The organism is Bacillus sp. Bvel1 (assembly GCF_014872755.1).
Taxonomy (GTDB): domain Bacteria; phylum Bacillota; class Bacilli; order Bacillales; family Bacillaceae; genus Bacillus; species Bacillus velezensis.
This window is the reverse complement of the sequence record NZ_JAAOBZ010000004.1, coordinates 345,055-402,049: the sequence shown is the minus strand read 5'-3', so window position 1 is coordinate 402,049 and position 56,995 is coordinate 345,055. Positions and strand designations below refer to the sequence as shown.

At 40.8% G+C, this 56,995-nt stretch carries 60 protein-coding genes, 7 tRNA genes and 8 pseudogenes (1 of these 75 cut by a window edge); 22 read left to right on the top strand and 53 right to left on the bottom strand.

The window, feature by feature from the left end; genetic code table 11:
* The 3 genes from HAP68_RS02660 to HAP68_RS02650 form a co-directional block, all read right to left on the bottom strand.
* Positions 1–615, bottom strand: partial view of an MMPL family transporter gene (locus HAP68_RS02660; protein WP_024084942.1) — the 5' end (the start) only. It extends 1,539 nt beyond the left edge of the window; only the first 615 of its 2,154 coding nucleotides appear in the window; its start codon is at positions 613–615; its stop codon lies off the left edge, out of view.
* A 98-nt stretch (positions 616–713) separates the two neighbouring features.
* Positions 714–1,349: a two-component system response regulator YdfI gene (gene ydfI / locus HAP68_RS02655; protein ID WP_015388630.1), complete on the bottom strand. Its 636-nt coding sequence runs from the start codon at positions 1,347–1,349 to the stop codon at positions 714–716.
* Positions 1,342–2,502, bottom strand: a complete 1,161-nt coding sequence (locus tag HAP68_RS02650; protein ID WP_046341467.1) for a sensor histidine kinase — start codon at positions 2,500–2,502, stop codon at positions 1,342–1,344. The genes ydfI and HAP68_RS02650 overlap by 8 nt, the downstream gene beginning before the upstream one ends.
* A 466-nt stretch (positions 2,503–2,968) precedes the next feature.
* Here HAP68_RS02650 and HAP68_RS02645 point away from each other — a divergent pair, with 466 nt between their 5' ends.
* From HAP68_RS02645 to HAP68_RS19740, 6 genes and pseudogenes are all read left to right on the top strand, one after another.
* Positions 2,969–3,214: a hypothetical protein gene (locus HAP68_RS02645; protein WP_003156068.1), complete on the top strand. Its 246-nt coding sequence runs from the start codon at positions 2,969–2,971 to the stop codon at positions 3,212–3,214.
* A 17-nt stretch (positions 3,215–3,231) separates the two neighbouring features.
* Positions 3,232–3,600: a spore coat protein gene (locus HAP68_RS02640; protein ID WP_003156070.1), complete on the top strand. Its 369-nt coding sequence runs from the start codon at positions 3,232–3,234 to the stop codon at positions 3,598–3,600.
* 18 nt (positions 3,601–3,618) lie between these two features.
* Positions 3,619–4,755 (top strand): zinc-dependent alcohol dehydrogenase, encoded by a 1,137-nt coding sequence (locus HAP68_RS02635; RefSeq protein ID WP_003156072.1) that lies wholly within the window; start codon positions 3,619–3,621, stop codon positions 4,753–4,755.
* An 18-nt stretch (positions 4,756–4,773) separates the two neighbouring features.
* Positions 4,774–4,971, top strand: coding sequence for a hypothetical protein (locus tag HAP68_RS02630; RefSeq protein WP_003156073.1), 198 nt, complete (start codon positions 4,774–4,776; stop codon positions 4,969–4,971).
* 14 nt (positions 4,972–4,985) lie between these two features.
* Positions 4,986–5,285: a spore coat protein gene (locus HAP68_RS02625; RefSeq protein ID WP_003156074.1), complete on the top strand. Its 300-nt coding sequence runs from the start codon at positions 4,986–4,988 to the stop codon at positions 5,283–5,285.
* Positions 5,286–5,375: 90 nt separating this feature from the next.
* Positions 5,376–5,462: pseudogene (locus HAP68_RS19740) on the top strand (EamA/RhaT family transporter); the annotation flags it as partial.
* Positions 5,463–5,556: 94 nt separating this feature from the next.
* Here the strand turns inward: HAP68_RS19740 and HAP68_RS02620 are convergent.
* A complete protein-coding gene (locus HAP68_RS02620; protein ID WP_015388635.1) occupies positions 5,557–6,135 on the bottom strand; it encodes a TetR/AcrR family transcriptional regulator in 579 nt (192 codons plus the stop codon).
* A gap of 256 nt (positions 6,136–6,391) precedes the next feature.
* On the opposite strand from HAP68_RS02620, the gene HAP68_RS02615 reads away from it, so the two are divergent.
* On the top strand, positions 6,392–7,582 hold the full coding sequence (locus tag HAP68_RS02615; protein WP_024084940.1) for an MFS transporter: 1,191 nt from the start codon (positions 6,392–6,394) through the stop codon (positions 7,580–7,582).
* 226 nt (positions 7,583–7,808) lie between these two features.
* Positions 7,809–8,171: a hypothetical protein gene (locus HAP68_RS19695; RefSeq protein ID WP_015388637.1), complete on the top strand. Its 363-nt coding sequence runs from the start codon at positions 7,809–7,811 to the stop codon at positions 8,169–8,171.
* A 48-nt stretch (positions 8,172–8,219) separates the two neighbouring features.
* Here HAP68_RS19695 and HAP68_RS02610 read toward each other — a convergent pair whose 3' ends face one another.
* Positions 8,220–8,840, bottom strand: coding sequence for an FMN-binding negative transcriptional regulator (locus HAP68_RS02610; protein WP_024084939.1), 621 nt, complete (start codon positions 8,838–8,840; stop codon positions 8,220–8,222).
* 118 nt (positions 8,841–8,958) lie between these two features.
* Between HAP68_RS02610 and pdxR the strand changes: the two genes are divergently transcribed.
* A complete protein-coding gene (gene pdxR, locus HAP68_RS02605; protein ID WP_024084938.1) occupies positions 8,959–10,341 on the top strand; it encodes a MocR-like pyridoxine biosynthesis transcription factor PdxR in 1,383 nt (460 codons plus the stop codon).
* A 37-nt stretch (positions 10,342–10,378) separates the two neighbouring features.
* Here pdxR and HAP68_RS02600 read toward each other — a convergent pair whose 3' ends face one another.
* Together HAP68_RS02600 and HAP68_RS02595 are read right to left on the bottom strand one after the other, a co-directional pair.
* On the bottom strand, positions 10,379–11,668 hold the full coding sequence (locus HAP68_RS02600) for a Na+/H+ antiporter NhaC family protein (protein WP_003156086.1): 1,290 nt from the start codon (positions 11,666–11,668) through the stop codon (positions 10,379–10,381).
* A 222-nt stretch (positions 11,669–11,890) separates the two neighbouring features.
* Entirely contained in the window at positions 11,891–12,295 is a 405-nt protein-coding gene (locus HAP68_RS02595) for a MerR family transcriptional regulator (RefSeq protein WP_015388639.1), read from the bottom strand.
* A gap of 159 nt (positions 12,296–12,454) precedes the next feature.
* Between HAP68_RS02595 and HAP68_RS02590 the strand changes: the two genes are divergently transcribed.
* Entirely contained in the window at positions 12,455–13,504 is a 1,050-nt protein-coding gene (locus HAP68_RS02590; protein WP_015388640.1) for an NAD(P)-dependent alcohol dehydrogenase, read from the top strand.
* Between the two features lie 58 nt (positions 13,505–13,562).
* Here the strand turns inward: HAP68_RS02590 and HAP68_RS02585 are convergent, their stop codons facing one another.
* From HAP68_RS02585 to HAP68_RS02565, 5 genes are all read right to left on the bottom strand, one after another.
* Positions 13,563–14,525, bottom strand: coding sequence for an arsenic resistance protein (locus HAP68_RS02585; RefSeq protein WP_014304430.1), 963 nt, complete (start codon positions 14,523–14,525; stop codon positions 13,563–13,565).
* Positions 14,526–14,637: 112 nt separating this feature from the next.
* Complete coding sequence (locus tag HAP68_RS02580) at positions 14,638–15,021, bottom strand: hypothetical protein (protein WP_024084937.1); 384 nt, start codon at positions 15,019–15,021, stop codon at positions 14,638–14,640.
* A 108-nt stretch (positions 15,022–15,129) separates the two neighbouring features.
* Positions 15,130–16,179, bottom strand: coding sequence for a Cfr family 23S rRNA (adenine(2503)-C(8))-methyltransferase (locus tag HAP68_RS02575; RefSeq protein WP_003156095.1), 1,050 nt, complete (start codon positions 16,177–16,179; stop codon positions 15,130–15,132).
* 150 nt (positions 16,180–16,329) lie between these two features.
* On the bottom strand, positions 16,330–16,533 hold the full coding sequence (locus HAP68_RS02570; protein WP_003156096.1) for a hypothetical protein: 204 nt from the start codon (positions 16,531–16,533) through the stop codon (positions 16,330–16,332).
* Between the two features lie 143 nt (positions 16,534–16,676).
* Positions 16,677–17,471, bottom strand: a complete 795-nt coding sequence (locus HAP68_RS02565) for a dihydrodipicolinate synthase family protein (RefSeq protein ID WP_003156098.1) — start codon at positions 17,469–17,471, stop codon at positions 16,677–16,679.
* A gap of 243 nt (positions 17,472–17,714) precedes the next feature.
* Between HAP68_RS02565 and HAP68_RS02560 the strand changes: the two are divergent.
* Positions 17,715–17,968, top strand: a pseudogene (locus tag HAP68_RS02560) (hypothetical protein).
* 92 nt (positions 17,969–18,060) lie between these two features.
* On the opposite strand, the pseudogene HAP68_RS19475 reads toward HAP68_RS02560, so the two are convergent.
* Positions 18,061–18,307: pseudogene (locus tag HAP68_RS19475) on the bottom strand (GNAT family N-acetyltransferase); the annotation flags it as partial.
* A gap of 173 nt (positions 18,308–18,480) precedes the next feature.
* On the opposite strand from HAP68_RS19475, the gene HAP68_RS02555 reads away from it, so the two are divergent.
* Entirely contained in the window at positions 18,481–18,822 is a 342-nt protein-coding gene (locus HAP68_RS02555) for a YxeA family protein (protein ID WP_003156104.1), read from the top strand.
* A 446-nt stretch (positions 18,823–19,268) separates the two neighbouring features.
* Here HAP68_RS02555 and HAP68_RS02550 read toward each other — a convergent pair whose 3' ends face one another.
* Both HAP68_RS02550 and HAP68_RS02545 read right to left on the bottom strand, forming a co-directional pair.
* The gene (locus tag HAP68_RS02550) at positions 19,269–20,306 is read right to left on the bottom strand and encodes a flavin-containing monooxygenase (RefSeq protein WP_024084936.1); all 1,038 of its coding nucleotides are present in this window, start codon (positions 20,304–20,306) and stop codon (positions 19,269–19,271) included.
* Positions 20,307–20,368: 62 nt separating this feature from the next.
* Positions 20,369–21,310 (bottom strand): cation diffusion facilitator family transporter, encoded by a 942-nt coding sequence (locus HAP68_RS02545; RefSeq protein WP_014304426.1) that lies wholly within the window; start codon positions 21,308–21,310, stop codon positions 20,369–20,371.
* Between the two features lie 194 nt (positions 21,311–21,504).
* Between HAP68_RS02545 and HAP68_RS02540 the strand changes: the two are divergent.
* Positions 21,505–21,808, top strand: a pseudogene (locus tag HAP68_RS02540) (VOC family protein).
* 81 nt (positions 21,809–21,889) lie between these two features.
* Here the strand turns inward: HAP68_RS02540 and HAP68_RS02535 are convergent.
* The 7 genes from HAP68_RS02535 to HAP68_RS02505 all read right to left on the bottom strand — a co-directional run bounded on the left by HAP68_RS02535 (position 21,890) and on the right by HAP68_RS02505 (position 29,642).
* Positions 21,890–23,236, bottom strand: a complete 1,347-nt coding sequence (locus tag HAP68_RS02535; RefSeq protein WP_003156110.1) for an FAD-binding oxidoreductase — start codon at positions 23,234–23,236, stop codon at positions 21,890–21,892.
* A gap of 378 nt (positions 23,237–23,614) precedes the next feature.
* Positions 23,615–23,941 carry a hypothetical protein gene (locus tag HAP68_RS02530; RefSeq protein WP_024084935.1) on the bottom strand — a complete coding sequence of 109 codons (327 nt, stop codon included), beginning with the start codon at positions 23,939–23,941 and terminating at the stop codon, positions 23,615–23,617.
* A 313-nt stretch (positions 23,942–24,254) separates the two neighbouring features.
* The gene (locus HAP68_RS02525; protein WP_015388652.1) at positions 24,255–24,440 is read right to left on the bottom strand and encodes a hypothetical protein; all 186 of its coding nucleotides are present in this window, start codon (positions 24,438–24,440) and stop codon (positions 24,255–24,257) included.
* A 363-nt stretch (positions 24,441–24,803) separates the two neighbouring features.
* The gene (locus HAP68_RS02520; protein WP_095324161.1) at positions 24,804–25,052 is read right to left on the bottom strand and encodes an NUDIX hydrolase; all 249 of its coding nucleotides are present in this window, start codon (positions 25,050–25,052) and stop codon (positions 24,804–24,806) included.
* A gap of 329 nt (positions 25,053–25,381) precedes the next feature.
* Positions 25,382–26,680: an MFS transporter gene (locus tag HAP68_RS02515; RefSeq protein ID WP_088037521.1), complete on the bottom strand. Its 1,299-nt coding sequence runs from the start codon at positions 26,678–26,680 to the stop codon at positions 25,382–25,384.
* Positions 26,681–26,772: 92 nt separating this feature from the next.
* On the bottom strand, positions 26,773–28,161 hold the full coding sequence (locus HAP68_RS02510) for an aminotransferase-like domain-containing protein (RefSeq protein WP_024084933.1): 1,389 nt from the start codon (positions 28,159–28,161) through the stop codon (positions 26,773–26,775).
* Positions 28,162–28,394: 233 nt separating this feature from the next.
* On the bottom strand, positions 28,395–29,642 hold the full coding sequence (locus tag HAP68_RS02505) for a Zn-dependent hydrolase (RefSeq protein ID WP_024084932.1): 1,248 nt from the start codon (positions 29,640–29,642) through the stop codon (positions 28,395–28,397).
* A 126-nt stretch (positions 29,643–29,768) separates the two neighbouring features.
* Between HAP68_RS02505 and HAP68_RS02500 the strand changes: the two genes are divergently transcribed.
* A complete protein-coding gene (locus tag HAP68_RS02500; RefSeq protein ID WP_003156118.1) occupies positions 29,769–30,665 on the top strand; it encodes an AraC family transcriptional regulator in 897 nt (298 codons plus the stop codon).
* 39 nt (positions 30,666–30,704) lie between these two features.
* On the opposite strand, the gene HAP68_RS02495 is transcribed toward HAP68_RS02500, so the two are convergent.
* The 4 genes from HAP68_RS02495 to HAP68_RS02480 form a co-directional block, all read right to left on the bottom strand.
* Positions 30,705–31,865 (bottom strand): M20 aminoacylase family protein, encoded by a 1,161-nt coding sequence (locus tag HAP68_RS02495; protein ID WP_024084931.1) that lies wholly within the window; start codon positions 31,863–31,865, stop codon positions 30,705–30,707.
* Between the two features lie 50 nt (positions 31,866–31,915).
* The gene (locus HAP68_RS02490; RefSeq protein WP_024084930.1) at positions 31,916–33,226 is read right to left on the bottom strand and encodes an SLC5/6 family protein; all 1,311 of its coding nucleotides are present in this window, start codon (positions 33,224–33,226) and stop codon (positions 31,916–31,918) included.
* A gap of 77 nt (positions 33,227–33,303) precedes the next feature.
* Positions 33,304–33,681 carry a RidA family protein gene (locus HAP68_RS02485; RefSeq protein ID WP_003156121.1) on the bottom strand — a complete coding sequence of 126 codons (378 nt, stop codon included), beginning with the start codon at positions 33,679–33,681 and terminating at the stop codon, positions 33,304–33,306.
* Between the two features lie 136 nt (positions 33,682–33,817).
* Positions 33,818–34,483: a GntR family transcriptional regulator gene (locus HAP68_RS02480; RefSeq protein ID WP_041482351.1), complete on the bottom strand. Its 666-nt coding sequence runs from the start codon at positions 34,481–34,483 to the stop codon at positions 33,818–33,820.
* Between the two features lie 141 nt (positions 34,484–34,624).
* Here HAP68_RS02480 and HAP68_RS02475 point away from each other — a divergent pair, with 141 nt between their 5' ends.
* Positions 34,625–35,821: a diaminopropionate ammonia-lyase gene (locus HAP68_RS02475; protein ID WP_024084928.1), complete on the top strand. Its 1,197-nt coding sequence runs from the start codon at positions 34,625–34,627 to the stop codon at positions 35,819–35,821.
* A gap of 105 nt (positions 35,822–35,926) precedes the next feature.
* On the opposite strand, the gene HAP68_RS02470 is transcribed toward HAP68_RS02475, so the two are convergent.
* Entirely contained in the window at positions 35,927–36,403 is a 477-nt protein-coding gene (locus HAP68_RS02470; RefSeq protein ID WP_024084927.1) for a DinB family protein, read from the bottom strand.
* Between the two features lie 203 nt (positions 36,404–36,606).
* Between HAP68_RS02470 and cotR the strand changes: the two genes are divergently transcribed.
* The 3 genes from cotR to HAP68_RS02455 all read left to right on the top strand — a co-directional run bounded on the left by cotR (position 36,607) and on the right by HAP68_RS02455 (position 38,700).
* Complete coding sequence (cotR, locus tag HAP68_RS02465; protein WP_024084926.1) at positions 36,607–37,575, top strand: sporulation hydrolase CotR; 969 nt, start codon at positions 36,607–36,609, stop codon at positions 37,573–37,575.
* A 251-nt stretch (positions 37,576–37,826) separates the two neighbouring features.
* On the top strand, positions 37,827–38,144 hold the full coding sequence (locus tag HAP68_RS02460; protein WP_014304415.1) for a PadR family transcriptional regulator: 318 nt from the start codon (positions 37,827–37,829) through the stop codon (positions 38,142–38,144).
* The gene (locus tag HAP68_RS02455; RefSeq protein WP_024084925.1) at positions 38,131–38,700 is read left to right on the top strand and encodes a DUF2812 domain-containing protein; all 570 of its coding nucleotides are present in this window, start codon (positions 38,131–38,133) and stop codon (positions 38,698–38,700) included. Before HAP68_RS02460 ends, HAP68_RS02455 begins: the two co-directional genes overlap by 14 nt.
* A 106-nt stretch (positions 38,701–38,806) precedes the next feature.
* Here HAP68_RS02455 and HAP68_RS02450 read toward each other — a convergent pair whose 3' ends face one another.
* The 9 genes and pseudogenes from HAP68_RS02450 to HAP68_RS02415 form a co-directional block, all read right to left on the bottom strand.
* Positions 38,807–39,487 (bottom strand): aspartate/glutamate racemase family protein, encoded by a 681-nt coding sequence (locus HAP68_RS02450; RefSeq protein ID WP_024084924.1) that lies wholly within the window; start codon positions 39,485–39,487, stop codon positions 38,807–38,809.
* 135 nt (positions 39,488–39,622) lie between these two features.
* Positions 39,623–39,748 (bottom strand): hypothetical protein, encoded by a 126-nt coding sequence (locus HAP68_RS19620; RefSeq protein ID WP_254900088.1) that lies wholly within the window; start codon positions 39,746–39,748, stop codon positions 39,623–39,625.
* Positions 39,749–40,138: 390 nt separating this feature from the next.
* Positions 40,139–40,915, bottom strand: coding sequence for a sulfite exporter TauE/SafE family protein (locus tag HAP68_RS02445; RefSeq protein WP_024084923.1), 777 nt, complete (start codon positions 40,913–40,915; stop codon positions 40,139–40,141).
* Between the two features lie 59 nt (positions 40,916–40,974).
* On the bottom strand, positions 40,975–41,202 hold the full coding sequence (locus tag HAP68_RS02440) for a sulfurtransferase TusA family protein (protein WP_003156135.1): 228 nt from the start codon (positions 41,200–41,202) through the stop codon (positions 40,975–40,977).
* A gap of 33 nt (positions 41,203–41,235) precedes the next feature.
* Positions 41,236–42,343: pseudogene (locus HAP68_RS02435) on the bottom strand (MBL fold metallo-hydrolase); the annotation flags it as partial.
* Positions 42,344–42,365: 22 nt separating this feature from the next.
* A complete protein-coding gene (locus tag HAP68_RS02430) occupies positions 42,366–42,932 on the bottom strand; it encodes a sulfurtransferase TusA family protein (protein ID WP_024084921.1) in 567 nt (188 codons plus the stop codon).
* A 69-nt stretch (positions 42,933–43,001) separates the two neighbouring features.
* Positions 43,002–43,370: pseudogene (locus HAP68_RS02425) on the bottom strand (rhodanese-like domain-containing protein).
* A 45-nt stretch (positions 43,371–43,415) separates the two neighbouring features.
* Entirely contained in the window at positions 43,416–43,898 is a 483-nt protein-coding gene (locus HAP68_RS02420) for a DsrE/DsrF/DrsH-like family protein (RefSeq protein ID WP_003156140.1), read from the bottom strand.
* Between the two features lie 167 nt (positions 43,899–44,065).
* On the bottom strand, positions 44,066–44,326 hold the full coding sequence (locus tag HAP68_RS02415) for a metal-sensitive transcriptional regulator (protein ID WP_003156141.1): 261 nt from the start codon (positions 44,324–44,326) through the stop codon (positions 44,066–44,068).
* 602 nt (positions 44,327–44,928) lie between these two features.
* On the opposite strand from HAP68_RS02415, the gene HAP68_RS02410 reads away from it, so the two are divergent.
* Positions 44,929–45,390, top strand: coding sequence for a CarD family transcriptional regulator (locus HAP68_RS02410; RefSeq protein WP_024084920.1), 462 nt, complete (start codon positions 44,929–44,931; stop codon positions 45,388–45,390).
* Between the two features lie 600 nt (positions 45,391–45,990).
* Here HAP68_RS02410 and cspC read toward each other — a convergent pair.
* Together cspC and HAP68_RS02400 are read right to left on the bottom strand one after the other, a co-directional pair.
* Positions 45,991–46,194 (bottom strand): cold shock protein CspC, encoded by a 204-nt coding sequence (cspC, locus tag HAP68_RS02405; protein ID WP_003156143.1) that lies wholly within the window; start codon positions 46,192–46,194, stop codon positions 45,991–45,993.
* 556 nt (positions 46,195–46,750) lie between these two features.
* Entirely contained in the window at positions 46,751–47,389 is a 639-nt protein-coding gene (locus tag HAP68_RS02400) for an NAD(P)-dependent oxidoreductase (RefSeq protein WP_024084919.1), read from the bottom strand.
* Between the two features lie 198 nt (positions 47,390–47,587).
* Here HAP68_RS02400 and HAP68_RS02395 point away from each other — a divergent pair, with 198 nt between their 5' ends.
* Entirely contained in the window at positions 47,588–48,031 is a 444-nt protein-coding gene (locus HAP68_RS02395; protein WP_024084918.1) for an Rrf2 family transcriptional regulator, read from the top strand.
* A 123-nt stretch (positions 48,032–48,154) separates the two neighbouring features.
* Here the strand turns inward: HAP68_RS02395 and HAP68_RS19470 are convergent, their stop codons facing one another.
* Together HAP68_RS19470 and HAP68_RS02385 are read right to left on the bottom strand one after the other, a co-directional pair.
* Positions 48,155–48,319 (bottom strand): cystatin-like fold lipoprotein, encoded by a 165-nt coding sequence (locus HAP68_RS19470; RefSeq protein WP_300949938.1) that lies wholly within the window; start codon positions 48,317–48,319, stop codon positions 48,155–48,157.
* Between the two features lie 200 nt (positions 48,320–48,519).
* Positions 48,520–48,957, bottom strand: coding sequence for a MarR family winged helix-turn-helix transcriptional regulator (locus tag HAP68_RS02385; RefSeq protein WP_003156155.1), 438 nt, complete (start codon positions 48,955–48,957; stop codon positions 48,520–48,522).
* 411 nt (positions 48,958–49,368) lie between these two features.
* On the opposite strand from HAP68_RS02385, the gene HAP68_RS02380 reads away from it, so the two are divergent.
* Entirely contained in the window at positions 49,369–49,788 is a 420-nt protein-coding gene (locus HAP68_RS02380; RefSeq protein ID WP_024084916.1) for an organic hydroperoxide resistance protein, read from the top strand.
* A gap of 81 nt (positions 49,789–49,869) precedes the next feature.
* Positions 49,870–50,817, top strand: a complete 948-nt coding sequence (locus tag HAP68_RS02375) for an alpha/beta hydrolase (RefSeq protein WP_024084915.1) — start codon at positions 49,870–49,872, stop codon at positions 50,815–50,817.
* Between the two features lie 565 nt (positions 50,818–51,382).
* Here the strand turns inward: HAP68_RS02375 and HAP68_RS02370 are convergent.
* The 13 genes and pseudogenes from HAP68_RS02370 to HAP68_RS02310 all read right to left on the bottom strand — a co-directional run bounded on the left by HAP68_RS02370 (position 51,383) and on the right by HAP68_RS02310 (position 56,951).
* Complete coding sequence (locus HAP68_RS02370) at positions 51,383–52,786, bottom strand: MFS transporter (protein ID WP_015388666.1); 1,404 nt, start codon at positions 52,784–52,786, stop codon at positions 51,383–51,385.
* A 38-nt stretch (positions 52,787–52,824) separates the two neighbouring features.
* Positions 52,825–53,191 (bottom strand): annotated as a pseudogene (locus HAP68_RS19690) (BCCT family transporter); the annotation flags it as partial.
* A gap of 624 nt (positions 53,192–53,815) precedes the next feature.
* Positions 53,816–54,619 carry an alpha/beta fold hydrolase gene (locus tag HAP68_RS02360; protein ID WP_024084914.1) on the bottom strand — a complete coding sequence of 268 codons (804 nt, stop codon included), beginning with the start codon at positions 54,617–54,619 and terminating at the stop codon, positions 53,816–53,818.
* Positions 54,620–54,734: 115 nt separating this feature from the next.
* A pseudogene (locus HAP68_RS02355) lies at positions 54,735–54,874 on the bottom strand (IS1595 family transposase); the annotation flags it as partial.
* A gap of 376 nt (positions 54,875–55,250) precedes the next feature.
* On the bottom strand, positions 55,251–55,775 hold the full coding sequence (locus HAP68_RS02350; RefSeq protein ID WP_003156161.1) for an NAD(P)H-dependent oxidoreductase: 525 nt from the start codon (positions 55,773–55,775) through the stop codon (positions 55,251–55,253).
* A gap of 210 nt (positions 55,776–55,985) precedes the next feature.
* Positions 55,986–56,084, bottom strand: a complete 99-nt coding sequence (locus HAP68_RS02345) for a response regulator aspartate phosphatase (protein ID WP_163104079.1) — start codon at positions 56,082–56,084, stop codon at positions 55,986–55,988.
* Between the two features lie 166 nt (positions 56,085–56,250).
* A tRNA-Leu gene (locus tag HAP68_RS02340) sits at positions 56,251–56,334 on the bottom strand.
* A 68-nt stretch (positions 56,335–56,402) separates the two neighbouring features.
* A tRNA-Leu gene (locus HAP68_RS02335) sits at positions 56,403–56,484 on the bottom strand.
* An 8-nt stretch (positions 56,485–56,492) separates the two neighbouring features.
* Positions 56,493–56,568, bottom strand: a tRNA-Lys gene (locus HAP68_RS02330).
* A 33-nt stretch (positions 56,569–56,601) separates the two neighbouring features.
* Positions 56,602–56,676, bottom strand: a tRNA-Gln gene (locus HAP68_RS02325).
* Positions 56,677–56,687: 11 nt separating this feature from the next.
* Positions 56,688–56,762: transfer RNA gene (locus HAP68_RS02320), tRNA-Glu, on the bottom strand.
* Positions 56,763–56,781: 19 nt separating this feature from the next.
* Positions 56,782–56,872, bottom strand: a tRNA-Ser gene (locus HAP68_RS02315).
* A 4-nt stretch (positions 56,873–56,876) separates the two neighbouring features.
* A tRNA-Asn gene (locus HAP68_RS02310) sits at positions 56,877–56,951 on the bottom strand.
* Between the last annotated feature and the right edge of the window lie 44 nt (positions 56,952–56,995).

Genomic DNA, 56,995 nt, shown 5'->3' with positions numbered 1-56,995 from the left:
CGTGACAATCGGCAGCCCCGCTATGACTAATGAACCAAATGTAATGGCCAGAACGACGAAAGCCAGCACAACGCCGACAATTTCAGATACACCGCCGGCTTCAACACCGGCCCCCGGCACATCGCCGCTGAGCTCCGTCTGCAGGCCCTTGTCTCCGGCGGCGGACAGACTGTGTTTAATATGTGAAACAGACGCATCCGTAATATCATCCGCCGCTTTTTTGTACGTAATATCGGCATATGCCACTGATCCGTCTTTAGAAATGGTTCCTGTTTCAAAAGGACTTGCAATCGAAGCGACCGAATGATCTGTTTTGATCTTCTTTAATGTCTCTTCAATCGCTTGTTTTTCCGGTTTTGACGTCAATTTCTTCCCGTCTTCAGCTCCGAAAATAACCCGTATGCTTCCTTTATCGGGCCCCTTTGAAAATTCTTTTTGAATCACATCCATCGCCTTTTCAGAAGGTGTGTCGGGAATTGACATATCCTCAGAAAAAGCAGGTTTTAACGAGATGGCGATCACAATCGAAGCGATCAGTATCACGAGCCACGCACTGATTATTTTGAATCGGTTGCGGGCAGACCATCCCCCTAATTTATATAAAAAACCAGACATCGAATACTCCTCTCCAATCATTACTTTCTGCCTAATTGTAGTTCACATTCACATAAAAAAAACGTACATAGGGGCATGTACGTTTGGGCAGTTTTTCATTATATATTCAGTTTCAGAATGCCTTTTTGCATGGCAATGGTGACGGCTTCCGTCCGCGAATCAGCGCCTAATTTGTTATAAATCGATGTTAATCTCGCTTTTACCGTCCGCTCTGAGATTCCTAAATCGAAGGCGATCGCTTTGCTTTTATGTCCTTTCGCAACGGCTTGCAGAACTATGATTTCCTTGTCCGTCAGCTGTGTTTCATTGGCATTTGCCCGTTCCATTTTCTTTTCCCGGAAACGCCGCAAGATGTCCGGCTGCAGAAGCACTTCTCCCCTGACCGCCGCATCCATCGTATGAAATAAGGTTTCTGAGCTTGTGTCCTTCAGCAGATAACCGTTCGCGCCTGATTCAATGCCTTCTATCATCAGATGATCTTCATTATAGGTCGTCAAAATAATAATCGGCACATCAGAATGCTCTTTTATCTGTTTAATGGCTTCCAGCCCGCTCATTTCCGGCATGTACAGATCCATGAGAATGACATCGGGCTTTAGTTCCGCTGCGAGGCGGACGGCGGTTTTCCCGTTTTCCGCCTCTCCCGTTATGGTGTAATGGTCATTTGTTTCTATCAAAAGCTTCAGACCTTCTCTGACGACAAGATGGTCATCTGCTATTAACACTTTATACATGTTCCGCTTCTCCTTGAATTGGTATGATGATCTCAATTTGAGTTCCCGCTGATCTGGCGCTTGTTATACGGAAAGTGCCGTTCATCATATTGACGCGTTCTTGTATCCCCAGCAGCCCGTAATGTCCGCTTTTTCTCATTTCTGTTCCGGCATCAAAGCCTTTCCCGTCATCTTTGACGGTTATGCAGATCTGTCCCTCTTCTTCCTGAACGGACACCCAGACATTCTTTGCTTCTGCATGCTTGGCGGCGTTTGTCAGGCCTTCTCCGATCATGTAATGGCAATTCTCCGCCGTATGAACGTCAAGCACATGATGCACGCTATAATCTAAAAAACAAGACAGCCCGGAGGCTTCTGTAAAATGGTTGATTTGTTCAGTGATGCTTTCTTTTAAGAACCCGATCTCTTCTGATTTTCTGCGAAGGTTATCAATGGCCGAGCGCGCATCAGCCAATGTGCCCTTCACTCTGTCCATTGACTGGCTGATGATGTCTTTCGCTCTGTCAGTGTTACCCTTTGAAAGATGAACATGCACCGCTTCAAGCTGCATATGCAAGCTGACCAGCCCTTGTGCAAGTGTATCGTGCAAGTCTCTCGCCATCCGCTGCCTTTCGTTTTGAAGCGTCAGCTGTTTCACTTGCCGGTGAGCGAGCTCTAATTTTTCAAGCGTCATCTGTGTTTTGATTTTTTCATCAACTTGCGCGAAAAATGTTGCCGCATATGTGATAATCACGATCATGATGGGAGCGGCGATAACGATGAAACGAAGCAGATGATGCGGATGCTCCTGGTGCAGGGCTGCTATGGACATTAAAATGAAAAGATAGAGTATGAGCGGCGTTTTGCCCTTATCCGCCATTCCGATAATCTGCCCGATTAAAAAGGCATAGAGACCGATGACCGCCGCGATATAGCCGCCGGTCATCAAGTTAGCCGATGTATATATGATAAATCCCTGTATGATGAAATAAAGAAACGTTTTTTTCTTGACCCAGCGATAGGAATGCCAGTGCAGCACGGCAAAAATGACGATCAATATCGTGAATAACAGCAGCAATAAAACCGTCCAGCTTTCATAAATGTACTGCAAAGAGACTGATGCGGCATATACCATAAAAATAAACGCCAGACCGGGCACCCGAAGCGCAAGCATATGCAATGAGCGTCTGTCACGGGAGACATAGTCTTCTTGATGTTTTGTACCAAACAATCTCTGTCCACTTCCTTTTAGCCGACCGGCCTCACGATGTTTTATTCTATTTGTCATCATACCATAATCGCCTGCTTCTCACCTTCCCCTTCTGTCCTGCATGACGGGTGAAAGAAAAAACAGCCTGCGGGATTGTTCGCGGGCTGCTTTTGTTCATATCTTTTTTATGACCTTTCCCGGGTTTCAGCGGTCTCGTCTCCCGCGCGGCAAAACCGCCCGCGCATCAGAAAAACGTTCAGGACACCGACAGCCATTCCATGTGAACAAGAGGAAGCGATTGTGCTTCCTCTTTTTTAATGTACCGTCAGATTTCTTCTCTCTTTTTTATAAACAAAATTTGTAAGACTAGAGCTCTTTTCTCAGGGGAAATTAATTATGTAATTGAGAAGAGGAGGTTTAAAAAACGATTATGGAAAAGCGTGAATTAGCGGCTCACGAGTCGCTGGACTTACATGAAATCATTAACTTCAAGACGCTTTGTGTAGCGAAATCCAAGCTCATGCAAGGGCTTGTGTTTGATCAGGATCTGAAAACGTTAATGGAAAAAGACGTTCAGCAAGCCTCGCAAAACCTTGCTGATCTGCAGGCGGTTTATGAACGGGCAACGTTTCAGGCTCCTGTTCCTCAAAACCGGCCGACTTCGATCATCAATTGAAAGGAAGGTAAGCATCATTGAACCATGACCATTTAGATCCAATCAATTCATTACACGTCCCTGAACTCGCAGATATGACATTCGCAATGGATTTTCTCATACGCGCAAAAGAAGGCGTCAGAAATACCGCCGTTGCTTTAACAGAAACCGCCTCGCCAGATGTAAGAGCTTTGCTGCGCAAACAGCTCATGCAAGGAATCGCGATGCATCAGGAAATTACAGACTTGATGGTCAGCAAAAAGTGGTTTCACCCGCATGATCTGAGCGAACAGTATAAACTGGACCAGCTCTCTGCGAAAAATACCCTCATGGTCGGAAACATGAATCTGTTTCCCGTTGAAACGAACAGAAAAGGGATGTTTGACCGCACACCTGATGAACACTAACACTGGAGGTATTACAGCATGAAGGCCGTAACGTATCAAGGAGTGAAAAACGTCGTCGTCAAAGACGTGCCTGATCCGAAGATTGAAAAACACGATGACATGATTATAAAAGTCACAAGTACGGCAATTTGCGGATCAGATTTACATTTAATCCACGGACTCATTCCGAACTTGCAGGAAGACTATATTATCGGGCATGAACCGATGGGCATTGTGGAAGAAACCGGTCCCGGCGTGACGAAAGTCAAAAAAGGCGACCGTGTCATTATTCCTTTTAATATCGCCTGCGGAGAATGCACTTATTGTAAAAATCACCTGGAAAGCCAATGTGATCAATCAAATGAAAACGGCGATATGGGCGCTTATTTCGGCTATTCAGGGAGTACCGGCGGCTATCCGGGCGGCCAGGCCGAATATTTGCGCGTCCCTTTTGCGAACTTTACCCATTTTAAAGTCCCCGAAACATGCGAAGAACCGGATGAGAAATTGAGTGTTATTGCCGATGCGATGACAACCGGTTTTTGGAGCGTTGACAATGCCGGCGTAAAAGCAGGCGATACGGTCATCGTTCTCGGCTGCGGGCCCGTGGGCCTTTTCGCTCAAAAATTCTGCTGGTTAAAGGGAGCGAAACGCGTAATAGCCGTAGACTATGTCAACTACCGTCTCCAGCATGCGAAACGGACGAATAAAGTGGAAATCGTGAACTTCGAAGACCACGAAAATACGGGCAGCTACCTGAAGGAAATCACCAAAGGCGGCGCCGACGTTGTCATTGACGCCGTCGGCATGGACGGAAAAATGACGGACCTGGAGTTCCTCGCCAGCGGATTAAAACTTCAAGGCGGGGCCATGAGCGCATTGGTCATCGCGTCCCAAGCGGTGCGAAAAGGCGGAACGATCCAGATTACGGGTGTGTACGGCGGCAGATACAACGGGTTTCCCCTTGGCGATATCATGCAGCGGAACGTCAATATCCGATCAGGACAAGCTCCGGTTATCCATTATATGCCGTATATGTTTGAACTGGTGTCAACCGGCAAAATTGACCCGGGTGATGTTGTAAGCCATGTCATTCCGCTCAGTGAAGCGAAGCACGGCTATGAGATGTTTGACACGAAAACAGATGATTGTATTAAAGTTGTACTCAAACCTTAGAGAACGGAGGCTACAGAAATGGCCAGCGCCTTACATGAATTACTCGAAATTCAGGAGATGGCTTCTTTTAAGTCACTTTGCCTGACGAAATCCAAAACCATGAAAGCGCTCGTATCCGATCCGCAGCTGAAAGAAATCATGCAGCAGGATGCGGATACATCAACAAGGCAATTGCAGGAATTTGCCTCGATTTTATCTGATGCAAAGCACGAATAGGAGATGAATGACGAATGAATCCGATTATTGAATACCTGACGGGGATGGATGCACTGACAGACCAAATTGTCGCTATGGATTTATTGAATTCGGCAAAAAGCGGAGTCAGAAACTATGCGATGGCGGCGACGGAAGCCGGAACGCCTGAAGTGAAAGCGATCCTCACCCGTCACTTAGAAGAAGCCATCGACATGCATGAGCAAATCTCACGCTATATGATGGAAAAAGGCTGGTATCATCCGTGGAACACAGATGAACAAGTCCGGTTTAATTTGCAAAATATTGATACGGCGCTCCGCCTGCCCGTCCTATAAATGTTTTCCTGCTGAGACAGCACCTCTGGCTCAATCTTCAGTATGTCAAACTGAGAACTGCCTTTACAGCGCCCAGGCAACGAAACAGCTCTGCAGCTTCTCCAGCCTTTCTTCGGGCTGTTATTGGGGCTTGCGGCGGCGGTGATTACGTGCGTGGCGGCCGCCGGGCGGTTCGCTAATAGAGCGAAGAAGGCAGAACAATTTGTTCTGCCTTTTCATTATTTTCTGCCCCATAGGCACAATATACTTTTCACCCGATTCGAGCGGTTATTCACGTAGCTTGAACTCCCTTAAACGCACTCATCACAAGATCATGCACATAGGAATCATTCACCTCATCACCTGTGATCAACAGGCGATAGAAAATCGGTCCGTAAATGAGATCGATGCTTACGTCAATATCAAGATTCTCTCTTAATTCACCTTTCTGAACTCCCTTTTCCAGAAGGCCTTTCGCTTGGAGGCGGCGGGGCTGGAAAAATCGCGTGCGATATTCTTCCGCCAATTTTGCATCCAGCTGCCCCGCGCCGATTAATTCCTTAATAACGGTTCCTTCCCGGCTCGTCAAAAACCTTGCTAAATTCGCGGCGTGGGTCAATATATCTTGCACTGTTGATCCTGTATCGGGCACAGGCAGTCTGTCCGTAGCGGTCGAAAGAAAGCTGTCCATGATAACGGCAGCCTTGTTTGACCACCATTTATAAATCGTTGCCTTACTCACTTTGGCACGCTCTGCAATTTTATCGACTGTCACCGCGTCAAAGCCATTTTCCAACAATAGGTCATAGGCAGCAGAAAGAATCGCCTTATGTGTTCCTTCATCACGCGGCCGTCCTCGTTTACTCTGCACATGAATCATTCCTTCCCGAATTATAAACGATACGTTCAGTATACTTAACCTGTATAAAAAAAGAAAACAGAAACCCATTTACAAAACTGAACGTTTAGTATATCATTTGCTTATAATAAAACTAAACGTTTAGTTTATAAAATAACTTGAGGGAAGTCTTGATGAAATGCAGACTCCAAAAGCCTCTGCGTAAAGGAGATGAATCAGCAAAATATGTATCAAACCTCATAAAATCATTAAAAAGGAGTTCATTCATATGGCTAAAGAAAATAAACAAACAGCGGATCAGGGGATTTCAACTGGTTTAACCCTTCTTCTCGCAACGGCATGCGGTATCATTGTCGCTAATCTTTATTATGCACAGCCCTTGGCAGGATTCATCAGTGCGGCAATCGGGCTTTCTCCAAGCAGTGCCGGACTGATTGTCACGCTGACCCAAATCGGATACGTTGCCGGCTTACTGTTTCTTGTCCCTTTGGGAGACATTGTCGAAAACAAAAAACTTGTCGTGGTATCGCTCCTTCTAAGCGCAGCCGCTTTGACACTGACAGCATGTGTGAAGCATGGAACACTGTTTTTAGCCGCTGCGTTTTTCATCGGACTGGGATCAATCGCGGCCCAAGTGCTAGTTCCGTTCGCATCATACCTTGCGCCAGACGCCGCACGCGGCCGGGTTGTCGGCAATGTGATGAGCGGCCTGCTGCTCGGTATTATGCTTTCACGTCCGATATCCAGCCTGGTCGCTGATATATGGGGGTGGAATGCCATATTTGCTTTATCCGCCGCGTTAAGTGTCGTCCTGGCAATCGTCTTATCAAAAGTGCTTCCTGCCAGAAAACCAACAGCAAACACAAGCTACACCGTCTTACTCGGTTCAATGTGGAAGCTGCTGCGCACGACTCCGGTCTTACGCCGCCGTGCCATTTATCATGCGTTTGTATTTGGAGCTTTCAGCTTATTCTGGACGACTGTACCTTTACTATTGTCCGGTCCTGCTTTTCATTTTTCTCAAAAGGCAATCGCGCTGTATGCATTAGCTGGCATTGCGGGTGCAGCGGCTGCACCGATAGGCGGCCGTCTGGCTGATCGCGGCTTGACCCGGCTTGCCACCGGAATCGCTCTCGGTGTTGTCATCGTTTCTTTATTACTCCCGCTCATGATTCAGACCAGCTCCCCCGTCGGAATAGCAGTTCTGGTGGCCGCAGCTATCCTGTTGGATATGGGGGTATCTGCCAATCTCGTACTCAGTCAGCGTGCCATTTTTTCGTTGGCACCTGAATTCCGCAGCCGATTAAACGGATTATTCATGGCAATCTTCTTTCTGGGCGGCGCTATAGGATCATCAATCGGAGGATGGGCATACGCCTCAGGCGGGTGGAGTATCACATTATGGATTGGAATTGCTTTTCCGGTCATAGCATTGCTTTATTTCACCACGGAGAAATAAGCCTTTCACCAAAAATAAGCCGTCAGGACCAAGCTGACAGCTTTTTTTGGGGTGTATTCTTCTTTACATCCATCCGAACAAAACATCCGGATTCATGAAAAGATGATATTGATTCTTTACGCCCCGCTCATATAGACGGGCGCATGCCCGCTGCCGATTCTTTCAGCAGCGGTAAAACCATGTCATAATATGTTTAGAAATAATTGTCCATAGGCAGGTGAAACACATGAAGAAGTATTTATATAAACACCTTTTTTTAGCTCTCGTTTCGTCCGTTTGCTTTTTATTGGTCTTTTATGTGGGTTTAAAAATGACACAGGAAGACACACCCCCGTTGTCTTCTTACCCGTTTTACCTTTTTATTTATCTTTACATAGCAGCCGGATATTTGACGGTCGGCCTTGTTTCAGCCTGTATGACTGATATCTTGAAAAATCGCTGGACATTGAATAAAACGTCTTCCATTCTATTAAAACTTATCGTTTACTTACTCATACCGTATGCTATTTTTCATTCTTTCTTCATTTTAATGGCGCCTTTGATTTATGTGCTGTTCGAGTCGTTATTCATCCTGAGAAAAGCTTCATAATCAGAAAAAAACATACCGCATGCTGCCGGTATGTTTTTAACATGCTTGTCAGTTTTTTGCGGTGATTCGTTTGATGTTTTCTTCCATCAAGCCGGAAATGAGCTGTTCGTTTGTATGAGGAATCTGTTTGAGCTGTTGTACGACCAGCCCTTGTCTTGCGGCTGAATGATTTTGACTAAGCTTCGCCTGTCCCTCTATTTTGCTGATTTTGATTTTAAAACCTTTTACCCCTTTGTTCATGCCTTCCAGCAATTTCGCATCGACATCCTCTAATTTGTACGGGCTGTCGGGGCTTTCGTATTTCAATACGAGATCACTCATCGACTGCACGGTTTCTTCCTCATCCAAAAGCTCCGCCTCTCCGTAAACATGAACCGCCACATAATTCCATGTGGGAACAGCCTGATTCGTCTCATACCATTTAGGCGAGATATAACAATGAGGCCCCTGAAAAACGGCTAACACGTTTTGGCCATCAATCTCTTTCCATTGGGGATTCGGCAATGCAAAATGACCGTATAAGCATTCGTTATTCTTACTCATCATCAATGGCAGGTGGGTTGCATACGGCATGCCTTCCGCCGTTGAAAACAATGCTGCGAAACCATACTCTTTGATTACATCGCACGCTTCAGCTTCACTCAGCTGAAATGGAGCCGGAATATACATACAAAACTCTCCTCTCTGAACATGGATTGATAAAGCGCTTTCCGCTATAATAAAATATCAACTGACATTTAAAAAGATACAGTTTCAAATAAATACACATGTCAGAGGAGAACATCTGATGAAGAATTTGATTTTCGCTTTCAGAAGCGGCACCCCGAAATACAAACAAATTTACGAGCAATTTAAAACATTGATTGAGCAGGGAAATATTCAGGCAGATGAGCGGCTGCCTTCCATTCGCGAGCTGGCGGATTCCCTGCGGGTAAGCCGCAATACAACGCTGATGGCTTATGATCTTCTTTTAGCGGAGGGATACATTCGCGGAGAAACACGCAAAGGATATTTTGCAAATGAAATAGAACCCTCTTTATTTCAACAAGAACATGATGTTGTTTACGCTGAGAAAACCGAATCAGCTCAGCCGGCCCTGATTGATTTTCGCGCCGGAGCCGTCGATCAAAAGCATTTTCCTCTGAAAACATGGAGAAAATTATACAATCAAGTTTTGGCATCAGAGAAAAGCTTTCTGTACGGTGAACCGTTCGGCGAGAGAAACCTGCGTGAACAAATTGCCGCTTATCTCTTGGAATCACGCGGAGTGAAAACAGATGCGGATTCGGTTATCATCGGCAGCAGCACCCAGCAGATGCTGATATATCTCAGCCGGATTCTGAAAGAGGATTTTTCCGGAATTATCGTTGAAGACCCTGGGTTTGACGGGGCCAGAGCGGCATTTCAATTTCACGGGCTATCTCTGGAAACGATGCCTGTCTATGAAAACGGAGCTGATTTTTCTCAATTGCATGCAATGAAAGAAAAATTAATCTATGTGACCCCATCCCATCACAGCCCTTACGGCGTAAGCATGTCCATTCAGCAGCGCCAAACACTGATCAATTGGGTGAATCATAGAGAGGGTTATATTCTTGAAGATGATTATGACAGTGAATTCCGTTATACACAGCAGCCGTTTCCCGCTCTTGCTTCCATTCAATCAGACCGGGTGATTTATTTAGGGAATTTCTCAAAATCCTTTCTACCGGGCATCCGCATAAGCTATATGGTTTTGCCGCAGCGCTTTTTGCACCGGTATAAAAAACGGTTTATTCATTTCGAAAGCACCGCTTCTTCGCTTAACCAGCTGACCATGGCTGAATTGATGAAGGCCGGTGAATGGACCCGCCATATTAAGCGCATGCGCACTGTCTACAAGCGTAAGATGCAGCACTTGACTTCACATATTAAGCAGCAGTTCGGCGAGCAAGTGACGATCATCGGCGAGCAGTCGGGATTGTATATATTGGTGAGAGTTCACCTGAACTATACAGAAGAAACATTAATCGAACGCGCTTTTCAGTACGGAGTGAAGGTATATCCTACCGCTGTTTATTTCGTTGCCGGAAAACCCGAACCGCCGATCATAAAGTTAGGTTTCGCCCATCTCGATACGGATCAGATCACACAGGGCGTACAGCTTTTGAGAAAAGCTTGGCTGTCATGAAAGAAAAAAGGCGCCGAACGGCGCCTTTTTTTATCTTTTATTTCGTATTTCTTGTGAATTTCGGCAGTCCAAATATAATGGCGGCGATGCCGCAGATTCCGATTAAAACGGGATAGAAAGAGTATGGCAGGATGCTGACGGGTGAAATATTCCCGAATTTCCCCGCAGATAACAGCTGCGCGCCGTAAGGAATTAATCCTTGTATCATACACGAAAAGATATCCAGAATACTTGCCGATTTTCTGTTGTCGATGTTGAATTTATCAGCAATATTCTTTGCAATCGGCCCGGCTGCGATAATCGAGATCGTATTATTGGCCGCAGCCAGATTCGTCACGCTGACCAATCCGGCAATGCCGGCTTCGGCGCCTTTTTTGGAACGGATTCGTTTCGTGATGAACTCCAGTAAAAAGTCGATCCCGCCGTTTTGTTTCATCACACCGACCATTCCGCCGATCAGCATGGACAGGATGATAAGGTCGCTCATTCCGGCAACTCCATCCGTAATCGCTTTAAAATAAGAATCAAACGTCAGGCTCCCGCCCGCCAATCCGATGATTCCCGTCAAAACCAATCCGCCGAATATGACAGCCATCACATTAATACCGATTAACGCAAAAACTAACACGGCGACATAAGGAAGCACCTTAATCCAGCTGTAAGATGCAGCATCCGTATGGAGGGCGTGGCCTGCCGGAATAAAAAATAAGATAATAACAGTCACAATGGCAGCGGGCAAAACAATCAGAAAGTTCGTTTTGAATTTATCCCTCATTTGTGTTTTTTGCGTCCGGACTGCCGCAATGGTCGTATCTGAAATAAAAGAAAGATTATCTCCGAACATAGCTCCGCCGACCACAGCCGCAATCGGTATCGCGCTGGAGATGCCAAGCTCTCCGCTCAAACCGGCGCTGATCGGCGCAACCGCCGCAATCGTGCCCATTGATGTTCCCATCGATATAGAAATGAAACAAGCAATGATAAACAGCCCCGGCAGCAAAAACTGCTGCGGAATAATGCTCAAAGCAAGATTGACAGTTGAATGCACCGCTCCCATCGCCTCAGCCGCTGAAGCAAAGGCACCTGCCAATATAAAAATCATAACCATAATGATAATATCAGGATGTCCCGCACCGGAAGCGAACCATTCTATTTTTTGATTGAGCGATTTCTTCCGGTTAAATAACAGCGCAAAAGCTGACGCAATGATCGCGGCAATCAAGATCGGCAATTTATAAAAATCTCCGGTCACCAGACCAGAGCCGACAAAAAGCCCTACGAATAAGACTAAAGGCAATAACGCCCAAGGGTTCTTTTTATTGTTCATCTGGGTAAACCACCTCTTTTCAGCATTAAAGTCGCTATCACAGTCTAAGCAACATTTCACACTTTAAAAGTCTGCAGTAAAAAAGTCAAGCTGAAAAAAGGATAAGTAATGATTGATAAGATAGAAAAAGCTGTTTTGTTTCCTCTCTTTAGAAAATAAAAAAACCAAGGCTCGTTTCCCTTGGTACATTTCATGCGGCCCGGCGCCCGGGACACCTTCTCTTCATTCAGAAATACATTCAGCTTTCAATCTGTTTTTAAGTTTCGCTTCATTTTCCAGGATATCTTCGTAATCCTCAATCTTCCTGTTTAATCGTTTTATGGTTTCATCAATTTCCCTCTGTTTCTCCGTCAGCCTTTTCCTTTCATTTATAAGGATGTTTTTTCGGGGTTCGATCGTATGATCGGCTCCTTCAATAAATAAAGCGGTATATTCAATCAGAGCCTCAATCGACAGCCCGGCACTTCTCATGCATTTTATAAATTGAATCCAATTCACATCACCTTCGTCATAATCGCGGATGCCGCTTTCATCGCGTTTTACCGGAGGAATCAGTCCTATACTTTCATAATACCTAAGCGTCGCGGCTGATAACTCAACCTGCTTTGCAGCCTGCGCAATCTTCATATTCTTACCACCCGTCCTTCATACCTTTCATAAGCGTGCCATTATAGAATATCATTTCATAAAAAAATAAACCAAACCCCTTGACTTAAAGTCCGCTTTAACATTTAAAGTAAAACCGAACAGAGGATTCATCACTTTATCTTGGAAAGGAAGATAACCATGTGCAATAATCATCCGACTCGTGTATTAAGCGCTCCGCATGCCAAAGCTAAATTTGAGCGGACGACGATTGAGAGAAGAGCATTACGGCCGCACGATATCCTGATTGATATTAAGTACAGCGGGATTTGTCACTCAGACATCCACAGCGCATTCGATGAATGGGGCGGCGGAATCTTTCCGATGGTTCCCGGGCACGAAATTGCCGGAGTTGTGGAAGCCGTGGGTGAAGAAGTCACCACATTTGCCGCCGGCGACCGTGTGGGTGTCGGCTGTTTTGTAGACTCCTGCGGGGAATGTGAATACTGCCTGAACGGAGACGAACAATATTGCACAAAAGGCGTTGTTCAGACCTATAATAACCTGGACTACGACGGAAACCCTACGTACGGAGGCTACAGCCAGAAAATAGTTGTCACTGACAGATTCGTTGTCCGTATTCCCGATCAGCTGGATTTGGATGCTGCCAGTCCGCTATTGTGCGCGGGCATTACCACCTATTCTCCGCTGAAACACTGGAATGCCGGTCACGGCAAAAAAGTGGCGATTGTCGGAATGGGCGGGCTCGGACATTTAGCCGTTCAATTCGCGCACGCTTTAGGCGCAGAGGTCACCGTCCTCAGCCGCTCAATGAACAAAAAAGACGAAGCGCTTGAATTTGGAGCCGATCATTACTTTGCGACAAGCGATCCGGATACATTTACTGAGCTGGCCGGACGATTTGATCTTATTTTAAATACAGTATCCGCGAACCTTGACGTAGATGCCTACTTATCCCTGCTTCGCATTGACGGTACATTGGTAAATGTGGGAGCGCCCGCTAAGCCGGACTCATACAGTGTGTTCTCCTTAATCACGGGCCGCCGCAGCATTGCGGGTTCACTCGTCGGCGGTATTCCGCAGACTCAGGAGATGCTTGATTTCGCCGCCGAGCACGGCATTGCTCCTAAAATTGAAGTGATACCGGCCGATCAAGTCGACGAAGCGTACGAACGGGTTCTCCAAAGCGATGTCCGCTACCGTTTCGTTATTGATATTGCAACTTTATAATTCTCATAAAAAACATACCAATATCTATTGGTATGTTTTTTTCAGCGCAGATTATTTTTTATTTCAGCAGCCATCCGGGCACCGCTTTGATATAAACCAATTCACCGATCAGCTCAACAATCGTCTGTGTGACGATAACAGCAGCGGCTAATGAGGCCCAAGCATCCGGCAGAGCCAGCGCTAGCGGAAGGACTGCGAGTGAATTCCTTGAGCCCGTGCTGAAGATCAATGCTCTTCCTTCACCTGTATCCAGACGGAACGCATATGCGATAAAACGGGAGACAAACGGCATAATGAGCAGGAATAGCAGATAGATCGGAATCACACGTATAATGATGTCAGCATCATTGATGACTTTGCCGATTTGTGTGGCGACGACCGCCAATAAAACCAGAGCCATAAAAGGAACAGGCAGCCACGCCGTCCATTCCAACACCTTTTCTCCCGCCGGTTTCTTATCAGCCCATAATTGAGTCATCACCGCCGCCAGCAGCGGCACCGCTATTAACAATGAGAATGCTTCCAGAAACGGTCCCGCATGAACAGCCCCTATCACTTCTTTCCCGATAAACAGCCACAGGTATAACGGAAGCAATACCATCTGAACGGCGAACAAAACCGGCGTGGAAGCCAATATTAATCTCTCATTTCCTTTGCCGAGCTGAGTAAAGACGATGACGTAATCAATACAAGGTGTAAGCAATACCAAACAAACCCCTGATAATATAGGAGGAGATTGAGGAAAAATGGCGGTTAACACCCATACAACGACAGGTACAGCTAAGAAATTACCGATCAGTAAAGCCGCCATAAACTTGAGGTTTGACATGGCTTCCCTCAGCTTTAAGAATGGGATTTGGGCAAACATGGCATACATGAGAACAGCGATAAGCGGTGATATCGTCCATCCCCAGCGAAGTCCTGAATCTTTCCCGGCGATCCCCGCTAATCCGCCGATCACAAGAGTCGCACCATATATCCAAATTTGCTGTTTTTCTAATGTCTCTCTGGTTATTTTCATTGGCTGACACCTCTCCCCCGCCCATTATACCTTCTTTTCTGCCGGAATTAAAAAACACCAAGGGTCTGTGACACTTGGTGTTTTCAGGACGTGTTATTGTTGTCAAAACCGCTTACGAAAGCTTATTTGTGTTCTCTGTCCTGCCAACGAATAAGGTGACCGCAACACTAGCTGAACTGACCAAAGTTCCCAGGACGGCAGCAAGAATTGTCAAAAAGCCATTGGGGATCAGAAATCCAATCGGAATGAGGCCCGCAAACGTGAGAACGATAAAACATTGATAGACTCCGGATATGATTCTCACAACCAAGCTGCTAAAAAAGGACATGACGAATGGCGGAATGAACAAACATAAAATGATTCCGAGCGAGATCAATAAAATCATAGGCTCGTCAAAAGAAATGACACGATCGCCGGGAGACTCTTCAGCAGCCGCGAATACAGCAAATATAGACATTATCAGCGTAAGAAAAACAAGAAAAAACCTTTTCAGCAACGTTATGACTCCTTTTTTATAAAAACGGGTATCTTTTTTTCAATCACAATAACCATTTTATGTTATCAAATGAAATAATATGAAGTCAAACCGAGTTCTGCACCTGATTTATCGGTTCTTATTTTTTTGATAATTTCCATATAATTGTCCGCAAGCAGCATCTATATCAATGCCAAATTGACTTCTGACGGTCACGTTAATTCCTGCTGACTTTAATTTTTTATAGAAGTTTACAACTTGTTTCTCATTTACTTCTTCAAATCTCATAGGTGAACTAACAGTCGGGTTATATCTAATGATGTTTACATGGAACAAGTTCCCTCTCTTATATCTGCTTCTTAAAAGACGTACTACTTCATTCGCATGATCAATAGAATCATTAACTCCCGGCAGCATAATATAAGCAATATAAACTTTTCTTGAGGTCACACGTATATGCTCATCTAATGTGTCCATTACCTCCAATAACGGGAAGCGTTCATTTATCGGCATTAACTTGCTTCGCTGTTCGTTAAAAGGAGAATGTAATGAAAACGTCAGGTTGACCTGCGGATAATCCTGAGTGATTTTTTTAATGCCCGGAATAATACCTATGGTCGAAATAGATAACCGACGAGGGCTTAAAGCAAACAACTCCGGATTTGTAAGCACATGTAAAGCATCAAAAACTTGTACATTCGCTAATGCTTCTCCCATTCCCATAAAAGAAATACTATCAATTGAATGTCCTTTTAAGTGAAAGTACAAAATTTGGTCAGTCATTTCATCTGATGTTAAGCTGCGTTTTAAACCAATATCTCCTGTTGCACAAAATGCACAGCCAAAATGACAGCCGCACTGCGAGGATATACAAAATGACTCCCAGCCAGCTTTATATTTCATATTGACCGTTTCTATTTTTTCGTCTCCTGAAATTTCAAATAAGACTTTTGTTACTTGCTCAGAATGCTGCACTTTTAAAGCAGCAATATTTAAAATTGACTCTCCAAACTCATTCATTAACAATTTTCTCAAGGATTTAGGAAGAACCGTTATTTCATTAAAATGATTTATTCTCCCTTTGAACACAGCATTTTTGATTTGATTCATTCTAAAATCAGGAAACTTATTTTGTTTCAGGAACTCTTGAATTCTTATATACTTGTTTTTTTGTTGCATGTTTTCTCATCCTTCCATAAAACTCTGGTTTGTTTGAGTAAATAGAAGGGAGTGATCATCTAACCTTTTTTTAAAATCAGGCACAAAAAAACACCGACACAATTATCGGTGTTACGCTTAAATAACATCATGCACAAATAAACAAGGACATTATGTCATTGGATTATCGTTTATTTGACATAGAGAAAAAGCACCGATAACTGTTTTTGTATGATGATTTGGCTTAAAAAAGGACAGACTGCTCCCTTTATCCGCCAAGATGTTTCCAATTTTTGCATTTTCACCATACAAAATTCCATAAATCGTTATCATCGCTTTCACCTCTTTCTTGTCAATATTAACAATAATCACCATATCATAAGGGTTCCCTTATGTAAAGTTAAACAAATGCTTACGCCCCCGCTAATGACAGTATTATAAAACTTGCTTATTAAGCCTAATCCAAGTACAGAAAGCGCGCTGATCACATGTTTCACTTATCCGCGACGGAACATTTCTTATATAATGGGTGACCGGCAGCTGCCTGCTTGAATCCCAATCTTCTTATAGTGATTTTTTATATTCATGACAGTATGATGATTTGTCACTTCAGCAATCAGATCGTTTATTCGATCCAGATTAATCGGTTTATTTTCTGATAAGCTGCTGAAGCTTTCTCTGATTTCTTCAGGATAGACATTTCCGGCCATGCTTGACAGGCCGTTACACCCGTTACTCAGCATCTTCGGAAATTCAACGTCTCCTGCCGCAAACAAAATAAAGTGATCAGGGAACTCTGTTTGTTTATGACGCAGAACGTCTCCTCCTTCTTTCAGCCCCCTTATCCCGGGATGCCGGCTTATTAAGTCTTTAAGCGCTTTCTCACTCAGATTAAAACCGGTCCGGCCGGGGTTATTATAAAGCACAGCCTCTTTAGAGGTATGACTGAGAAGTTCGTCAACGTAATAAACGGCTTGCTGCTGTGTCGGTCTTATATAAGGAGGAAAACCAATCAGTACAGAATCAATATTGGTTTTCTCGATGTGTTTCATCAGTTTGACGGCATCACTGGTTCTTACGGCTGAAACACCGAACATCAGTTCAACATCTTCAAATTTTCGCTGATTAACATACTCAATGATCTGAAGACGCTCATCTATGCTGAGTGAATGCTGTTCACCAGTCGTGCCGCATATGAGTAACGAATGGATACCGCTGTTTTTCAAATGTTCGACAATAGCATCAAATCCTTCTAAATATAAACTTTCATCTTCATGAAAAGGCGTAGGGATAGCAACATTAAAATTTCGCATGAGAATGTCCTCCAAGTACATATTCTTGAATATCTGCAGAGTATCATATAACACTGTCTGACATTTAAAAAGGTACAGTTTCAGATAACGCAACATGTCAGATGTAAAGCCGACACAAAAAAAAGCAGGCAAAGAGAGCCTGCTTCATAGCTTCGTCTTACAGCGGCCCATTCTCCGGATGGCTTGACAAATATGAGTAATAAGGCAAACTGATATGAAAATTGTGCTAATGAGGTGGGGTTAATGATTTTAGATTTAAAAGGTGAAACGCACATGGATCATCTTGTGGGAACGCTGTATTCTGCCGTTAATGAAAATGACAGCCGCTTAATATCCATTGTGTCAGACATGTCACAGCAGGAGATTGATTATAAAGGACCAAATCATCAACCATTCAATGGGGAATATGGCATATGGCAGACCATAATAGATATCATCAAGCTCATATTCATCAGCTTCGCAAATGGTATGAAGAGAAACAGAAACTTGGCAGTTAAAGCCGCTTATTAGGAGGAGCAACGATAAATTCATTACAAATGTCTATTTTCACTGACTGCCAATCAATTAAAATGGTCAGACAAAAATCGCTATTACATTTGCAACGTATCTTAATCCGGCCGGCGCAGTTGTAATAAAAAAAGACCGCTTTCCCCTCTTCTTCAACGTAACTGACATCATCATCTTCATTTTTCTTAACATAAGGTTCAGCAAATCGTTCCTCGGTATATTCCACACATTGCTTTCAAATGCAGGTGCAATTCTCCTTGAGACAGCAAATGGTTGTTTGGTTTATTGAATTCTTTCATATTAAAAAATGGAGTCATTTTAATGATCATATCAGTCTCCTTCCAAACGAGATTGCATTTACCCATTATTTGTTATTCTGCAACTGAATCATTATCTTTTATATCAGGAATTCTTACAAAAAAGTAAGGTAAGTGTAAGGTATCCGCATTTATTCGATATGCAGTGTTCATTAGAATAAGAAATATAAAAGGAGTGATGAAGAATGAAAAACATGAGCATTTTCATTATTATATTAGGCTGCCTATCGGTTTTCATATTAGGAGGATGCGCTGATCAAGGCGCCGTGCTGGAAAGCGATTATTACGTACAAATTCACGGAAAAGCGGAAAAAAACAAAAATAATAGCAACTACGTTTACAATTTAGAAGGGTATAACGAGAAAGGTAAGAAAAAGATGGTTTCTTTCTTTGTTGAAAAGCCTTATCAAGAAGGTGACATTGTACGCGTTCCGAGGAGCTATGAGGGTTATACCGGAGAATCTGAAGCTATTAAGGCCGAGAAACTGCCTGAAAAGATCAAAGACCGATTCAACATTGAGAAATAACAGCGAGTTGAGCAGATATTTAAGTCTGCTCTCAATTTTTTACGACAGGTTCATTCGAATGCAAAATGCAGGATGGCTCCTTGGGCCACTTCTACATAAAAGATTGTGCAAATTAAGCACACCCTCCCCATTTTCTTTTTTTGGCTGGTTACAACTATCGGAAGTGACATTGACAATTCTTCTATGGTCCCAAGTAATTAATGAACTCTATAGTGGGCGGATACGTATACGGCGGGGTTTGCAGTTTTTTAACTTCTTGTTATTTGAGCTATTTCGACTTTTACTTGAAAGAATTAAATTAGAGAGTCTGAACGAGGAGTGAAGCACGCGCTCCATGTGAATCCATTTAGTTCAAACTGAATATGCGCGGACTAAAATAGTTGCACTGATGGACGTATTCAACACAAAAAAGAGCAGTAAACCCGTAAGTTACTGCTCTCCTCAGTCTATCCGCCGTTCATTTGTTTTACAATGTATTCAGCATCATTTCCTACACCTTGAAGCAGCGCTGAACCTCGCCTATGCTGCCAAGGCAAACCAATAAAGTACAATCCCTCCGCAGCTGAAACACCCCGGTGATGTATAATTCGGCCTTCCTTATCCAAAACACCTTCTATTTTCATCCACCAAAGCGGATTCTTAAAACCAGTTGCCCAAATAACATTGTTTACTTCTAATGAAGATGAATCTTTAAAAATGACTTCATTTTGCTTTCCGGCTATGACTCTTTGTTTTAAGATGATCTTCTTCTGTCTTATTGCATGTTTTAATTCATACCCAAATATGGGGTCGCCTTTCTTTTGAATGAACTTGCCTAATATTGATGTATGACTTGCATGTAAAACTCCTAATTTATCAAACCACCAAAAGATGCTTCTTTTTCCAATCCATAAAGGGAAATAAACCGGTTTTTTACTGCAAGCCAAATATGTAACTCTTTCTTTGGATAACTCAACAGCTATCTGAGCCCCGCTATTCCCGCCGCCGACTACCAGTACATTCCCAGGCGCCAGTTGTTTTGAATGTTTATATTGTGAAGAATGTAATTGACGAATATGACCGGCTACATCTTTTGATATTGATGGAATGTTAGGGGTATGAAAAGGACCTGCGGCCACCACCAGATTCTTCGTTTGATATTCTTCCCGGTTTGTTTTAATTAAGAAATAGTTGTTTAATTTTTGGACACTTATTACTTCTGTCCGTAATCGGATCGGGATTTCAAATCTTTCAACATATTTTTTCAGATAAGCAGCAATTTCATTTTTTGAAGGGAGTCCATGCTGGTCTCCTTCAAGCTGCATTCCCGGCAAAGAGCTGTACATTCGAGAAGTAAATAAGACCAATGAGTCATACCGGTTTTTCCAGCTTTCCCCCACTTCATGACTTTTATCTAAAATGATAAACTTTTGTTTCGACTTCCTTAGATAATATCCTACTGAGATTCCTGCCTGACCGGCTCCGATTACTATCGTGTCGTACATATGAATCCCCCCTCCGGTTTTATCTTAATTGTCAGCAGACAAAGTGAGTCCCTATCTCCTCCTTAATGATGATGATGGTCACGCGGATTCTCAGTTTGGGCCTGACAAAGAATCGTATTGTCGTGATTATGCGCTGCCGTTTCCATTTGAATGGTTACATGTGTAATGCCTTGATCTCCAAGTTCATGTTCAATTTTGCGTAAAATACTTTCACTTTCAGAAATGGTCAGCTGATCGTTAACAACAGCGTGGCAGGAAAGAGCATTCAATCCGCTTGTGATAGACCATATGTGCAAATCATGAATGCTTTGAATTCCTTCTGTCTCTTCAATTGTATGAATGATGTCAGTGACATCGATATTTTCCGGAGTTCCTTCCATTAATACGTGAATGGAGTCTTTCGTCACATGGTAACCGCTTCTCAGCACAAGAATAGCCACAATGACACTGGCCACTGGATCTGCCCAGCTCCACCCGAAGAAGATGATAAGGATCGCAGCCAGTATGGCACCTACAGATCCGAGCATGTCACTTATCACATGTAAGTAAGCTCCTCTAATGTTCAGGTTATTCTTTGTATCTCCGCCGTTCAGCATAATCCAAGCGACCAATATATTCACAGCTAACCCGATGATACTTATCGTCAGCATGCCGGTTGTTGCTATCTCCGGCGGATGAGAGAAACGTTTGATTGCTTCATAAATGATATAAAGGGAAATCAGTATTAATGCAACACCGTTGATCACAGCTGCAAGAATTTCAAATCGTTTGTAGCCGAATGTCTTATGATGACTTGCCTTTTTTTCGGCCAATTTAAAAGCAATCAGAGCAACCATTAATGAGATTGAATCACTCAGCATATGGCCTGCATCTGACAAAAGCGCTAAACTATTGGTTAAAAATCCGCCTATCGCTTCTATTATCATATAACCTGTAATCATGATAAAAGAGATCAATAAAACCTTCTTATTGGATCCGCCAGCATGATTGTGATTGTGACCCATAAAAATCTCCTCCTTATCTAATACGCTGTATTTATTATTTCTTTTCTGCTATGAAGCATTCTAACATGGACACAAAAATAACCATATATGATTATGTGCTCATATATGAATATATAGGTTCTTTACTGAAATGTCAAAATATTTTCAATGAAAATGTTTCTTATCATTAGCTTAGCTTGGGAGGTTGCATTGCTATGAAGCCGCGGATTACAGTAATTACTTTAGGCGCAGATAATTTAGAAAAATCGCTGCACTTCTATCGGGATGGCTTGGGTCTGCCTACAGAATACAGAAGGAACAGCCGGTACAGATTTGGACGACTTGCAAACGGGACTGAAACTTGCCCTCTGGGACCGCAAAGACATCGCACATGAATCAAACGTTACGATAACTGCTCCCGCTCATGATACTTTTTGGGGCGGATACGCCGGTCACTTCCAAGATTCCGACGGGTACTTGTGGGAAATTGTTTGGCATCCTAACTGGGAATATAAGTAAATAACCAACTTTTATAGCAACAATAAAAACACACCTGAATGTTCTGGTGTGTTTTTTATTTTGTTTCCCACAACGATCAAACTATTTATACGATGGCGGGATGCTTTGCGGAAAACGGAATACATTTTCGGGATCGTATTTCGCCTTTATTCTTTGAAGCCTTGCAAAGTTTGAGCCGTAATATGCTTTTCCGAAGTTCTCGATATTTTGATCCGGAACATTCACATAAGAACCTGTTACATATGGTTTCATCAGCTGACGCACTCTTTCAACTGATGCAAGATTCGAAGCTTCTTGTGATTTATTTTTCCAACTGGCCGTCCATTCCGTATAAAATAACGGACGGCGCCAATAGAAGGCTGTTTCACTGCTTGGAACTCTGCTTATCGCACCGCCCCAATTGATAAAAAAGAAATTGGTTTCTGTCCCAGTCGCTTTTTCTAAAAATTGTCTCATTACTGCAATAGGTTCTTCCGGCCAAAGATTGAGCGCCCACGCCGAGGAGAATTTAACACTCTGATCAGACCTGCCGGGAATCGGTTCATCAGGATCTAAGAAATCTATACAATCCGGATAGTATAGTGTTTTGATTACTGTTTGTGCCGGCGTTCCGGCATTTAATAAAGGTTTTAATAATTGAATCAGCTCCGGTTTTGACCCGAGGAACAATCCTTCCGCATGGCACAAACCATTTACTTTGCTGTAAATCTCAAGGTAGCATCCTAATCGTTCGTCTGTAAACGGCGCCCATTTTTGCCATGCTTTGAATACCGTTTCTAACTGTTCCCACGGCCAAATAATATTAAAGACGGTTGCGGTTTTAGGGGCACGGTGAACTTTGAACGTATATTGGGTGTTATATCCGAAATTGCCTCCTCCGCCGCCTCTGGAAGCCCACAGTAAATCTTCATTGCGGGAATGATTTGCTTGAATGATCCTGCCTTTGGCATCTACCATTTTCAGTGCGAGAAGGTTATCACTTATCAGGCCGATCGATCGTGAAAGCACTCCAAATCCGCCTCCCATCGTGATTCCTCCGATTCCGACGGTTGGACTGTCTCCGAACGGGGCCATAAAACCTTCCCGAGCTAAACCTTTTACAAGCGGGCCGACGTGAATGCCGGTTTGAACGGTTGCCACCGCGTTTTTTTCATCTAAGAAAACGTTATTCATGTCACTCACATCAATAACAATCCCATCACTTACCGTGGAAAGATTTTTATCCAGAGCATGGCGGCCGCTTCTGACACGCAAAGGCACATTCTTCTCACGAGCCCATTTAATAGCATTACTTACATCGTATGAATTTTGCGCAAAAACAAAGACAAGCGGACAGACATCAACATAAGGGTTCCAATTCTTAACCGCCTCTGTATAGCCGGGGTCCCCTTTGAAGATGACACGTCCCGTTAACTGTGCTGATCCCATCTATTTCACTCCCAATAAGCATTTGATTCCCATACCAGTATATGTAGGAATTGGACAAATTCTTAGACAGATGTTCTGCAAACTTAAAAATAGATACATATACGCGAAGATGAGAAAAAACAAAAAAAAGACAAGTGCGGCAACCTGCCGAAACTCTTGTCTCTCCTGCCATGATAGGCACTTACATTTATTGGCGTGATATCCCGACCAAACTATGGAAGTCCATAGAACATTATGTTTGCCCTGCCATGCGTGGTTCTGCTGAGCAATCTTTCTGTTTGATCCCCCGACAAGAATCTTTTTCTTTATCGTTTTTGCACCCCTGTACGGATAAAATCAATACACATTGAATCTTATCTTTTACATGATGAAAAGCTCTTATTTTTTCTTCTTGTGCTTACGTTTGCAATCATGTTTTTTCTCTTTCTTATGACGTTTTTTACATTTCGCTTTTGCTTTGGCTGCTAATTTTGCCGCTTCTACCTTTGCTTCAGCTGCTGCTTTTGCTGCTTCTGCCGCTCTGGCTCTTGCTTCTTCCGCTCTTGCTATGGCTTCTTCCGCTCTGGCTCTCGCTTCTGCTTCTCTTGCCGCTTCCGCTCTTGCATCGTCGTCCGCCATATCAAAATCATGGCCAAGGTCACAGGCCTCGTTGTATGGCTTTTTCTTCTGGAAGTACTGTTGATCGTCACCATCGTTATAATACATTACGCCACTCCTTCTCTCATTTTTTAATCTCTACATACTATGTAAAGAAAGATCTGCAGCTTGGACTGGTATTTTGATGAACCGGCACATTTTTAGGGCAATTTTCATTTATCATTGCAACAGAATCTGGATGCCTGCATGAAACTTGAATGATTTTGACGATTATCTTAAGCAGCGTAAAAAGGGAGACTACGAAAAAACCAAGGGGTTAAACCCTTGGTTTTTTTGTAAAAATGATAAAAAGGATGCTGCACGCTGCAGCATCCTTCTGTACCAACTTTTTATTGAACGATTGGAAAGTATTTTTTAGCTTTTAGTTTGCTTGCTGTGTTTGTTTTACTGGTTCTTTGCTAAAAAGTCCGACAATGTTCCACAAGATAATAGCAGCAGCTATGATTACACGAGCCGTACTGACTTCTTGATTAGTAAACAATTTATAGCCATATATTGATCCCAATGCTGCTATGCAAAAAATATTGAACCATTTACTCCAACGCAATTAGAAAACTCCTTATAAAAGATTACATTTCCAAACAATATATTATAATATTAACAAATTTTTTCAATATTTAACCTTAAATTATTCTTAAGTGTCGTTCAAGTAAAAATCATTATTACTATTTTGTTTTTTCCTTGAAGAACGAGTACCTTACCCCTTCACCCTCCACAACCATTAATCAAAGTACGGGATTATCAGTATATTGTTCCCTGATTGTTATACAGCGCATTTCCTTTCATAAGCTTTTTAATCCCTTCGGTGTAATAAGGCAATCGTTGACTTGCCTGTTCAATATCAACCCATTCTATTTTCAATATTTCTTGAGCATTTTTAATCCCTTCTTTCCCTCCTGTAACTTTTGCTTCAAATGAAAAAATATATGGCGTGATGATTTCTCTTTATAAATTTCGCTTCATTAACAGCTAGTATATTCCCAATTTCAACTTCCAGCCCTGTTTCTTCATATACCTCACGTACAGCTGCTTCTATTAGATTTTCATTAAGCTCAACTTTTCCGCCCGGAAGTGACCAATGCCCCTCATGATTATCTGCCATTACTATCTGATTGAACTCATTTCTGATCAATGCGTATACAACTTTAACTTCTTCCACATGACTCTCCTTTACTAAAAATATTTTTAACCGCTTATTTATTTTCCGTATATTTACTATAAAGAATATAAAGGGATATAACAGCTATTTTTTGTAATACATCAAACTTACAACCGTTCAAACGCATCATTTGTATCGTTTTAGAACCTTTTTTAAAAACGACAGTCTATTGAGCAGAGCAAATAAGAGTAAACTTTAAAAATAAAAGAGAACATAAAAAATACCAAAGGCCGTTACACCCTTGGTATCATTGAGATGCAGCCGGGAGGACTTACGCTTCATGGGTTTTTCAACCACGGGAGCCTCGCACTGCTTTTAAACATAAGATACTATTCCTTACTTCCAAGCGACCATATCACCACCGGGATTAATAATAACGATAATATCCCTCCGCCAAGTGATAATGTCAGGTAACCGGCACCTGCTACGACCATTCCGGACAATGCTCCGCCGGCGGCTCCGGACAACGCAATCAAAACATCCACAGTACCTTGGGTTTTAGCCCGTGTTGACGTTTCAGTTGAATCAACAATCAGTGCCGTTCCGCTTATCAAACCAAAATTCCATCCTAACCCGAGCAAAGACAGAGCAATGACCATAAGAATCATAGAATCTCCCGGTGCAAATGCTGATATGAGCCCTGCCAAAAGCAGCGTCATTCCGGAAGATACAGCCATTACAGTACGGCCTAATTTATCCGCAAGCACACCTGTCACCAAAGAAGGGAGATACATGGCGCCTATATGAAAACCGATAACAAGACCTACCGCTCCTAAGCCATGGCCGTGATGTCTCATATGGACCGGTGTCATTGTCATAATAGCAGTCATTACAATTTGAGTAAGAATCATAACCGCCGCACCCGCAATAATACCTTTTTTGTTCTCTGTGTGTTCGTCGGCGGTCACTTGTCCTCTATCATCAGGTGTTTGGCCGGCAATTTCTATTGTTCTTGCTATGACTAAAGGGTCAGGACGTAGCATGATGAAAAGAGTAACACCTGCCAACATATATGCTGCCGCCGCTAAAATGAATGGACCCGCCAGTGACGGAACACCAATGGAGCGAGCGAAGTTCCCCATTACATTCACTAAATTCGGGCCTGCAACGGCACCGAATGTGGTAAAAACCATAGTCATACTGACAGCAGTCGCCCGCTGTTTATGATTTGCCAAGTCCGTACCCGCATAACGGGCCTGCAGATTTGTCGCTGTTCCCGCACCATAAATAATCAAAGAAGCAAACAGCAGAAACACACTATTTAAAATAGCCGCAATGATGACTCCTATCGCTCCCAGTCCGCCAATCATAAATCCGGCTGAAAGACCTGTCCGGCGGCCGTAACGCTGAGAAAGCCTCCCCACAAATAACGCGGCGCCTGCTGATCCTAAGGTAAATAAAGCAGAGGGCACACCGGCAAACGCATCTGTACCAAGCATTTGCTGTGCAATAAGCGCACCGACAGTCACTCCGGCCGCCAACCCTGCGCCGCCGAAAATTTGTGAAAGACTGACGACAAACAAAGTACGCTTATATAATCTTTTTTGTTTATCAGAAGAACCTATGAATTGCTCCAATAATGCCGATTGAGTATCTGACCCTTTTGCACTGTCTTTGTGAAGCATAATCCGACCTGCCTTTCTATAACCTCCAACAGATTTGGATTATCATAACACGCACAAAAAAACCATACAATATAGTAATTGTATGGCGGACAATATTAGATAAGCTCATCCAGCAGGCGTTTAAGAATCAGCAGTCCCTGCTCAAGCTCCCCAAGCGTTTTCGGTGCACAGACAGACACCCTTACAGCCCTTTCCGGACAACTGTTCCCGACGACAAAACGTTCAGCCGCGTATACTTGCACTCCATGCTGTGCGGCTGATTTTTCAAATGCAGCACCTGTCATATTTCCGGGTAACAGCAACCATCGAAAGATTCCCGTCTCAGCACCTGCACACGTATAGCCGTTTAAATATTGATCGATCATTTTGTTTCTGCGAATAGTCTGTTCACGATGACTGTCAATTAAGATTTCAAATTGATTCGATACGATTGTGCGTGCAGTGAGTTCTGCTAACAGCGGGGAAACGGTTATATTTAAATTGTAAAGCGCCTTTGAAATCGGCTCCTTATATTGACTCGGGACGGCGACATACGCCATCCTTAACCCTGGTGCCAGTGATTTTGATAAACCGGCAATGTGAATGACCTGTTCCGGTGCAAATGATGCGATTGCCGGAAGCGGATTCTTGCCAAGAAGATGGTACGAGGCATCTTCAATAATGAATCGGTTATATTTTTTTGCGATTTTCGCGATCATTTTTCGATTCTCAACAGACATAAAGGACGCTGTCGGATTATGATAATCCGGGATGAGGTAGATGCCTTTAATATTTTCATTTTTACACGCGTACTCAAATGAGACAGGGCTCATTTCATTGTTCTCTGATTTGATCGGCACAATTTGCACACTCAGCATTGAAGCGGCCGTTTTCAAGCCTGGGTATGTATGGTGATCAACTCCAATGCGGTCACCCGGTTTACAAAGACTCGCCAATGCCGCGGCAATCGCATTTTGCCCGCCGTTTGCAAATAAAATGTGATCAACGGACGTTTCAAATCCGCCTCTTCGAATCAGCTTAACAGCCGCATCTTTATGCCAAAGACTTTCACCCGTCCGGCCATAGCCAAACCACTTTTCATAATCTTCCTCTTGCAGCATACTTTTCAGCTGGAGCAGCAGCGGCTCATAAGAAGCCTGATCCGGAAGCGTCGCCCCCATTTCAATCAGATGCTTCGGCTTTGTATCCTCCAGCAGATACGCATTCGATAACGCATCATAAGCAACAAATGTCCCGCTCCCGACAGAGGCACTCAGCAGACCCTTTAACTCGCAGACTTTAAAAGCCTTTGAAATGGTGCTTACATTTAAATCCAAAAAATCAGCCAGTTCTCTCTGAGGAGGCAGTTTGGTTCCGGGTAATAAAACTTCTTGTAATATATCCTGTTCTAATTTCTCTGCAATCGCTTTATAAATGGGTTTTTCCGTTTTATCAATCGCCGGCTTCCAGCTCATCGGATAGTTTTCAAAAGAATTGATCGGCATGATATGCATCCTTTTTCATTCAATTATATGATCACACCGTTTATAAAACAATTTTAACAGACGCAAAAGTTGACATAAAAAAAGCCAAAGGCGGTTAAACCTTTGGCATGATTGATACGCCGGGAAAAATTGAACTTTCATCAGAGATATCAATGATGAGAAGGGCTTTTCTGTACGACACTCTCTATCTTCACTCTTTATCTCGATTTGTATTCCTTGATGTTCCCGTTTCCTTAGTTAGAAGAAAGATCACTAACGACATCTAATAATACATTGACACCTGCAGCCAAGTCATGATCTTTCGTGTATTCTTCAGGATTATGGCTGATCCCCTCTATACTGGGAACGAAAATCATAGCCGTCGGACAGATGCGGGCCATCATTTGTGCATCGTGCCCGGCACCGGATGTCATCCGTTTTGACTCCAGTCCGCGTTTATTGGCAGCCCGCTCAATTAATGCAACAATGTTTTTATCAAATACAACGGGATTGAAACGGACTAATTGTTCAGATGTGATAGATACGTTTTCAGCCTCTTCCAAATCTTTCAGGTAATCGTCCAGTGCTGATTCTTCTTCTTGAAGTCTCTTTTCGTCCGGATCTCGCAAATCAACTGTAAGTGCTGCCAATGATGGAATGACATTGATAGCATTTGGCTCAAAACTGATTGTTCCGACCGTGGCGACAGTTTGGCCGTTAGACATATTGGCACGTTTGCGCAAATACGTTATGATTTGTGCGGCTGCATGCCCGGCATCCTGACGCATATCAGTCGGAGTTGTCCCGGCATGATTTGAAACGCCTTGAACCGTTATACGCTTCCAGGAAATCCCTTGCAAATTCTCAACGGCACCGACCGGAATGCCTGTTTTGTCTAAAATCGGCCCCTGCTCAACATGGAGCTCAATAAAGGCGTGCGGTGTTAAAAAGCCGGGCTTTTCTGTTCCCTCATATCCTATACGTTTAAGTTCTTCACCCAGTTTCGTCCCATCCGTACCGCGGGTCTGAAGCGCCTTTTCTAAAGAAAGTCCTCCGGCGAATACGAGTGATCCCATCATATCTGGAGTATATCGCACACCTTCCTCATTGGTAAAAGCCGCCATGACAATCGGACGCTCCGGTTTGAAGCCGGACTCCTTTAAAGCGTTTATGACTTCAAGTCCCGAAATAACCCCGTAACATCCATCGTAAATACCCGCGTTGATGACCGTGTCGATATGAGAGCCGATCATAATGGGCGCATCATTATTCTGATCAGAACCGTACCATACCCCGAAAATATTTCCGATTTTATCAATCATAACCTCTAAGCCTGCTTCTTCCATCCATGTTACCAATAAGTCCCGTCCCGCCTTATCTTCATCGGAAGCAGCTAACCTTGTGAGTCTGTCATTGCGGTCACGTCCGATTTCACCAAGCTCCTTAAGACGGCTGAGTAAACGTTCAGAATTAATGTAAAGGTTCACATGTTCAGATGCCATTTTGCATTCCTCCCTGTACTGAGTCAATCGCTTCATAGATATAACAATAATGTTATGATATATGAGAATTCATCATCTTAATACCAATATTGGATTTAAAAATATAAGTATATTGAGGTGTTTAACATGCAAACGCAAAACTTTCTGATGGATGACAGTCTGCAAGATTTGACGAAACACCATACAATTGTTATGCCGGTTGCTTGCTATGAAAAAACCATTAAGAACCATTTGCACGGATATATTCCCCTTCATTGGCATGATGAAATTCAATTCGTGCTTATAATAAAAGGAGAAGCGCTGTTCCAAGTAAATGAGGAATGGGTGGTTGTCCGTCAAGGCGACGGGCTGTTTATTAACAGCGGCTGCCTGCATATGACAAAGGAGCATGGCAGTTCAGATTGTCTTTATATCTGTTTAAATGTCTCCCCGCATTTCGTTTTATCACAGGAACTCTACACGACCTATGTAAAACCTTTGATTCACGCAACGAATGTCCCTTACTTATATATCCACGCAGACGACCCTTTAGAAAAAAATATTCTGAATGCTGTATTAGAGATCCACAAATGCATCGAGCAAAAATCACCCTTTTATGAAATAGATATCACGATGAAACTTACGTCTGTTTGGAAACACTTAATCGCCAATTGCTTCCACCTTGAATGTATCGAAACAGAATGGTTGAAGAACCAAAGGATGAAGAATATGCTGAGCTGGATCCATCAGCATTATGCTGAAAAAATCACATTGGAGGATATTGCGAAAGCCGGGCAGCTAAGCCGTTCTGAGTGCTGCCGCTATTTCAAGCGCTTTTTAAAATGTTCTCCGTTACACTACGTTATAGATTACAGAATTCAAAAAAGCTTATATTTATTGCAGCAAAGAGATGCGAGTGTGACAGACATTTCTTATCAAGTTGGTTTTAACAGCACAAGTTATTTCATCAGCAGGTTCAGACATGCCATGAAGATGACGCCGCTGGCTTATAAAAAACAAAAAAACAAAGAAAGACAGCACTGACTGATTCAGTAATTGCTGTTTTTCTTTGTTTCATGTGTTTTAGGATAAGCGAATTTTAACTAATTCCGCAAAATACGCTGCACCGGTTAAAAGAATGTCATCATTAAAATCATATGACGGGCTGTGTAATGGAATATGGCCCTTTTGATCATGCTCATCCCCATTGCCAAGAAAAACAAATACACCGGGAACCTTCTCTAAAAAAGCCGAGAAATCTTCTGAAATCATCATCTGATTTATGTTAGAAGTGACATTCTCTTTTCCGGCTGTTTTGGCAGCAGCTTCAACAGTAAACCCGACATATTCTTCCCAATTCGTCGTTGGAGCAAATTCATGTGTATACTCAAACTGACACTCCGCACCATGCATCTCACAAATCCCGGTACTGATAGTCCTCATTTTTTCTTCGAGAAAACGTCGGATGTCAGGAGAATAACTCCGCGTATCACCTTTGATTTCCACATAAGTCGGAATCGCATTCCTCACCCCGTCTGTTACGATTTCCGTACAGGATATAACGGCAGGAACGCTTGGATCTAAATTTCTGGACACAATAGTCTGTAAGGCGAGAATAATTTGCGACGCTATGACCAATGGATCAATACTCATATGAGGGCGGGCTGCATGAGCGCCTTTTCCTTTAATCCGGATGACAAAGTTATCTTCACCGGCCATAATTCCCCCGGGGCGGGTTGCAAAAGTACCCGCCGGCAATCCAGGCATATTATGCAATCCGTAAATTTCATCGAGCGGAAATTGTTCAAAAAGTCCATCCTCAATCATAGCCCTCGCACCCTTGCCCGGTTCTTCCGCCGGTTGAAAAATAAAACACACGGTGCCGTTAAAATGTTGTCTTTCACTCAATATTTTAGCTGTCCCAAGAAGGATTGCCATATGTCCGTCATGACCGCAGGCATGCATTTTCCCTTTATTTTTAGACACATACGAATGATCTGCTGCTTCAGTGAAGTGTAATGCGTCCAGTTCCGCTCTGATTCCTATAACCTTTGATCCTTCTCCCGCTTTTAAGGTGGCGACTATACCTGTTCCGCCCAGACCCAAACAAACGCTTACTCCCATTTTTTTTAATTCTTCAGCAATATACGCTGAGGTCATGTGTTCTTCAAAAGCTGTTTCAGGTATCATATGGAGGTCATGTCTCCATTTTATTAATTGATCTTTCATTGTGATATCATTCATAAAGACCACTCCAATATAAACATTAAATAGAAAGCGTTTACAAAAAATAATTAAAATAAAGCAAAAATAATTGCCGAAACAGTGATGACACCAATAATCGTAACAAAAACATTACTGATTTTATTTCGATACATTTTTAATACTGGCAGCTTACGAATGGCATACATAGGGAGCAGCAATAGAATAACAGCCCCTATCGGTCCGCTGATGCTTTCAATGATGCCTAGAATACTTGGGTTGATATAAGCTATTAGCCAGCAAGTGACAAACATAAAAAACAGAATGATAAAATCTGTTTTTTTCTTATTATTTCTTGATGGAAAAACCTCAACAATGATATCCCGCATGGCCTCGTAGGCTCCTATATAATGTCCTAAAAAGGATTTCGTAATTGCGACAAATGCGATAATCGGGGAAAGACAAGCAATAAACACTGAATGAAAATGGTTGGCGAGATAAGTGAGAATTGAGATGTTTTGTTTCTTTGCCATAGCAAGATCTGCCGGCGACAAACTGAATACACAGCTGTATACAAAAAATAAAACAGTAAGTATCATCAATATATAACTGTATTTTTGTATTTGAGCACATTTATCATCAGCAAATTTGTCTCCATAACACTGCCTTTGAGCTACAACGAATGGTGAAATCATTGAATAATGATTAAATGAAAGCACCAGGACAGGGAATGTCATCCATACCGTCATGAACATCCCTTGTCCTGATCCGGATAATGATAAGTGTGTGACATCCAAAATGGCTGTATTCCATTTAGGTATCAGATAGATCCCCATCAAACATAACGAACCTATAAATGGATAAACTAACAAACTCATAGTCTTCATGACCGCATCCTGACCAAAACGCACGATAAACAGTAATCCTGCTATCAGAAATCCGGCAGTTAAACCCCTTGGCGGCTCTGACATGTTCATTTGATTCACAATAAAGCTTTGAGCTGTATTTGTAATGGCAACTGAATACATTAACAGGATGCTGTAAATCGCAAGAAAATAAATGACAGTGAATACTCTTCTTGCTTTCGCTCCAAAGTATTCTCCTGTCACCGCTAAAATCCCGTCTGTTGCAGAACCTGCTGATAAAACAAATCTGGCCAAAGCTCTGTGAGAAAAGTACGTAATCGGAAAAGCCAGAACAGTGATGATCATCAGAGGCAGAATGCCCCCTATTCCCGCATTAATTGGCAAAAAAAGCACGCCCGCGCCTATTGCTGTGCCAAACAGGCCTAAGACCCAAATTGTATTTTGCCTGCACCATTTAGCCGGATCTTCATAAGAGGCATTATTCGATGAAGAACTCCGGCACCGCACATCCACATCCTGTTCTATAGACATATTTATCCTCCCGAAAAAAGAATGTCATGCTCTGGAATATCACGAATTACCATGAAGTCGGGCAGCTTTTCACTCGTATATATTTATCCGGAATACGCGATGACTTCAATTTCAATCTGTACATCTTTAGGCAACCGGCTTACTTCAATTGTGGATCTCGCAGGACGATGGTCTCCAAGATATTTACCATATTCCTCGTTAACAGCTTGAAAATCACCTAAATTTTTAAGAAAAATAGTCGTTTTCACTATATTTTCAATTTTTAAATCCTCTGATTTCAGAATGGATTCAATATTTTTTAAAACTTGAATCGTTTGTTCCCTAATATCAGCCGGAACTTCATCCGTGTTTGGATTAACAGGAAGCTGTCCTGATAAAAATAAAAAATCTTGTACTTTAATGCCTTGAGAATAAGGTCCGATCGCTTTTGGTGCTTTTTCTGTGAAAACTGCTTTTAACATAATAATCACCTTCTCCTTATTGATATAAGATTCAAAATATTCTTCACAAAAAACTGAATTGCTTTCAGTTAAGAGTAATATATCACATATCTCATATTAGTCAAATGAAAAATTCATAAAAAAACCTGACGAGTTGTCAGGCTTTTAATTGGCTGTTTAAAATGATTCGAGTCAGACTGTTTTCCCAATTACTCCTTATGGCATTCAGTCCTTGTTTAAGATCTTTATTCCTCATTGCGTCTAATATTTGATAGTGTTCACTGCAGGATGCATTCATTGCGTGATTTTGACTGAAATACCGAATTTCAATTCTCTGTATTTTCGTTTTTTGTCCTTGCAGTAATTTCTGCAGTTCAGTATTATTTGAGACTTCAATGATCTTTTGATGAAAGGCATTATCCAATTCCAGCGCTTTTACCTTATCATCCATCTCCATGATTGCATTCATTTGCTTATTTAATTTTTCCATCTCGTTTATATGATCTTGCGTAAATCTTGAAAGTGCCTGTTCAAAAGCGAGACACTCGAGAGACCAAACGACCGAGTAAACCTCTTTCGCATTTTCCAGGTCAATAGGTGCTACCACTGTCCACCGATTGGCTTTCGTTATGACAAGACCTTCATTTTCAAGCTGAAGCAGCGCCTCCCGGACCGGCGTGCGGCTGATTCCGAGTGTCTCAGATAGATCTTGATTTCTCAGTCTTTCTCCCGGCTCAAGCTTACCTGTTATAATCCACTCTCTCAGAAACTGATAAGCTTCAACTTTCATAAATGTTCGTTTTAATTGGTGCTGTTGGTTCATTGTCACGTTTCCACCTCTTTAAAACATCATTTTACATGTAATATACCACATTTCAGTATATCGTTTGCGAAAAAGAAGAGTTGCTTTACATTCCGATCCATGTATAATGTGATATATCACATATTGGAAGGGTGAAGAAATTTGTTTGCGAATATTGATTGGGTTTCGAATCATTTCAGATCTGATACGTTACCTCAGGAATCTTCCTATTTCTCTGCAGAGGAAACAAAAAAAGCGCTTCATTTTCATTCCGGCATTCCCGGCTATCAAGCAACACCGCTTCACTCGTTAAGAGGTCTCGCACAATATCTCGGCATAAACAGTCTTTATGTCAAAGATGAATCTAAACGGTTTAGCCTTAATGCTTTTAAAAGCTTGGGTGCTTCATATGCGATTGCTTCTTACTATTGTGAAAAATTTAGAATCGACCTTAATTCCATTCATTTTAACGAATTGGTTGAATTTGTAAAAAGCGCTCCTTCTGCTACATTTGCTACAGCTACCGACGGTAATCACGGAAAGGGACTGGCATGGGCGGCTTCTCTTTTTGGACAGAGAGCAAAGGTATATATGCCGAAAGGTTCTTCTCCCGCGAGATTGGAAGCCATTAAACATTTAGGTGCTGATGCGTACATTACAGATTTAAATTATGATGACACTGTTCAAATGGCGGCAGATTTATCTGAGAAACATCATTGGATTTTAGTTCAGGATACGGCTTGGGAAGGATACCAGCAAATTCCTCTCTCTATCATGCAAGGATATACAACAATTATGGCAGAAATATACAAACAAAATGAAGATTTCTTCAATACAATCAGTCATGTTATCCTTCAGGCTGGAGTGGGATCTTTCGCTGCTTCAATGGCAGCTTCCCTATTAAATGTAAAAAGCGGGAATAAGCCCATAATCTCCATAGTTGAACCCGAAAGCGCAAATTGTCTGTACCAGTCAGCCCAAAGCGCCTCTGGATCACCTGTCCGAGTATACGGTGATCTTTCTACAATGATGGCTGGGCTTGCCTGCGGCGAACCCAACCCATTCGGTTGGAACATTTTGAGAACAAGCAGTGATTATTTCTTTTCCTGTAATGACAAGATAAGCGCATTGGGGATGAGAATATTGGGTAATCCTATTGATTCGGATCCAAAGATTATTTCTGGTGAGTCAGGTTCCGTACCATTAGGTTTGCTGCATGAGTTAAGTAGAAATACTTCAATGGAACAGATAAAGAAGAAATTAGAATTAGATCAGTCATCTAATGTGTTAATCATTAATACAGAAGGTGATACTGATCCGGAAAATTATCGGAAAGCGGTTTGGGGAACAGATCATTAAAACAACGGCAACATGTTTGTTTTAACAATTTATAAAAAGCCTTAACTTTGGGTGAAGTTAAGGCTTCCGTTATTTCCCCTTCCCGTGTAAAACTCAATCATTTAACTAGTCCCAAATTAAAGGCCTGTCAACCTCAGCAGTTCTGAGGTAGTCTAAAAGCTGACCCGTATGTACAGACTCATGGTAAGCGATTCTTAATAACATGTCTCCCAGTTCGCGAATATATCCAACATCAGACCTGTCAATCTTTATATTTGTTAAATCTGTTTCGCTTAACGATTTGATGAATGTCAAAAACGCGGCCCGATACGGTTTTGCAAATTCTAATTCTTCGCTTACTGTGGTAAACGTTTTTGATTCATAAGGATTAATAGTTTCCTCTGAAAACTCACTCATATTTTTCATTAAAATTTGATGATAAAGAAATTCCGCTTCTAATACATGTCTTATCATTTCCTTGCACGACATGGCTTCGGAATCCGGGCGCCAGTCCATTTTTTCCTCAGGTACAGCTGTCCATAACTTGATGCTTCGCCGTCTTACCTCTTCAAAATGTAAAACAATAAGGTCAATTGTATTCAAGTATTTTCCCCCTTTTATTTTTAAATAATAATTCTCCTTCTTCCCGGAAAAAACCTCTTCAAATAAAAAACATATCCTTTCCCGACTCGCCGGATTGATAATCAAACTATTTTTAAGATAAGGAGATATTCATTCATCCATACAATAGACTCTGGCTGAACATATACTGAATGATAGTTTTCATCAGAAAGGAGAAATCAGCTTTGGCAAAATATCGGATCATGACCTTTGACGGGGGCGGTACCTTAGGTGCTTTAAGTTTACAACTATTGAACAGACTGGCTGAAGAAAATCCGGCATTAATAAGCCGAACCCATGTATTTGCGGGAAATTCAATCGGTTCATTTACTGCCCTGGCATTAGCAAGCGGAAGATCTCCGAAGGAAACACTTCAGTATTTTGAGGATGAAATCCTGCCCGCATTCAGCACTTCCCGGCCGGGCGGACCTGTTTTTAATCAGCAATTACCCTATTCCGGTTTTATTAAAGCGGTACGAAACTTTTTCCCGCCAGGCCTTCGTCTTAAAGATGTAAGAAAACGAATTGTTGTCCCTTCATTCAAATTATACTCCCCGGCACTGGATCGTTGGACGCCCGTATTATTTCACAACTTTCCCGGCTCTCCCTATTTAAATGAGAAAGTGAGTGATGTCATACTGCGGAGCAGCGGTGCTCCCGCGACACAGCGCGCCTATCAAAACTACGTGGACGGATATGTAGTGGCAACGAACCCCAGTACGGCCAGTATCGCGTTTGCGGTTGGTAAAGCCAACGTGCCATTGGATCAAATTGCGGCGCTATCCATCGGTACAGGTGAAGCCCCGACTCGGTTAAGAAGAGATACGAGGGGATGGGGAATGGTAAGTGCGGATAACATACGTCCCGAAAATCTGAAGAACCTTCCTCCAAATTGGGGAGTCCTTTTGGACAGGTCGCCTAATGAACCTTTACTGCCATTTCTTCAGATGATCTCCGGCGGAAATGGCTACTATGAATCCATGGTCAGCGCGAATCTGCTGGGAGATCGCTATTTCCGGTTAGATCCGCGGATTCCTAACTTCTCCAAAACAGACCCTTCCGTGGTTCCCGCTGTCATTGAAATTGCAAACAAAACCAACTTACAGCCTGCGAATACATTTATAGAGAAAAACTGGAACGACAGCGCTAAATAAGCAAGAAGTTTACATCATCATACAATGAACAAAAAATACCAAGGGACTCAAACCCTTGGTATTTTTAATGCGTTCAATCGGGCCAGTTATTGAATAGAACTGCCCCAGAAGTCGCTTCCCATTACGTAAAGAAAGCGACTTTTTAGATTTGATTTTCAAGTTCCTTTTACAAATTTTGAAAAGGCCATTGACTATTCAGTTGTACTGTATTAAGTTTAACTATATAGTCGAACTGAATAGAGGATGAGGATATGAAACATAAATTATTACCGCTGTCTGAAACCATGCATTATATTTTATTAGCTCTCCGTGAGCCGCTTCATGGCTATGCCGCCATGCAGAAGATCGAAAAGATGAGTAACGGAACTGTTATTTTAGCAGCCGGCACATTATACGGCGCGATTGAAAATTTGAATAAGCATGGCTGGATTGAGCCTGTTGGAGAATCAGGCCGGAGAAAAGTCTATAAGATAACTGCGGAAGGAAGCGCCATTTTGAAGATGGAACAAAACAGGTTACTGCATATTTTATCCCTGCACGAAGGAAGTGAATCGAATGAAGAAATTTAAGATGTTTTTTGATATTGAAAAAGAGGAGCAATGGCTGAACGAGCAACTACAAAAAGGCTATCGCTGTACAAATATCAGCGGATTAGGAATATACACTTTCGAAAAAACCGACAAAAAATATGTGATGAGACTGGATTATCAAGATTATTTATCAAAGAAAAAATTTAAAGAGTACAAAGAGATCTATGAAGACTTCGGCTGGGTTTATATAAACAGCCCATGGCTTAGCGGAACTCGGTATTGGCAAAAAGAAAATGATGATCAAAATGAAATCTTTTCGGATCGCCAATCAAAGAGTAATTATTATAAAAGACTAATGGGGTTTTCATCTTGTTTTGGTTTACTGTGCTTGTTTTATTCTTATTTGATTTACAAGGATTCGGGTTTATATTTAACTGAAGGTCTGTGGAGTATGGAAAGCGCAATGTTTTGGAAAGCATTTTTATTTGAAACTCCATTTGCCCTGTTGAGGTCGCTTCCCGCCCTTATGGCTGTTCTATTTGGCTGCAGTTTCTATAAAACGTATCGAAAGTATTCAATGTTAAAAGAACAATAACGCGGGGAAGTTACATTCAAAGAAGTAATTGAGGATCATGCATCTGCCGAAGCCGGGCGCTTTAAAGGAAAAAAAGCGCCCTGAATTTGCTGATAAATCAGATGACTTATTTTGTTAATGATACATACTTATTTACAATGGCTTGAGCGAGACAGGCTGATGAATCAACAATAGTAAGTCTGCTTCTTTTTTGGTCCGTGACCATATTTAAATCCGTACATGCAATGATAACCGTATCAGCCTTTTCTGCTAAGTCATGGTGTAATTCATCATATAATGTACCAGCCTCATCGATTTGACCTTGTTTAATTTTTTCTATTATTTGATCGACATAGATTTGCCAACTATCTTGATGTAAAAAATCATAACCTTCTCTGTTTAACGCTTCTTGAAATATTCCGGATTGAACCGTAGGAACGGTGGCTAAAAGAGCTGCTTTTTTTGAGCCTTTAGGTATTTTTTTTATGGTTTCATCAATCATGTTCAGTAAAGGGACTGAAATCGATTTTTTTATTTGATTAAAATAGAGATGTGCGGTATTACATGGGATGGCAATAAAATCAACACCCGTTTTTTCAAGCTTTACAGCACCCTTAATAATTGCATTTTCCATGTCCGTATGATTGAGAGGTTTATTCATGTAGAAAGGTGTCGGACAGGAATAAATCATCATATGTGGAAAATCCATGTCATGTATTGCTCCATATATTTTTTGGCACTCATCTACGACTTTATCTACAAATGGCCCAGTAGATTTTGGCCCCATTCCTGCCAGTATTCCAATCATAATTGTCCTCCTCTGTAAAAATGTGTACGAATACGATCACGATGAGTTGTTCTTGTGTTTCTCATCTGAATCTGCTCTCATTTCTTTTCTGGCTTTCTTCTCCTATTTTATCATTTCATTAATTGAAAAAGGGCTTTAAAAAAGATAGCTGGAAACCAGACGACTTGCTTTAAGTAACGGCGCAGCCGCAAACAAAAAAATACCAAAAGTGTCAGAACCCTTGGTATCATTTAATGCGGCTGAGAGGACTTGAACCTCCATGGGTTATTCACCCGCTGGGCCATCAATAATTGTGTTTTCTATTACAAAACCTTTATATATTAGTGTGTGTTTATATTGATCATGTTATTTTACAAAGATTTATTCATATTGTGGAGTAAAAATGGAGTCGTTTTTTTCATCACCAGAAAGTTACATGACATGTCTTGGGTGCCATGTTTGTTAAAATCACCATCTTCGTTTTAAAACGTACAGGTTTATAGTGTTCCAAAACGCTGTCCTAAATGCAAAAAAATACTGGACGCAACTAAGTCAAATGTTTTTCACGGTACTATAGTCAAGACTTGCCCAAGTCACCATTATCAAAAAGAATTAATAAGAAACCAACGGGTGATGAATCTTTTAATCTTTCATTTTACCCGCTGACTCATATCAAAGGAGCTTTAACCAAATTTTAATAGCTGTCGCACTTATTAATAACGCTAAAATCCATTGCAGGAATTTTGTATTTGCTTTTTGCCCAACTGATGCGCCAATAGGAGAAGCAATCAAAGTGGCAATCATAAGAACCAGAGCCGGTGTAAAAAGAACCTGGCCCGTGATTACTTTTCCAACTGTTGCGCCAATAGATGAAAGAAATGTAATCGCAAGAGATGAAGCGACTGTGATTCTAACAGGGATATTTAAAATCGATAACATAATGGGAACCAGGATAAAGGCGCCGCCAGCTCCTAAAATACCTGATACGCCGCCAATGAGAAACGCTAGGGACGAAGCCAACCATTTATTAAATATCACTTCTTCGTCTTCGCTATGTTCTTGTCCTTTTTTAGGTATAAACATTAAAATAACTGCTAGTATAGCCAGAATTCCGTATATAAAGTTAATTCCTTTTTCAGATATATAATGAGAAAAGTAACTCCCCAATACACTCCCTAAAAGGATGCTGCTTCCCATGTACATAATTAATGCTTTATTTAAAAAACCACTTTTACGATAAGCCCAAACACCCCCAAGTGTCGCAAAGAAAACTTGAATAGCCCCTATCCCTGAAACTTCATGGGCAGTTAATGACATCACTCCCACTAAAGAAGGAATGTATAATAGCATTGGATAATTAATAACTGATCCGCCAATACCCATCATTCCGGAAATAAAGGCACCAATAAACCCTATAATGAAAAGAGTTGTGATAAAAGCAATATCCATTTGGGTTCCTCCTTTCAAAGAAAAAGGGCATCTTTGTATTCGATACCCTTTCACATTCATTAGCCTTTTTTAATCCAGAATTTTAATACATCGCCTTCATCAGTTTGCTCTAAAAGATCATGCCCGCCTGATTTAGACCAAGCTGCAAGATCATTTTTAGCTCCCTTATCTGTTGCATGCACTTCTAATATTTGACCTGATTCCAGTTCATTCATCGCTTTCTTTGTTCTGACGATTGGCATTGGGCATGCCAGGCCTTTTGCGTCTAATACTTTATCTGATTTCATGTTCATCTCTCCTCTTTTTAATAGAAACTTGAGTTACCGTATTGCACAGCGGTTTGGACCAATCTCCATTTCACGCTGTTTTTCTTCATCTGGGCTGATTATCCCCATGTTTGTTTCTCGAATCTCTTGGTATGCATTTGGCTGCGGAGGCAAATGATCTGTTACTAAGTGTCTAAATTCTGTTTCATCCGCAATGTTCAAACCATGGTTCTCGCTAAATAATGTACTTAGTTTTTTACCAACACTTCCATCCTTATTTAGCTCGTCAATGATCATAAAGTGTGCCGGTAATACAATTAAATCCTGTGACAACGCGTTGTAACGGCTATAAAGCGTTGTTCTTAAATCTCCTGCCCAATCTTCTGCCATACCGGCTAAGTCTGGTCTGCCAATTGAATCAATAAACAAGATATCACCTGAAAGAAGATACTGATCATCGACAATGAAAGAAGTGGAACCAATCGTGTGCCCCGGAGAATAAATCGGTTGAATTTTAATCTTTGTATTTCCGATGGTCATGTCGTTTCCTTCTTCCAACGGCTGATAATCGAATACCGCTTCTTCAGCATCTTTAGGCGGTAACCAGTAGGCTGCTTTTGTTTTTTCAGCAATGACTCTGCCGCCTGAAATATGGTCCGCGTGAAGATGTGTATCAAATACGTGAGTAATCGTCGCACTCTTCTCCTTCGCAAAATCCATAAAGAAATCTACCATACGCGTCGCATCAATAATCGCCGCTTCACCATTGGAAATGACCATGTATGATAGGCAGCCTTTACCGATTCGAACAAACTGATACATCTCACCGCCATCTTTTAAATCCCCGACTTTTACCGGCTCTAAATGTTCGCTCCATGCTTTCATTCCGCCCTTAAGATAGGATACAGAATGACCTGCTTCAGAAAGCATTTCGGATACCATGACAGATGAACCTTCTTTTGCACAAACGACCAGCACATCTTTATCAGAAGGAATTTTCTCCAAGATATCTTCTACGCCATCTAAAAGATCGAAATACGGTACATTTAAATGGTCAAAATCATGTCCTTCAATCTTCCAATCGCTAAAGTCATTTTCATTACGTACATCCAAAATAAATAAAGGTTCTTTGTGAAAGATTTTTTGTGTGACTTCTTTTGCGGTAAGTGCTTGCACGGTCATGTTTACATACCTCCTTTTTCTGTTTTACCTGTCCAGTCCCGCATACCGGGAATAACATTAATAACTTTTTTAAAACCTTGTTTTTTCATGGTGTGAGCTGCCATTTCACTTCTTCTTCCTGAATGGCAAATAATATAAATTTCATCATTTTTGTTTAATTCGTTAAAGCGCTTTTCCACTTCGCCAAGAGGGATATGCACCGCTCCGGGGATATGGGCTTCTTCATACTCCTCTATCTCTCGTACATCTAAAATGTGAAGAGACTCATCACGATCCACTTTCTGTGTGAAAGCTTCTAATGAAATCTCAGGAATGGAAGATGCATTTTCTGATGAATGCTCTCCTCCTTTTCGAAGAAAGTGACGAAGGACTTCTCCCTCTGTTTCAGTACCTAAATATTCATGGCCTGAGCTTTTTGCCCATGCTTGCAGATCTGCCGCTGATCCTTTATCTGTTGCTTGAATTTCTAATATGTCACCAGCTTTTAATTCTTTTATTTTCTTCTTTGTTTTTACGATAGGCATTGGGCATGACAAGCCTTTAGCGTCTAATACAATATTTGCTTTCACGGTTTTTTTCCTCCTTTTCTTATATAGGGGCGGGGGTATAAAAATATGCAAAAAGTTATTCCCTGGATGTTAATACCATGTATTCATACCGCCTTTTATATTTGTGATATTTTTAAACCCGTGTTTCTTCAATATTTTACTTGCCTTTACACTTCTCATTCCGCTTTGGCAGATCACAAAGACGTCTTTGTCTTTCGAAAGTTGATGAGTTTGACGAGGCAAGATAGACAAAGGAATTTTTTTAAATCCTTTAATATGCCTTGTACAGAACTCATAAGAAGTTCACACATCTATAAACTGTTTGTCTTTGTTTTCCGCCTCCGATTTTAAATCAGCAGTTGTTATTTGTTTAACACCATGCAATGGGAAAAAACGTCGAAATACGATCCAAAGTAAAAATAAAATGAGTAAAGTATTGAACATTACTCCGCTATTCATAGTGTTATATCCCCCCTTCACTTATTCAATTTGCAATGGATCACATTAGATAAATAAGTTGACATTGCCTTCTTCCGCATCTGCCAAATAAGCAGCTACACCAGCATAGTCGATATCATCTAATAGTTCTTTTTCCTGTAAACCAAGAAGATCCATTGTCATTGTACAAGCTACGAGCTTTACACCTTGTTCTTGAGCCATCTCAATCAACTGAGGCAACGTAAGTGCATTATGCTTTTTCATCACATTTTTAATCATTTTAGGGCCCATACCTGCAAAGTTCATTTTAGATAAACCCATCTTATCGGCACCGCGAGGCATCATCTTTCCAAACATTTTTTCAAGAAATCCTTTTTTCACTGGAATCAGCTCTTCTTTACGTAAAGCGTTTAATCCCCAAAAAGTATGGAAGATCGTCACTTCATGATCGTAGGCAGCAGCACCATTTGCAATAATATAGGCTGCCATTGCTTTATCATATTCCCCGCTAAATAAAACAATTGTTGTGCGTTTTGTTTGTTTTGTCATGTTTATTCTCCTGACCAATCACTATTACCCCTGGGGGTATATTGAAATTAAAAATTTTTTCGAAAGATCTCCTATTATTCAATTCAACATATTAAATACCGGTAGGGGTATATTATAATGAATATAAAAATTCGTCAACCTTAAAGATGATAGGTTGATGAATTTTTTTATCGGCTCTTTACCAATAAGTCGACCGCTTCTTTTACTAAGTGTTGTGTGTCTTCTCCCTTTTCTAAACTTTCACGAACACAATGTTCAAGGTTTGTGCTCACAATCAAACCCATTGCTCGATCGATCGCATTACGTGAAGCAGCTAATTGGGTCACAACCTCTCTGCAATCTTTTCCTTGTTCCATCATGGTCAATACACCTTTTATCTGTCCTTCTATCCGGCGTAAGCGATTTTTAATCTTTTGATCATATTCCATGCGTTGAACTCCTTCTTTGAAATTTATATATTTGCATGTTATCCACTATCATTTCATACTACGCTTTATCACACTACATTATTAACTAAATAATGTTTGTGAATCAATATTATACCCTTACAGGTATACTGTCAATTTTCAAGACGGCATGAGAATGATTTTAAAGAGTTAATATTAGTATCCCCTGTTTTACGTTAAACCCAAAAGATTAATCACAAGAAGACCCCATATTTAATTCAACGTGCTCTTAATTGCATGATTGGTATCCTTGAGGAGAAGAAGACATCGAAAAAGTAAAAAAGTAAACAAACCAAGGATTCAATTGCTGTCATTGATGTCAAGCCATGAACTCCTAATGGATATTTAATAACTCCTTTTCAACGAAAAACTGATCTCTGTTAATTAGTCGAGATTCCAAAATATACCCCGACCAATTGATCTTCCCTTTTTTAGGAATCTCACAGGTTCCCTCTTGTTTTGATGTTGTTTTTTTGAAAAAAGTTATTGACACAAATAAACAATCATGTTATTATTAAAAATTTGATATCTCACTCTATATATGGTAACCTTAAGTTAAGTTCCCATATATGGAGGTGGATTATATGTTTCAAATTGGCGATAACATTGTTTATCCAATGCACGGAGCAGGTATAATTGAAGCCATAGAAGAAAAAGAATTCTTAGAGGAAAAACAACAGTATTATGTCATAAGAATGTCAATCAGTAATATGACAATTATGATTCCAACGCGTAAAATATTGAGTTCAAATATACGGCCAGTTACTGATATACGTGCATTAAAACACATTATACACATTTTTCAGCATGGAGAATCAGATAGGTTACTGCCGTGGAAGCAAAGGTATATAATAAACACGAACAAAATAAAAACGGGTGAAATACAAGAAGGCGCTGAAGTTGTACGTGATTTAATGCGTATGAAGAAAGAAAAAGCACTTAATTCAAGCGAAAAAAAAATGTTGGATAATGCATATGAATTTTTGATTAGTGAACTGGAAGTCATTAAAGGAATCACTGAAAAACAAATAAAAAGTTTCTGTTAAGGTTAATGACAGATAAGTTTTTCAGAGTATTACGATCAGACGTTCAACTTCTTCAACTTACTTTTTAAACATTAACCGCTTTTATTACTCCTCAATCTAATCTGTTATATTTTTTTCTTCAACGAACACTTGAATTCTCGATGAAATAGTCACTTGATTTTTGTAATCCTGATTCACCCTGGCACGGACAAGGAGCCGTAAGGATGGAAGAGAGGCAGGGCTTTCATTGTTTTAGGTCTAAGTGATTATTTCCGGAAGAAAAAACAACCACTCTCCCCTTTATCTTTCAGAATTTCTTACATCTCTTGCGACAGTGAATAGCAGTTGTTTATCTTATTTCATAAAAAAGATATGCGAATTGTAACAAAGAATAACATACCGTTACCTTGAGAACATAAAAACAAATCATTTATATATTCCACATATCGTCAATCCGGTATGTTATACTGTAAACAATCCTTTGAGGTTTTAAACCTTTTTCTTACCTTGTAGCATCTGTCCCTACTCGAACGTTGAGTAGGGTTTTTTATTCAGTATGATACAGAGAACATAAAAAAACAGGCCCTATATAAAGAGCCTGTTTGTATAAACGATTGAAGATTAAGCAGTTTTTTGAACGTTAGCAGCTTGAGCTCCACGAGCACCTTGCTCAACGTCAAACGTTACTTTTTGACCTTCGTCTAAAGATTTGAATCCGTCACTTTGGATTGCAGAAAAGTGTACGAATACATCGTCTCCATTTTCACGTTCGATAAATCCAAAACCTTTTTCTGCATTAAACCATTTAACTGTACCTTGTTCCATTTTTGTTGCCTCCTAGTGTATTACACATTGTATTACTATCCTTGCCCAAAGTATCATCAAGACGAAAAGTCGATATTCATACTATCCTTTACACGAACAAAAATAATTCTCCTTTATCATAGCACGAAACGGAAATAACTGCAAATTAATATCATGTTTCATTCAGGGTTTTATTTGTTAAACGTGCGGCAGGTTTTTTTGTGAGAACCTTCATTTGGAAATTAGAAGTTTTGACGGACCCCTTACCGTACTTAATAATAAATATCATGTTGATAGGTGTATTTTCCAAAAGCCCACTCACGAAAACGAGTGGGTTTACAAAAGCTCTAACTAACCCGCAAAGGTTTTAGTCAGAGCTATTTATTTTTTGATCCAACTCACTAAGCTCCTACTCTGTCATCAGCTCGATAATATTCATTGGAACGTGATAAATCCCCTTTTTCATAAAAATAATCAGCTACTCTGATTGCAAAGTTTTCAATGTCTCCGTACATTCTTAGGAGGAAGATACCATTAGCGATGACGCTAATGGCGCCCTTTGTTTCTACTCAGTAACTTATTCAGCTTCTCCCACAACTGTAAAGCGTTCATTTATATGTTTTGGATTTTCTATTTCATCCAATACTGCAATTGCATAGTCTGCATAGCTGATATAACTTTCGCCTTTCGAGTTCACAAGAAGATGATCTTTTCCTGACTGATAAAACCCAGTTCTTTTCCCGTCTGGGTCAAATACCGCTGAAGGACTGATAAATGTCCAGTTCATATCAGAAGTTTCCTTTAGCTCTTGCAAGTTACGACCTTGCCCTTTAGCTGTTGGAATAAAAATCTCCGGGAAATCAGGTGTATCCATTACACTGACAGCTTTATTTTCGTCTACATAAAGACTCCCTGCTCCGCCTACAATTACTGCTCTTGTACCTATTCCTTTTAATGCCCTAATTAATGCCCGGCCAGCATCTACATGTGCCTGTTCTTCTCCTAATGGAGCTCCGAAGGCATTAACTATTACATCTAACTTTTTTAGATCATCCGATGTCAGATCAATTATATTTTTTTCAATGATTGAAACCTTTTCCTCTTTAAGTTTTGCAGCATCTCTTACAATTGCAGTTACTTCATGTCCCCTGCTTACCGCTTCTTTCAAGATAAGACTTCCAGCTTTTCCGGTTGCACCAATGATTCCAATTTTCAATTTAAAGTCCCCCTAATCATTCAAAATTTTAAATGTAAGCAAATTGATTACATGTAATAATTTTAGTTACACCTTATTTATTTGTCAATACTTTTATCATCTTGTTAATTGAGCATATTAGAGTGAAATAAACTTGTAATACATTCAGTTACAAGTGTACTATAAAGAGTGTAAAGTAATTAGGATGGTGAAGAAATCATGTCTATTAGCAGCCGTTTTGCTGTAGGAATTCATATATTGGCTCTTATTGAAATAAATGAAGACGGAATCAGCACTTCTGAATTTTTAGCTGGAAGTGTAAATACAAATCCCGCCTTAATAAGAAAAATTATGGGGATGCTGAAAAAAGCAGGTTTAGTAAATGTACGGCCAGGTATTGCAGGAGCTGAATTAGCGAAAGATTTAACTGAAATCACCTTACTTGATGTTTATAGAGCAGTTAATGTTGTTCAAGATAAAGAATTGTTTAGTATACATGAAAATCCCAATCCTCAATGTCCTGTAGGCCGGAACATACAAAGTACAATTGGTCCAATATTTGAACTCGCCCAATCTGCCTTGGAAAAAGCTCTTGGACATATAACAATTGAGGATGTGGTAAAGGATATTATCGAAAAAGAAAAAACGGCCGATAATTGTTAAATGATTCACAGAAAATCTTTTATCAGACTGGGGATAAGAAAAATCAATAAAACAAAAAGGGACTGGATCATATTGAATCCAGCCCCGAATTGATATTGATTTTTTGATTGAAAAAATGGCTTTTTAAGCAGTAAGCTTGCGAGAACTTTCTTCTGGCTGATAAAACGCAAGCTGAATATACTTGCCGTCATCATATACAAGAATTATGGCGTTATCTCTTTTGTACTCATCTGAATCTGCTCGCATTTCTTTTCTGACTTTCTTCTCCTGCTTAATCACTTCATTAATTGCATTCTCCTATTTACTACCGCTGCCCGCAGTCAGCAGAAGGATGAAGGTGGCTGACAAATCATACGACCTACTATAGTAAGTCTATAAACAAAAAATACAAAAGGTGTCAAAACCCTTGGTATCATAGGGATCGGCCGAGAGGACTTGAACCTCCGCAGGTTATTCACCCGCTTGGCCCACCATCTATATTCATAAAACTATTGCTCAGTTGTCAGCATGTGAAGTAAATTACGAATTTCCTTGTTATAACTTTTAATTTCTTCTTCATTACAACCGGTTTTATCAAATACTGCATTAGGTATCATTGTGACTTTTTCTTTAAACTCATTCCCTTCAGTTGTTAACGTAATAATTACACTTCGTTCATCCTCTTTTGAACGCTCTCTTATAATAAGACCTCGCTCCTCAAGTCGTTTTAAAACTGGAGTTAATGTTCCGGAGTCCAGATATAATTCTTCGCCTAAACCTTTAACAGATATTTTTTCCTTCTCCCATAAAACAAGAAGAACCAAATACTGTGGATACGTAATTCCTAATTCTTTTAAGAGAGGATGGTATAACTTTATCATTTCACGAGAAGCTGCATAAATCGCAAAACATAGATGATTACTTAACAGTAATTTATCATTCTTCATGTTAAATCCCTCACAATATTTATATTCATTACTACACATAATAGCATAAGAATTACATTAAGGGAAATTGAATGACTGACAATTTAATTAACCATAACTTATATACATGGGAACTTTATTTATAACCAAAATGTGTTTGAGGTGCATTCTTATTATGACCGATATAGATACTTCTACTATATTGTTTAGACCGACTCATAGATTTATTGAGCCACCTTCTCAATATGGTTATTATGTACACTAACTTTAAACTGCCGAAAACTGTTCTTTATTTTAGTCTAATCAATCATTTAGAGGAATTTAATTGCGCATTTCAATTGAGAACAATTTAATTTTCAAAAATTTAATTGACAACGCTGATTAGATTGATTAAAATTCAATTGTGTTAAATTTAATTTATAGGAGTGTTTGATGATGACAGTATATTTTACAGCAGAAGCTACAACAAAAGGCGGCAGAGAAGGTCATGTAACATCTAATGATCTTATTATTGATTTGGATTTAGCTATGCCAAAACCAAATCAAGTATCCACGGCTACAAATCCAGAACAATTATTTGCGGCAGGCTATTCAGCTTGTTATGACAGTGCTCTTCATTTAGCAGCCCAGAGACAACGATTAAAAATCGAATCAGCTGTTACCGGTAAAGTAAGTTTATTAAAAGATGAAAGTGATAATGGTTATAAAATCGGAGTTGTTCTGGAGGTGGAAATTCAAGGGGTATCTCAAGAGCAAGCGGAAGAATTAACACATGCAGCTCATCAAGTATGTCCATATTCTAAAGCTACTCGCGGAAATATTGATGTACAAATCATTACAACAGCAATGTAAGACGAAAGATGCCAAGATCAATAGGCAAAAAATTTGATTAAAACATATAGGTGACCAGCCTTCAAATAAGGAGTGAGATTGATGTTAAAGAAAGTACAATTAGAAAAAGCAGCTCAAGAATTTGCAGAAGCAACCGCGAACCCACCCTATCTATTCGACCTTGGACCTGAGAAAGGACGAGAAGCTGTAGATGAGGTTCAATCTGCCCCAATTGATAAACTGCCAGTTGATATTGAAGATGTTATGATTTCAGGAGGACCGAGCGGACAGGTATCAGTAAGAATAATGCGCCCGCAGAATGCGCCTGCGCACCTTCCTGTCATCGTGTACATTCATGGGGCCGGCTGGGTATTTGGTAATGAGCATACACATGATCGGCTCATCCGTGAGCTAGCAGTCGGCGCACAAGCTGCTATTGTCTTTCCAAATTACACCTTATCTCCAGAAGCAAAATATCCGACAGCCATTGAAGAAATTTATGCAGTAGTGAAGTGGGCATCTGAAAATGGCCGTGAGAACGGCATGATTCCCGAGAGTCTAACAATTGCAGGTGATAGTGTTGGAGGCAATATGGCTGTTGCTGTCACGCTAATGGCCAAAGCACGAGGTGACTTGAATATCCGGCAACAATTACTTTTCTATCCGGTAACAGACGCTTCTTTCGATACGGAATCCTATCACCAGTTTGCTGCAGGATACTTTTTACGCAAGGACGCGATGATGTGGTTTTGGGATCAGTACACAACCAATTCGAACGAGCGTGCTGAAATTACAGCATCACCTCTGCGTGCAACTGCTGAGCAGCTTCAAGGGCTTCCACCTGCATTGATTATCACAGCTGAAGCTGATGTACTTCGTGACGAGGGAGAAGCATATGCCAATAAACTTCGTGAAGCTGGTGTTCCGGTCACTGCCGTACGTTTCCAAGGTATCATTCACGATTTCGTGATGCTCAACGCCTTAGCTAAAACTGAAGCTGCTCGCGGAGCAATTGATCTCGCCGCAACCTGGCTGCGTAAAGGGTTTTAATCCATTTATTGTTTCGTCACATAGAGACTGCTGCAAATAAATAAAAAACAAACAGATCCACTCAAATAATTGAGTGGATCGTATATTGGAATAATGGAACTTTTGATGAGCTTTTTAATCGGGCTGGTTATTATTTTGTTGTTGAGATGTCCCTAATTGCAAAGCTAACTCCACAACAAACTCCGTTTTTTCACCAGTTCACCCTCTTCATATCCAAAAAACCTTTGTTGATTAGTTAGCGTACAAGTTCTCGTTTTCTGCTTTGGACCTCATACAGAAAATAAAAAGCCAGCTCTCCTTCGGGAGAAGAACCGGCATAACAAAGCTTCTTGCTTCTTATTTTGCTGTATTGCCCGGACCTTTTAATTTCTCTTCGTTCTTGCGTCAATGTTTTATTATTAGGACACAACCAATAAAATAATGACGATCGAGAATAGCAACGCTGCATTTGCAAAGCAGTAAGCCCTCCAGAATATAAAAGAGCTGCAGTCATTGCTGCTCGGATAATCCCAGCTTATTCTGAGTCTGTATTTCGAGTAGTCGGTCAATTAAATGGATGTTTTTTTCATTCCTTTTCTGTTTGTTCCATTTTCCACCACAGTGAATCTTTTGGATTTTCAACAGCTTCTTGAAACTCAGCTTTAGAAGCAACTGTTGGGTAAGAACCTTTTAAAGATTTACCTGAAGTATCTTTAAATAAGGTTAACACAACTATTAAGCCAATTAAACTGACTGCCAATAAATAGAAACCCGGCGCCAAATTGTTTCTTGTCACATGGGTTAACCAAGAAGCAACTAAAGGTGTTGTTCCGCCAAAAATAGAAACTGATAAGTTGAATGTCCAGGATAATGTACGATATCTAATGTCAGTATGGAACAACGTAGGTAAAGATCCTGGCATAGTACCTTCGTATACAGATAATACTATACCTAACATTAAAAGTCCTATAAATAAGAATGTTATATTCCCCATATTAAGAAATTGAAAAGAGATAATCGAAAATACAATTCCTAATACTAATCCAATTGTTATAACTTTTTTATTTCCTAATTTATCTCCCAGTTTACCAAAAGTTAAAGCGAACGGTACCATAATAATCAATACAATTGCTGTAACCGGTGTACTTATATTATCACTTATACCAAGGTTCTCATCTAAATAAGAAGGCATATACCCTAATAATAGGTAATTGGTTATATTGAAAAATGCCACAAATACGATACATAAAAAGATATCTTTTTTATATGTTCTAATGACTTCTAATAAACCTGGTTGTTGTTCTTGGTTTTCAGAGATGTCACTTTCAAAGATTGGTGATTCATCTAGATGACTTCTCAAATATAAACCAAATAATCCTATTGGAATACTTAAGAAGAAAGGAATTCTCCATCCCCAACTATTCATTTGAACATCAGATAAAGTCCAGAAAAGTACTGTAACTAAAACAGAAGCTACTATATAACCAGATAATGTGCCGATTTCTAAACCGCTGCCTAACCTTATACGTTTATTATCTGGAGAAGATTCTGCGATATATACCATTGCCCCAGCGTACTCTCCACCCACAGAAAAGCCTTGCAGAATACGGGCAAAGAGTAATAATATAGGGGCCCATACCCCAATCTGATCATAGGTAGGAAGCACACCAATTATTAAAGTAGATAAAGCCATCATTAAAATAGTAATTGTTAATACTATTTTCCGACCAAATTTATCACCCATTTTACCAAAAATAATTCCGCCTACCGGTCTAAGTAAGAAGGCAATTGCAAATGTAGCAAAAGTAAATATTAACTTTAATTCATCGTTTTGAACTGGACTGAAAAAGTTTTTACTAATAATAACTGCCAAATAAGAATATAAAGCAAAATCAAACCATTCCATCGCGTTTCCTATCCCTGTAGCAAACACGCTTTTCTTCGCTTTTTGAATGTCTACAACGTTAATTTTTTTCTTGTTAAACTTCATTTAATAATATCGACTCCTTAATTATCAAATCCACATTATACAAGCGCGTAAACGGTCCGAGCATGCAGTCCCAGAATGTATAGCGTAATGCTTCTCTAAAAGTCCGGGGGTTTCTGTTTCACCTGATGGAGAGCTAACGGCATAGTGGCTGATTGGTTCAACTGTACCTTAAAAGACTAGACTAATATCCATATCAGCGCCAAATAACATTGTAAACCAGGAAAGAAGGATGAAATTAAGTGTTTTCGCTGGTTTCCTTAACTTATTTTTGCCGATTGGGCTAAAAATAATACAAGAAGCAACAAAAAGAGAAACAGCCAACAGATAATACCAGCCAAAGCGGTTAGTGAGATATCCTTGGGCTGTGGTCGGTATTTTCTGCAGACTATTTGGAGAAATGATTCCCCTTCATACAGCTCTATTGTGAATATGATCACAATCAAAAAAAAACTTTTATTTCTTCAAAGTAGCCTAAACCTTTATTTTAGATCTTCCATTACGTCTTCCAATATGTTTATTATAAGATTGAGGTCGTTCCTAAGAATTATTTACTGATTCTATCTTTATTACCCCACAATCAGGTGAAACAAAACACTATAAACGTAGCATACCTTTTTAAAACCTGACAAGCCCAACGGGGTGATAGAAACCAGGCTAAAGCCAAGCTAGTCAATGGATAGAAGAAATTTTTTTGTTTTCCCAAGGAATAACCGTCTGCGTTTAATCTAGCCCAATTAGAAAGAAAAAGAGCAGGAGTAATCCTGCTCTTTCATTCAAAACTTTAATTTGTATGACGAATTTCGTATACCTTTTCGACTTTCCTTACCTATTAATCAGTATACAGACTACAACAGAAATAAGTAGCACAGGGTATGAAATAATGGATTTATTTTTGTTCAATGATTAAATGATCCCCAATGACAATAAAGACTAATAATTACTAAAATTTCAGGAAACCCCAATATTGCTTATCTTAATTATTGTTTAACTAATTGGTAATTGCAACAGTAAACTTATACTTATGGAAAGTTATACCAACCGAAAATTTTCCGACTCAAGTCTGTTTAACCAGTTGTGAACCAATGAATTAAATACATCGATTTGTTCGATTTGCAGGTTGTGACCAGCCATATCAAGTACTGCAAAAGTTGCCCTTGGGTAATCTTCGAGTAGCCGCCACGCATCATGGTATCCGACTACATTGTCCTGACGCCCTGTGATAATTAGCGTGGGATACTCAAGTTTAGATGAAATATCGAAGGTAAACCCATATCCATTTTGACGAATGTTGTTTACGAATTCATAATTTGTTTGTTTAGATGGAAGTAAAATTTCATCCCGAAACCTCTCCCATTCAGTTTTACCTTGCACAATCCCCATAGAGCAAAATTCATCCGCCTCCTCTGAAGACAAATGTGATATCAAGTCGCTGTCTCTTTTTAGAACAGTCTTCTGCGGTACTACCCTTTCATCGAATTCGGGTATAGTTAATGGTGCCATCAGCAGTAATCCACGAACTGTTTCCTTACGTGAACGAACGATACCTCTGGCAATGTACCCTCCATATGAATTACCGCAAACAATAAACTGTTGATCAGGAATAATCTCGTCCAAAAGACGCAATATCGCTTCTAAAACATCATCAGAGTTCTGAATAGACGGTTGTGGCTTAGAATGTCCCATACCCGGTAAGTCTATGTATATTCTCTTCCAACCGCTTCGTTTCTCGAATAACGGTTCCATTGCATTTAACATCACCTGATGGTCAAGTGTCCAACCATGCAACATAACGATCGGATATCCATCTCCAATTACTTTATGGTAAATCGACATGTATTTGTTTCCCCTTCCCTTTAATCCCAATGTTTCGGTATGAACATTTAATCCTTTCTTACATTTATCACAATTTTAACAAACTTTTAACTGAACTTGGTAAGTTGAACAAGGGTTATACATTGAATTTCGACAATCGCAAACTGTCATATGTGTCCGTCATATCAAAAGAATCTGTTTAATGTGTTGTTTAGTGCTTTCGTTACTGCGACTACTGACAAATAAGAACCAAGCAAAGTATTGTCCAGATACTTTGAGTATTTTGATCACTTTGAACTTTAGGTAAGTGGGCAGTTTGTGGGCAGTAGATCATTTAAAAATAAGCACAAAAAAATACCAAGGATCTCTCTATTACCCTTGGTATCATTGAGATGCGGCCGAGAGGACTTGAACCTTCACGGGTTATTCACCCGCTGGGCCCTCAACCTAGTAAAAACCTATCAAGAGTTTCAAAAGCTTTTATTCAAAGCATCTGTTTATTTTATTTATACTTATTTTCATCATTTTTCATGAATTCTGAGCACAAACTGGGCACCTATTAGAGACCAAGGAAATCTACATTTCAACAAGAAATATCTACTCATCGCCCTGCTGTAATTAGTTTATTTCAGCTTCCCTCGCGAATACCGGATCAATGCTCAGCTTTAAGATAGTCAACCAATTTCTCCGCACTGTTCTTAACATCTTCTTTTGAAAGGTGAAGTGTCCCATATTGTGCAAAGGCAGGAAGAAAACGCATTCCTATATAGTTAGCAGTGATTTGAAACGGTCTGATAAGCTCGCTGATCGTGATATTATATTCTCCGCCTGCTTGATAATCAGATTCCTGTGCGCCTAAGGAGATAGCTAAGAGTAGTTCTTTGCCATGCAATTTAGTACCTCCAGTTCCATAAGCCCAACCATGTGTTAACACATCATCTTCCCATTGTTTGAGTAACGCGGGACTGCTGTACCAATACATTGGGAACTGAAAAACGATGCGCTCATGATCTAACAGGAGCTGCTGCTCTTTTTCTACATCAATGATAAAATTAGGATATTCACCGTACAGGTCATGAACCGTAATGTCATTCTCTTGCTTTAAACGATTCATCCAGGTTTTGTTGACAACAGATGTTTCCAAATTAGGGTGTATAACGATAACTAATGTTTTCATTTGACTGATTATCCTTTCTTCGCCGATTAGTTATTATTGCTTTTGCGATAATGAATTGAATCTAATTTTAAAATAGCAACTTTATTTACACCTATTTTATCCTTTTTCGTGAATTCAGGGCAAATAATTGGGCGCAGATTACATTTATATCCAAAAAAAAAGACTTAACCTTTTAAAAAAAGATTAAACCTTTTCAGTACCTTTATGCCCCTACCCTATTATCTCGTGTCTAAATTCTAATAGCTGATAATATAACAAGTCCTCTTTGTTTTCCTCCATGCTTAGCAATACTTTCTCTGCCTTTTGCAAATTGGAGTTTGAGGCATTAGTAACTACCTATAATGATGAAAATATTTTGCGCGACGTAAACTGTAGATGACTTACTCCAGGTAAGTGGGCAGTTTGTGGATAGTAGATCATTTAAAAATAAGCACAAAAAATACCAAAGGTAGTTAAACCCTTGGTATCATTGAGATGCGGCCGAGAGGACTTGAACCTCCACGGGTTATTCACCCACTAGGCCCTCAACCTAGCGCGTCTGCCATTCCGCCACGACCGCGTGCTATGAAGCTGTCTTTCCACTAAGCATATAAGCTAGTGATGATGATCAGCACTTTGAAAAGAAAGTGCGGGTGAAGGGACTCGAACCCCCACGTCGTAAGACACTAGATCCTAAGTCTAGCGCGTCTGCCAATTCCGCCACACCCGCGTGACAAGTGGTGAGCCATGAAGGACTCGAACCTTCGACCCTCTGATTAAAAGTCAGATGCTCTACCAACTGAGCTAATGGCTCGCTCTAAAAGTGATTCAAAATTTTTAAATAAAATGGCTGGGCTAGCTGGATTCGAACCAACGCATGACGGAGTCAAAGTCCGTTGCCTTACCGCTTGGCTATAGCCCAACGAAGGTAAATGGTGACCCGTACGGGATTCGAACCCGTGTTACCGCCGTGAAAGGGCGGTGTCTTAACCGCTTGACCAACGGGCCGTCTGGTTGAGAACTTATCTGGCGGAGAAGGAGGGATTTGAACCCTCGCGCCGCTTACGCGACCTACACCCTTAGCAGGGGCGCCTCTTCAGCCACTTGAGTACTTCTCCATAATGGCTCCACAGGCAGGATTCGAACCTGCGACCGATCGGTTAACAGCCGATAGCTCTACCACTGAGCTACTGTGGAATGATCAGACTTTCTTTATTATAAATGATACGACATATTGTGTC

Excerpts from the sequence above, each read along its gene's own strand:
- ydfI (WP_015388630.1), bottom strand. The coding sequence starts at position 1,349 with ATGTATAAAGTGTTAATAGCAGATGACCATCTTGTCGTCAGAGAAGGT.
- HAP68_RS02650 (WP_046341467.1), bottom strand. The coding sequence starts at position 2,502 with ATGCTTGCGCTTCGGGTGCCCGGTCTGGCGTTTATTTTTATGGTATAT.
- HAP68_RS02645 (WP_003156068.1), top strand. The coding sequence starts at position 2,969 with ATGGAAAAGCGTGAATTAGCGGCTCACGAGTCGCTGGACTTACATGAA.
- HAP68_RS02635 (WP_003156072.1), top strand. The coding sequence starts at position 3,619 with ATGAAGGCCGTAACGTATCAAGGAGTGAAAAACGTCGTCGTCAAAGAC.
- HAP68_RS02630 (WP_003156073.1), top strand. The coding sequence starts at position 4,774 with ATGGCCAGCGCCTTACATGAATTACTCGAAATTCAGGAGATGGCTTCT.
- HAP68_RS02625 (WP_003156074.1), top strand. The coding sequence starts at position 4,986 with ATGAATCCGATTATTGAATACCTGACGGGGATGGATGCACTGACAGAC.
- HAP68_RS02615 (WP_024084940.1), top strand. The coding sequence starts at position 6,392 with ATGGCTAAAGAAAATAAACAAACAGCGGATCAGGGGATTTCAACTGGT.
- HAP68_RS19695 (WP_015388637.1), top strand. The coding sequence starts at position 7,809 with ATGAAGAAGTATTTATATAAACACCTTTTTTTAGCTCTCGTTTCGTCC.
- HAP68_RS02610 (WP_024084939.1), bottom strand. The coding sequence starts at position 8,840 with ATGTATATTCCGGCTCCATTTCAGCTGAGTGAAGCTGAAGCGTGCGAT.
- pdxR (WP_024084938.1), top strand. The coding sequence starts at position 8,959 with ATGAAGAATTTGATTTTCGCTTTCAGAAGCGGCACCCCGAAATACAAA.
- HAP68_RS02600 (WP_003156086.1), bottom strand. The coding sequence starts at position 11,668 with ATGAACAATAAAAAGAACCCTTGGGCGTTATTGCCTTTAGTCTTATTC.
- HAP68_RS02595 (WP_015388639.1), bottom strand. The coding sequence starts at position 12,295 with ATGAAGATTGCGCAGGCTGCAAAGCAGGTTGAGTTATCAGCCGCGACG.
- HAP68_RS02590 (WP_015388640.1), top strand. The coding sequence starts at position 12,455 with ATGTGCAATAATCATCCGACTCGTGTATTAAGCGCTCCGCATGCCAAA.
- HAP68_RS02585 (WP_014304430.1), bottom strand. The coding sequence starts at position 14,525 with ATGAAAATAACCAGAGAGACATTAGAAAAACAGCAAATTTGGATATAT.
- HAP68_RS02575 (WP_003156095.1), bottom strand. The coding sequence starts at position 16,179 with ATGCAACAAAAAAACAAGTATATAAGAATTCAAGAGTTCCTGAAACAA.
- HAP68_RS02570 (WP_003156096.1), bottom strand. The coding sequence starts at position 16,533 with ATGGTGATTATTGTTAATATTGACAAGAAAGAGGTGAAAGCGATGATA.
- HAP68_RS02565 (WP_003156098.1), bottom strand. The coding sequence starts at position 17,471 with ATGCGAAATTTTAATGTTGCTATCCCTACGCCTTTTCATGAAGATGAA.
- HAP68_RS02555 (WP_003156104.1), top strand. The coding sequence starts at position 18,481 with ATGAAAAACATGAGCATTTTCATTATTATATTAGGCTGCCTATCGGTT.
- HAP68_RS02550 (WP_024084936.1), bottom strand. The coding sequence starts at position 20,306 with ATGTACGACACGATAGTAATCGGAGCCGGTCAGGCAGGAATCTCAGTA.
- HAP68_RS02545 (WP_014304426.1), bottom strand. The coding sequence starts at position 21,310 with ATGGGTCACAATCACAATCATGCTGGCGGATCCAATAAGAAGGTTTTA.
- HAP68_RS02535 (WP_003156110.1), bottom strand. The coding sequence starts at position 23,236 with ATGGGATCAGCACAGTTAACGGGACGTGTCATCTTCAAAGGGGACCCC.
- HAP68_RS02530 (WP_024084935.1), bottom strand. The coding sequence starts at position 23,941 with ATGTATTATAACGATGGTGACGATCAACAGTACTTCCAGAAGAAAAAG.
- HAP68_RS02510 (WP_024084933.1), bottom strand. The coding sequence starts at position 28,161 with ATGCCGATCAATTCTTTTGAAAACTATCCGATGAGCTGGAAGCCGGCG.
- HAP68_RS02505 (WP_024084932.1), bottom strand. The coding sequence starts at position 29,642 with ATGGCATCTGAACATGTGAACCTTTACATTAATTCTGAACGTTTACTC.
- HAP68_RS02500 (WP_003156118.1), top strand. The coding sequence starts at position 29,769 with ATGCAAACGCAAAACTTTCTGATGGATGACAGTCTGCAAGATTTGACG.
- HAP68_RS02495 (WP_024084931.1), bottom strand. The coding sequence starts at position 31,865 with ATGAATGATATCACAATGAAAGATCAATTAATAAAATGGAGACATGAC.
- HAP68_RS02485 (WP_003156121.1), bottom strand. The coding sequence starts at position 33,681 with ATGTTAAAAGCAGTTTTCACAGAAAAAGCACCAAAAGCGATCGGACCT.
- HAP68_RS02480 (WP_041482351.1), bottom strand. The coding sequence starts at position 34,483 with ATGAACCAACAGCACCAATTAAAACGAACATTTATGAAAGTTGAAGCT.
- HAP68_RS02460 (WP_014304415.1), top strand. The coding sequence starts at position 37,827 with ATGAAACATAAATTATTACCGCTGTCTGAAACCATGCATTATATTTTA.
- HAP68_RS02455 (WP_024084925.1), top strand. The coding sequence starts at position 38,131 with ATGAAGAAATTTAAGATGTTTTTTGATATTGAAAAAGAGGAGCAATGG.
- HAP68_RS02450 (WP_024084924.1), bottom strand. The coding sequence starts at position 39,487 with ATGATTGGAATACTGGCAGGAATGGGGCCAAAATCTACTGGGCCATTT.
- HAP68_RS19620 (WP_254900088.1), bottom strand. The coding sequence starts at position 39,748 with ATGGAGGTTCAAGTCCTCTCAGCCGCATTAAATGATACCAAGGGTTCT.
- HAP68_RS02445 (WP_024084923.1), bottom strand. The coding sequence starts at position 40,915 with ATGGATATTGCTTTTATCACAACTCTTTTCATTATAGGGTTTATTGGT.
- HAP68_RS02440 (WP_003156135.1), bottom strand. The coding sequence starts at position 41,202 with ATGAAATCAGATAAAGTATTAGACGCAAAAGGCCTGGCATGCCCAATG.
- HAP68_RS02420 (WP_003156140.1), bottom strand. The coding sequence starts at position 43,898 with ATGACAAAACAAACAAAACGCACAACAATTGTTTTATTTAGCGGGGAA.
- HAP68_RS02415 (WP_003156141.1), bottom strand. The coding sequence starts at position 44,326 with ATGGAATATGATCAAAAGATTAAAAATCGCTTACGCCGGATAGAAGGA.
- HAP68_RS02410 (WP_024084920.1), top strand. The coding sequence starts at position 44,929 with ATGTTTCAAATTGGCGATAACATTGTTTATCCAATGCACGGAGCAGGT.
- cspC (WP_003156143.1), bottom strand. The coding sequence starts at position 46,194 with ATGGAACAAGGTACAGTTAAATGGTTTAATGCAGAAAAAGGTTTTGGA.
- HAP68_RS02395 (WP_024084918.1), top strand. The coding sequence starts at position 47,588 with ATGTCTATTAGCAGCCGTTTTGCTGTAGGAATTCATATATTGGCTCTT.
- HAP68_RS02385 (WP_003156155.1), bottom strand. The coding sequence starts at position 48,957 with ATGAAGAATGATAAATTACTGTTAAGTAATCATCTATGTTTTGCGATT.
- HAP68_RS02380 (WP_024084916.1), top strand. The coding sequence starts at position 49,369 with ATGATGACAGTATATTTTACAGCAGAAGCTACAACAAAAGGCGGCAGA.
- HAP68_RS02375 (WP_024084915.1), top strand. The coding sequence starts at position 49,870 with ATGTTAAAGAAAGTACAATTAGAAAAAGCAGCTCAAGAATTTGCAGAA.
- HAP68_RS02370 (WP_015388666.1), bottom strand. The coding sequence starts at position 52,786 with ATGAAGTTTAACAAGAAAAAAATTAACGTTGTAGACATTCAAAAAGCG.
- HAP68_RS02360 (WP_024084914.1), bottom strand. The coding sequence starts at position 54,619 with ATGTCGATTTACCATAAAGTAATTGGAGATGGATATCCGATCGTTATG.
- HAP68_RS02350 (WP_003156161.1), bottom strand. The coding sequence starts at position 55,775 with ATGAAAACATTAGTTATCGTTATACACCCTAATTTGGAAACATCTGTT.